This is a genomic window from Pseudomonas synxantha (assembly GCF_900105675.1).
Lineage (GTDB): Bacteria > Pseudomonadota > Gammaproteobacteria > Pseudomonadales > Pseudomonadaceae > Aquipseudomonas > Aquipseudomonas synxantha.
Genome location: NZ_LT629786.1, coordinates 2,723,777 through 2,781,095 on the forward strand (window position 1 = coordinate 2,723,777; position 57,319 = coordinate 2,781,095).

At 61.7% G+C, this 57,319-nt stretch carries 51 protein-coding genes (2 of these 51 cut by a window edge); 20 read left to right on the forward strand and 31 right to left on the reverse strand.

Translation table 11 applies throughout. From position 1 onward, the window contains the following. Together BLU48_RS12695 and BLU48_RS12700 are read left to right on the forward strand one after the other, a co-directional pair. Positions 1–347: the final stretch of a non-ribosomal peptide synthetase gene (locus BLU48_RS12695; protein ID WP_082636634.1), read on the forward strand. It extends 14,539 nt beyond the left edge of the window; 347 of the gene's 14,886 nt are visible here — the last part of the coding sequence; the start codon falls outside the window, past its left edge; the stop codon is at positions 345–347. A gap of 61 nt (positions 348–408) precedes the next feature. Next, positions 409–1,362 (forward strand): alpha/beta hydrolase, encoded by a 954-nt coding sequence (locus BLU48_RS12700; protein ID WP_057022616.1) that lies wholly within the window; start codon positions 409–411, stop codon positions 1,360–1,362. A gap of 60 nt (positions 1,363–1,422) precedes the next feature. Here the strand turns inward: BLU48_RS12700 and BLU48_RS12705 are convergent, their stop codons facing one another. Further along, a complete protein-coding gene (locus tag BLU48_RS12705) occupies positions 1,423–4,587 on the reverse strand; it encodes a non-ribosomal peptide synthetase (RefSeq protein WP_057022617.1) in 3,165 nt (1,054 codons plus the stop codon). Continuing rightward, positions 4,584–14,879 (reverse strand): non-ribosomal peptide synthetase, encoded by a 10,296-nt coding sequence (locus BLU48_RS12710; RefSeq protein WP_057022618.1) that lies wholly within the window; start codon positions 14,877–14,879, stop codon positions 4,584–4,586. Before BLU48_RS12710 ends, BLU48_RS12705 begins: the two co-directional genes overlap by 4 nt. Positions 14,880–15,089: 210 nt before the next feature. Here BLU48_RS12710 and BLU48_RS12715 point away from each other — a divergent pair, with 210 nt between their 5' ends. Both BLU48_RS12715 and BLU48_RS12720 read left to right on the forward strand, forming a co-directional pair. Further along, the gene (locus BLU48_RS12715) at positions 15,090–15,341 is read left to right on the forward strand and encodes a type II toxin-antitoxin system HicA family toxin (protein WP_046072224.1); all 252 of its coding nucleotides are present in this window, start codon (positions 15,090–15,092) and stop codon (positions 15,339–15,341) included. After that, positions 15,338–15,703, forward strand: a complete 366-nt coding sequence (locus tag BLU48_RS12720) for a type II toxin-antitoxin system HicB family antitoxin (RefSeq protein ID WP_057022619.1) — start codon at positions 15,338–15,340, stop codon at positions 15,701–15,703. The genes BLU48_RS12715 and BLU48_RS12720 overlap by 4 nt, the downstream gene beginning before the upstream one ends. Here BLU48_RS12720 and BLU48_RS12725 read toward each other — a convergent pair whose 3' ends face one another. Then, entirely contained in the window at positions 15,704–16,876 is a 1,173-nt protein-coding gene (locus BLU48_RS12725; RefSeq protein WP_057022620.1) for an MFS transporter, read from the reverse strand. It lies immediately after the preceding gene. Positions 16,877–17,007: 131 nt separating this feature from the next. Here BLU48_RS12725 and BLU48_RS12730 point away from each other — a divergent pair, with 131 nt between their 5' ends. Further along, positions 17,008–17,595 carry a TetR/AcrR family transcriptional regulator gene (locus BLU48_RS12730; RefSeq protein ID WP_057022621.1) on the forward strand — a complete coding sequence of 196 codons (588 nt, stop codon included), beginning with the start codon at positions 17,008–17,010 and terminating at the stop codon, positions 17,593–17,595. On the opposite strand, the gene BLU48_RS12735 is transcribed toward BLU48_RS12730, so the two are convergent. The 5 genes from BLU48_RS12735 to BLU48_RS12755 form a co-directional block, all read right to left on the reverse strand. Then, positions 17,579–18,934, reverse strand: a complete 1,356-nt coding sequence (locus tag BLU48_RS12735; protein WP_057022622.1) for an MATE family efflux transporter — start codon at positions 18,932–18,934, stop codon at positions 17,579–17,581. The two genes, BLU48_RS12730 and BLU48_RS12735, sit on opposite strands and share 17 nt — an antisense overlap. 22 nt (positions 18,935–18,956) lie before the next feature. Continuing rightward, the gene (locus BLU48_RS12740) at positions 18,957–19,529 is read right to left on the reverse strand and encodes a DUF2239 family protein (RefSeq protein WP_057022623.1); all 573 of its coding nucleotides are present in this window, start codon (positions 19,527–19,529) and stop codon (positions 18,957–18,959) included. Between the two features lie 150 nt (positions 19,530–19,679). Continuing rightward, positions 19,680–20,489 (reverse strand): ammonia-dependent NAD(+) synthetase, encoded by an 810-nt coding sequence (nadE, locus tag BLU48_RS12745; RefSeq protein ID WP_056846805.1) that lies wholly within the window; start codon positions 20,487–20,489, stop codon positions 19,680–19,682. Between the two features lies 1 nt (position 20,490). Next, on the reverse strand, positions 20,491–21,708 hold the full coding sequence (gene pncB / locus BLU48_RS12750) for a nicotinate phosphoribosyltransferase (protein WP_043049528.1): 1,218 nt from the start codon (positions 21,706–21,708) through the stop codon (positions 20,491–20,493). An 11-nt stretch (positions 21,709–21,719) separates the two neighbouring features. After that, a complete protein-coding gene (locus tag BLU48_RS12755) occupies positions 21,720–22,367 on the reverse strand; it encodes a nicotinamidase (RefSeq protein WP_057022624.1) in 648 nt (215 codons plus the stop codon). Positions 22,368–22,512: 145 nt separating this feature from the next. On the opposite strand from BLU48_RS12755, the gene BLU48_RS12760 reads away from it, so the two are divergent. Continuing rightward, complete coding sequence (locus tag BLU48_RS12760) at positions 22,513–23,205, forward strand: NUDIX hydrolase (RefSeq protein ID WP_057022625.1); 693 nt, start codon at positions 22,513–22,515, stop codon at positions 23,203–23,205. Between the two features lie 39 nt (positions 23,206–23,244). On the opposite strand, the gene BLU48_RS12765 is transcribed toward BLU48_RS12760, so the two are convergent. Beyond that, the gene (locus BLU48_RS12765; RefSeq protein WP_057022626.1) at positions 23,245–24,018 is read right to left on the reverse strand and encodes an L-iditol 2-dehydrogenase; all 774 of its coding nucleotides are present in this window, start codon (positions 24,016–24,018) and stop codon (positions 23,245–23,247) included. Between the two features lie 18 nt (positions 24,019–24,036). Continuing rightward, the gene (locus BLU48_RS12770) at positions 24,037–25,347 is read right to left on the reverse strand and encodes an ABC transporter substrate-binding protein (RefSeq protein ID WP_057022627.1); all 1,311 of its coding nucleotides are present in this window, start codon (positions 25,345–25,347) and stop codon (positions 24,037–24,039) included. A gap of 211 nt (positions 25,348–25,558) precedes the next feature. Here BLU48_RS12770 and BLU48_RS12775 point away from each other — a divergent pair, with 211 nt between their 5' ends. The 3 genes from BLU48_RS12775 (at position 25,559) to BLU48_RS12785 (ending at position 28,650) form a co-directional block, all read left to right on the forward strand. Further along, on the forward strand, positions 25,559–26,482 hold the full coding sequence (locus tag BLU48_RS12775) for an AraC family transcriptional regulator (protein WP_057022628.1): 924 nt from the start codon (positions 25,559–25,561) through the stop codon (positions 26,480–26,482). Between the two features lie 171 nt (positions 26,483–26,653). Further along, complete coding sequence (locus tag BLU48_RS12780; RefSeq protein WP_057022629.1) at positions 26,654–27,604, forward strand: nucleoside-specific channel-forming protein Tsx; 951 nt, start codon at positions 26,654–26,656, stop codon at positions 27,602–27,604. Between the two features lie 14 nt (positions 27,605–27,618). Further along, a complete protein-coding gene (locus BLU48_RS12785) occupies positions 27,619–28,650 on the forward strand; it encodes a purine-nucleoside phosphorylase (RefSeq protein ID WP_057022630.1) in 1,032 nt (343 codons plus the stop codon). A gap of 48 nt (positions 28,651–28,698) precedes the next feature. Here BLU48_RS12785 and BLU48_RS12790 read toward each other — a convergent pair whose 3' ends face one another. From BLU48_RS12790 to BLU48_RS12815, 6 genes are all read right to left on the reverse strand, one after another. After that, positions 28,699–29,658, reverse strand: a complete 960-nt coding sequence (locus tag BLU48_RS12790; protein WP_057022631.1) for a quinone oxidoreductase family protein — start codon at positions 29,656–29,658, stop codon at positions 28,699–28,701. Positions 29,659–29,686: 28 nt separating this feature from the next. Continuing rightward, positions 29,687–29,860, reverse strand: coding sequence for a DUF1427 family protein (locus tag BLU48_RS12795; protein WP_082636635.1), 174 nt, complete (start codon positions 29,858–29,860; stop codon positions 29,687–29,689). A 69-nt stretch (positions 29,861–29,929) separates the two neighbouring features. Further along, positions 29,930–30,706: an AraC family transcriptional regulator gene (locus tag BLU48_RS12800; RefSeq protein ID WP_057022632.1), complete on the reverse strand. Its 777-nt coding sequence runs from the start codon at positions 30,704–30,706 to the stop codon at positions 29,930–29,932. A 116-nt stretch (positions 30,707–30,822) separates the two neighbouring features. After that, entirely contained in the window at positions 30,823–30,993 is a 171-nt protein-coding gene (locus BLU48_RS12805; protein ID WP_043049518.1) for a metallothionein, read from the reverse strand. A gap of 89 nt (positions 30,994–31,082) precedes the next feature. Beyond that, positions 31,083–31,538 carry a DMT family transporter gene (locus BLU48_RS12810; RefSeq protein ID WP_057022633.1) on the reverse strand — a complete coding sequence of 152 codons (456 nt, stop codon included), beginning with the start codon at positions 31,536–31,538 and terminating at the stop codon, positions 31,083–31,085. A 4-nt stretch (positions 31,539–31,542) separates the two neighbouring features. Beyond that, the gene (locus tag BLU48_RS12815; protein WP_046072207.1) at positions 31,543–32,031 is read right to left on the reverse strand and encodes a DMT family transporter; all 489 of its coding nucleotides are present in this window, start codon (positions 32,029–32,031) and stop codon (positions 31,543–31,545) included. A 116-nt stretch (positions 32,032–32,147) separates the two neighbouring features. On the opposite strand from BLU48_RS12815, the gene BLU48_RS12820 reads away from it, so the two are divergent. The 3 genes from BLU48_RS12820 (at position 32,148) to BLU48_RS12830 (ending at position 33,955) form a co-directional block, all read left to right on the forward strand. Continuing rightward, the gene (locus tag BLU48_RS12820; RefSeq protein WP_057022634.1) at positions 32,148–33,080 is read left to right on the forward strand and encodes a LysR family transcriptional regulator; all 933 of its coding nucleotides are present in this window, start codon (positions 32,148–32,150) and stop codon (positions 33,078–33,080) included. A gap of 141 nt (positions 33,081–33,221) precedes the next feature. Then, on the forward strand, positions 33,222–33,581 hold the full coding sequence (locus tag BLU48_RS12825; protein WP_225924326.1) for a type II toxin-antitoxin system Phd/YefM family antitoxin: 360 nt from the start codon (positions 33,222–33,224) through the stop codon (positions 33,579–33,581). Beyond that, on the forward strand, positions 33,578–33,955 hold the full coding sequence (locus BLU48_RS12830) for a type II toxin-antitoxin system VapC family toxin (RefSeq protein WP_057022635.1): 378 nt from the start codon (positions 33,578–33,580) through the stop codon (positions 33,953–33,955). The genes BLU48_RS12825 and BLU48_RS12830 overlap by 4 nt, the downstream gene beginning before the upstream one ends. 27 nt (positions 33,956–33,982) lie before the next feature. Here the strand turns inward: BLU48_RS12830 and BLU48_RS12835 are convergent, their stop codons facing one another. The 3 genes from BLU48_RS12835 to BLU48_RS12845 all read right to left on the reverse strand — a co-directional run bounded on the left by BLU48_RS12835 (position 33,983) and on the right by BLU48_RS12845 (position 37,502). After that, positions 33,983–35,302, reverse strand: a complete 1,320-nt coding sequence (locus BLU48_RS12835) for an Nramp family divalent metal transporter (protein ID WP_046072204.1) — start codon at positions 35,300–35,302, stop codon at positions 33,983–33,985. Between the two features lie 42 nt (positions 35,303–35,344). Next, on the reverse strand, positions 35,345–36,898 hold the full coding sequence (locus BLU48_RS12840; RefSeq protein ID WP_057022636.1) for a DUF726 domain-containing protein: 1,554 nt from the start codon (positions 36,896–36,898) through the stop codon (positions 35,345–35,347). Between the two features lie 298 nt (positions 36,899–37,196). Then, positions 37,197–37,502, reverse strand: a complete 306-nt coding sequence (locus tag BLU48_RS12845) for an XRE family transcriptional regulator (RefSeq protein WP_057022701.1) — start codon at positions 37,500–37,502, stop codon at positions 37,197–37,199. A 493-nt stretch (positions 37,503–37,995) separates the two neighbouring features. Here BLU48_RS12845 and BLU48_RS12850 point away from each other — a divergent pair, with 493 nt between their 5' ends. Then, complete coding sequence (locus BLU48_RS12850; RefSeq protein ID WP_057022637.1) at positions 37,996–39,804, forward strand: monovalent cation:proton antiporter-2 (CPA2) family protein; 1,809 nt, start codon at positions 37,996–37,998, stop codon at positions 39,802–39,804. A 72-nt stretch (positions 39,805–39,876) separates the two neighbouring features. After that, entirely contained in the window at positions 39,877–40,431 is a 555-nt protein-coding gene (locus BLU48_RS12855; protein ID WP_057022638.1) for a DcrB/PsbP domain-containing protein, read from the forward strand. A gap of 147 nt (positions 40,432–40,578) precedes the next feature. Here the strand turns inward: BLU48_RS12855 and BLU48_RS12860 are convergent, their stop codons facing one another. From BLU48_RS12860 to BLU48_RS12885, 6 genes are all read right to left on the reverse strand, one after another. Beyond that, a complete protein-coding gene (locus tag BLU48_RS12860) occupies positions 40,579–41,295 on the reverse strand; it encodes an alpha/beta hydrolase (RefSeq protein WP_057022639.1) in 717 nt (238 codons plus the stop codon). A gap of 12 nt (positions 41,296–41,307) precedes the next feature. After that, positions 41,308–42,063: a precorrin-6A synthase (deacetylating) gene (gene cobF / locus BLU48_RS12865; RefSeq protein ID WP_057022640.1), complete on the reverse strand. Its 756-nt coding sequence runs from the start codon at positions 42,061–42,063 to the stop codon at positions 41,308–41,310. A gap of 45 nt (positions 42,064–42,108) precedes the next feature. Then, positions 42,109–42,663, reverse strand: coding sequence for a histidine phosphatase family protein (locus tag BLU48_RS12870; RefSeq protein WP_056846792.1), 555 nt, complete (start codon positions 42,661–42,663; stop codon positions 42,109–42,111). Between the two features lie 88 nt (positions 42,664–42,751). Then, positions 42,752–44,071, reverse strand: coding sequence for an MFS transporter (locus tag BLU48_RS12875; protein ID WP_057022641.1), 1,320 nt, complete (start codon positions 44,069–44,071; stop codon positions 42,752–42,754). 33 nt (positions 44,072–44,104) lie between these two features. Further along, entirely contained in the window at positions 44,105–45,634 is a 1,530-nt protein-coding gene (locus BLU48_RS12880) for a class I adenylate-forming enzyme family protein (RefSeq protein ID WP_057022642.1), read from the reverse strand. Between the two features lie 3 nt (positions 45,635–45,637). Further along, positions 45,638–46,816: an acetyl-CoA acetyltransferase gene (locus BLU48_RS12885; RefSeq protein WP_057022643.1), complete on the reverse strand. Its 1,179-nt coding sequence runs from the start codon at positions 46,814–46,816 to the stop codon at positions 45,638–45,640. Between the two features lie 129 nt (positions 46,817–46,945). Between BLU48_RS12885 and BLU48_RS12890 the strand changes: the two genes are divergently transcribed. Then, positions 46,946–47,518: a LuxR C-terminal-related transcriptional regulator gene (locus BLU48_RS12890; RefSeq protein WP_057022644.1), complete on the forward strand. Its 573-nt coding sequence runs from the start codon at positions 46,946–46,948 to the stop codon at positions 47,516–47,518. Between the two features lie 621 nt (positions 47,519–48,139). Here BLU48_RS12890 and BLU48_RS12900 read toward each other — a convergent pair. Further along, complete coding sequence (locus BLU48_RS12900) at positions 48,140–49,207, reverse strand: NAD(P)-dependent alcohol dehydrogenase (protein ID WP_057022645.1); 1,068 nt, start codon at positions 49,205–49,207, stop codon at positions 48,140–48,142. A 142-nt stretch (positions 49,208–49,349) separates the two neighbouring features. Between BLU48_RS12900 and BLU48_RS12905 the strand changes: the two genes are divergently transcribed. From BLU48_RS12905 to BLU48_RS12915, 3 genes are all read left to right on the forward strand, one after another. Next, on the forward strand, positions 49,350–50,237 hold the full coding sequence (locus BLU48_RS12905; RefSeq protein WP_057022646.1) for a VOC family protein: 888 nt from the start codon (positions 49,350–49,352) through the stop codon (positions 50,235–50,237). Further along, a complete protein-coding gene (locus BLU48_RS12910) occupies positions 50,234–51,625 on the forward strand; it encodes an alginate export family protein (RefSeq protein WP_057022647.1) in 1,392 nt (463 codons plus the stop codon). Before BLU48_RS12905 ends, BLU48_RS12910 begins: the two co-directional genes overlap by 4 nt. 97 nt (positions 51,626–51,722) lie before the next feature. Beyond that, positions 51,723–52,541 carry an alpha/beta fold hydrolase gene (locus BLU48_RS12915; protein ID WP_057022648.1) on the forward strand — a complete coding sequence of 273 codons (819 nt, stop codon included), beginning with the start codon at positions 51,723–51,725 and terminating at the stop codon, positions 52,539–52,541. 54 nt (positions 52,542–52,595) lie between these two features. Here the strand turns inward: BLU48_RS12915 and BLU48_RS12920 are convergent, their stop codons facing one another. Further along, positions 52,596–52,982 carry a DoxX family protein gene (locus BLU48_RS12920; protein ID WP_057022649.1) on the reverse strand — a complete coding sequence of 129 codons (387 nt, stop codon included), beginning with the start codon at positions 52,980–52,982 and terminating at the stop codon, positions 52,596–52,598. A gap of 80 nt (positions 52,983–53,062) precedes the next feature. After that, positions 53,063–53,938: a LysR family transcriptional regulator gene (locus BLU48_RS12925; RefSeq protein WP_057022650.1), complete on the reverse strand. Its 876-nt coding sequence runs from the start codon at positions 53,936–53,938 to the stop codon at positions 53,063–53,065. A gap of 111 nt (positions 53,939–54,049) precedes the next feature. Here BLU48_RS12925 and BLU48_RS12930 point away from each other — a divergent pair, with 111 nt between their 5' ends. Continuing rightward, positions 54,050–55,282 (forward strand): YbfB/YjiJ family MFS transporter, encoded by a 1,233-nt coding sequence (locus BLU48_RS12930; protein WP_057022651.1) that lies wholly within the window; start codon positions 54,050–54,052, stop codon positions 55,280–55,282. Beyond that, positions 55,279–56,277: an NAD(P)H-quinone oxidoreductase gene (locus BLU48_RS12935; protein ID WP_057022652.1), complete on the forward strand. Its 999-nt coding sequence runs from the start codon at positions 55,279–55,281 to the stop codon at positions 56,275–56,277. The genes BLU48_RS12930 and BLU48_RS12935 overlap by 4 nt, the downstream gene beginning before the upstream one ends. 4 nt (positions 56,278–56,281) lie before the next feature. Here BLU48_RS12935 and BLU48_RS12940 read toward each other — a convergent pair whose 3' ends face one another. The 3 genes from BLU48_RS12940 to BLU48_RS12950 all read right to left on the reverse strand — a co-directional run. Continuing rightward, a complete protein-coding gene (locus BLU48_RS12940; RefSeq protein WP_057022653.1) occupies positions 56,282–56,575 on the reverse strand; it encodes a type II toxin-antitoxin system RelE/ParE family toxin in 294 nt (97 codons plus the stop codon). Next, complete coding sequence (locus BLU48_RS12945) at positions 56,563–56,835, reverse strand: CopG family ribbon-helix-helix protein (RefSeq protein ID WP_057022654.1); 273 nt, start codon at positions 56,833–56,835, stop codon at positions 56,563–56,565. The genes BLU48_RS12940 and BLU48_RS12945 overlap by 13 nt, the downstream gene beginning before the upstream one ends. Before the next feature lie 103 nt (positions 56,836–56,938). After that, positions 56,939–57,319 carry the final stretch of an alkene reductase gene (locus tag BLU48_RS12950; RefSeq protein ID WP_057022655.1) on the reverse strand. Its footprint extends 747 nt past the window's final position, so 381 of the gene's 1,128 nt are visible here — the last part of the coding sequence; the start codon falls outside the window, past its right edge — the gene reads right to left on this strand; its stop codon occupies positions 56,939–56,941.

Here is a 57,319-nt window from a genome sequence, read left to right on the forward strand (position 1 = left end):
TCAGCGCGACCACCGACAGCGCGGTCCTTGAGCACCTGATCGCGCAGGTCCAGGGGGGCGCCGCCGCGCAATCGGTGTACGCCGCAATCAGTGCCGAGGAACTGGCCCACACCTTCCAGGTGGCGATGAAACTCAAGGCATTGTCCCAGCGCCTGCAAGGTCTGCCGCCCACCCGGGCCCAGGCCGATTGCTGGTGGGCCAGTGCGACGCCCGGCCAGCCCGCCTCGAACCTGCCCTGCGCCCGCAGCAACGAGCAGATCCAGGCCGGCCACTACGACATCCTCAATCACCCGGCCCTGCTTCACGGGCTGTTGCAGCACCTGGCGCTGCAACCCGTAGCCAGCTGAAACCGTTGCCGCCCCTGCTGGTCAGGGGCGGCGCTTCACTCCATTTCACAAGGAAGATGCAATGCCCCTGGACCCTGACCTTGAAGGCTTTCTGGAACTGGCACAAATGGGTCGCCTGACCGGCAAAAGCCAACCCATGCACACACTCAGTGTTGAACAGGCTCGGCGGGAGTTCGAACAGACCTCCGCCATTCTCGATCCCAGCCCTCCGGGTTCGGTGGCGGTCACTGAGCTGACGGTCACCGCGCGCGATGGCCATGTATTGCCCGCCCGCCTCTACCGCGCACCGGGCACGGCGCAACTGCCCGCGATTGTGTATATCCACGGTGGCGGTTACGTGGTGGGCAGCCTGGACTCCCACGATTCCATCTGCCGCAGGCTTGCAGCCAGTGGCCAATACGCGGTGTTCGCACCCGCCTACCGCCTGGCGCCAGAAGCGGGCTTCCCCACCGCCGTCAATGACACCCTTGACGCCGCCAACTGGCTGGCCGAACAGGCCGGCAACCTGCAACTGGACAGCCGCCGGATAACCGTCGCGGGGGACAGTGTCGGGGCGACGCTGGCGACGGTCTTGGCGATCACCGCAGTGAAGACGCCGCAACAATTGGCGTTCAAACCCTGGGCCCAATTGCTGTTTTACCCGGTCACCGACACCTCGCGGCAACGCAATTCCCACCGACAATATGCCGAGGATTACCTGCTGGAAACCGCCACGCTGGAATGGTTCTACCAGCACTATTGCCCGCACGCCCAACAGCGCCTCGACTGGAGGGTCTCGCCGCTGCTGGCCGAAGGGCTGACCGCGCTGGCCCCGGCCTATATCAGCCTGGCCCAGTACGACCCGCTGTATGACGAAGGCCAGGCCTATGCCCAGTTGCTGGAAGCGAGCGGCACTGCCGTCACCCTGCAGGTGCAGTCTGGGCTGACCCATGACTTCCTGCGCATGAACGGGATCACCAGCGCCGTTGCCGGTATTTATGCAGAGGTGTTGAGCTGGTTGGAGGAACAGCGCTGAGTAGCGCCTGAGCGTCCCAGGATTAGAACCGGGGCTGATTGCCAGCCCCGGACACTGCCACTATCCCTGCTGCATCTGGCGGGCCTTTTCCATCAGCGCCGCCTTCTCTTCAGGGCTCATTGCATCCAGGCGCAAACGTGCCTGGGCGATCTTCTCCAGTTGCCCCGCGACACTTTCACGCTCGCGCAATGCCCGCGCCAGTTCCGCCACGCTGGGGTGATCAAACACCACACCAGGGTGAATCTCGCATTGCAGCAGCTTGCGAATACCCGCGACCAGCTTGATCACCAGCAAGGAATGCCCGCCTGCGCTGAAAAAGTCCTGGTCGATGCTCAACCGCTCCAGTCCGACCAACTGGGCCATGCGGGTGGACAGCAGTTGCTCAAGGGCGTCACGCGGTGCCACGTAGACATGCTGGGACACCACCGGCTGGGTGTACTGCAATGCCTTGCGGTCAACCTTGCCGTTGGGCAGGCGCGGCATGCGCTCCAGGCTCAGTATCTGGCGCGGCACCATGGCCGCCGGCAGGCGTTCAACGAGCTGGGTTTTGAGCTGGGTCAATACCGCCTCATCCGCCGCCACGCGCAGCACCACGAACGCCTGAGGCTCGTCTTGAACCAGCACCACCACGGCCTCACTGACCTGGGGCAAACGCAGCAGTTGCGCCTCTATCTCCGCCAGTTCAATGCGAAAACCACGCACCTTGACCTGCTGATCCCGCCGGCCATACAGCTGCACGCCGCCGCCCACCCGATAACGGGCCAGGTCGCCGCTGCGGTAGAGACGCTCGCCTGCCACCAGCGGGCTGCGGATAAACGCGTCGGCGTCAGCCTCGGCATTCAAATAGCCCCGGCACAACTGGTGGCCACCGATATACAACTCGCCGAGTTCGCCCGGCGCCAGCAATTGCGCGTCAGCGCCGAGTACAAACACCTGGTTGCCCGGCAACACCTGTGTCAGCGGGACGCCCTGGGTCAGGTCGTCACCGGGCAGCAGCGGATGCACCATCACCCCCACCGTCGCTTCGGTGGGACCGTAATGGTTGAACAGGCGGCAATCGGGGCGCAATTGCTGAATCCGCTGGATCAGGCTGGCACCGATGGCTTCACCGCCCAGCACCAGGGTCGCGGGTAATACGGGGTTTTCGGCTTCCAGCAAGGCGGCCAGGTGCGAGGGCACGATTTTCAGGCAGTCGATGCGTTGGTCCCGCAAAAACTCGGCAAAGCCCTGCGGGTCTTGCAGGGTCGCATCGTCAGCGATATGCAGGGTCGCACCGTTGTATAACGCACCGAACAAGGTGGTATTGCCCAGGTCCGCCGCGACCGTGGAGCTGAAGGCAAAGTGACGGCAGGCAGACAGACCCAACTGCTGGCTGCTGCCTGCGGTGTAGTTGAGCAACGCGCCATGCTCAACCACCACGCCTTTGGGCTGCCCGGTGGAGCCGGAGGTAAACAGCACATAGGCGGCGTCCCGGGCTTGCACGGATACTTCCGGTGCCAATGGAGCGTCAGCAGTCGACGCGCCAGGGTTCAGGACCTTGAACGAAGCCATCGGCTCGCCCTGGCTCGGCGCTTGTGCCAACAGCACCAGGCTCGCGGCGGCATGCCCGGCGATTTCCGCCTGGCGCGCCGCTGGCCATTGCGGGTCCAGGGGCAGGTAGGCTGCGCCGGCACGCCAGGTGGCGAGCATGGCGACGACCAGGTCGACCGAACGCGGTAACGCCAGGCCGACGATCGACCCGGCCTCCACGCCCTGGCGCTGCAACTCGCCACTCAACTGCGCGGCGCGGGCGTCCAGTTCGGCATAGCTGAGGGTCTGGCCCGCATGCGCCAGGGCGATGGCCTGCGGCGTCTGCTGTGCCCAGGCGGCAATGCGCCGGGGCAACAACGGCGCCTCCAGCGCTTGCACTGGCGGATTGAGTGCCAGCAGCCGGTTTTTTTCGGCAGCATCCAACAGGTTCAAGCGCCCGATGACTGCCTGTGGATTGTCGGCAATGCCATGGAGCAACTGACGGTACTGGGCCAACAGGCTCTCGACTGCTTGGGCGCAGTAGCACGCGGGATTGAAGTCCAGCGACACACCTTGTGGCTCGCCGGCTGCGCCGATGTCCAGCTGCAGTGCCAATTCAAATGACGGCAGGCCGGCTGGCAGGTCGCTGCCGGCCCAAACCAGCCCGGCCACTTCACGCGGCGCCGACACCCGTCGACAGCCAAAACCGATGGCTGGCCTGGCCTGCTGCGGGAACGCCACGGGCGCCCAGTATTCCTGCCAGGTTCGGTGCTGGTCCAACTGTGCCGCCAAGCTCGCAGCCAGGTCGCCGAAGGTGCTGGCCGGGTCGATACGAATCGCCAAGGGCAAGGTTTTCTCGAACAGGCCCAGGCTATGCTCAAAGAATTCATAATCCTGGCGTGCGTCATGCCGCCAGCCCGCCAGGAATGTTTCGCGACCGCTGATGCGGGCCAACAGCACCCACCAGGCCGTTTGCATCACCACGTCCAGCGCCAGTCCCGACGCTTGCAGGCGAGTCAACAGGGCTTGGTCCAGTGGCACGCTTAAACGCTCCGCGGGGGCGGTGCCGCCGCCGGTCAGCCGATAAGGCAAGTCCGGGCCGCCGAGCACCGGCTCGGTGGCTTGCACATGCTGCTGCCAGTAGGCTTTGGCCGCGTCGGCGTCTTCGTCGAAGATCACCTCGCTGCGCCATTCCAGGTACTGCGAAAACTGCCCCGGCTCCTCCTCTTCAAATTCTTGCTGCCCATAGGCCGCCAGCAGCTCCTGCTGGATCAGGGCCAAGGTCGCGGCATCGGTCGCGTAACGTGCGACGCCCACCAGTAGTTGCCAGTGGTCCGCTTCCAGACGCTGCAACAGCGCGCCGATCACCGGCAACGGTTGCTGCAACCATTGTTGCCGACGCTCACTCACCTGTTGGGGCGACGCCACGTCGGGCCACTGGGTAAAGCTCACCGCCTCAGCCGCCGCTACTCGCTGGCGCAGCCCGTGGTAGCCGCTGACCGGGGTAAATTGCGCCGCCAAGGCCTCATGGCGCGACACCAGGCTGTCCAGCGCGCGTTGCAGGCGCAGCGGGTCCAGTTCGCCACGAATGTCCAGTTTCAGGCAGTGAGCCAGTTCGCCCCAGCTCGCCCCTTGCTCCCGGGCGTCCAGGTACTGTTGCTGCTCGGTCAGCAACGCCAATCCTGGGTCCATCATTCCCTGTTGTGCAGTACTCATGCTCCGGCCTCTTCCTTTGCGGTCTCGCTGTGCGCGGCTTGCAGCGCGCTTCGTTCAATCATTTCACCCATCGCCACGACAATCTTGCGCGGCCCTTCGAAGGGGTCGCGAGCGTGGGCAGCCAACATGTTGTCGAGCAGGATCACGTCGCCCTTTTGCCAGTCGAACCGCACCGCGCAGGCCTCGTACAACTCGCCCACCAGCGCCATGACTTCGTCTTCAATCGGCGAACCATCGCCGTAGTACACGTGACGCGGCATGCGCTGCTCACCGAACAATGCGAGCAAGTCCTCGCGGACATCCGGGTCCAGGCAGAAGATGTGATGCAGTTGAACCTGGTTGAAGAAGGTTTTTTCCCCCGTCACCGGGTGCCGGATGATCGCCGGGCACGGTGTGCGGATTTGCAGTTCATCGTTGTCCAGCCAGGTCCATTCAATGCCCGCAGCCCGGCAACGCGCCTCGACATCGGCACGTACATCGGTCTTGAAGAAGTGCTGCCAGGAAACGTCCAGCTTGTCGGCAAAGGTGCGTACGTACAGCAAGCCCTTGTCTTCGAAGCGCTCGCGAATCGCCACCGGCAGCTTGAGGTACATCTGCCGGCAATCCACCACCGGAGTGGCGCCGCCCACAGGCGAGGGTTGCTCGCAGAAGAACAGCTGCTTGCGCGGCCAGCGGTCCTGATGGGAGCTTTCGTTATGGAACAGGATCATTTTCTTTTCAGGGTACGGCGTTGAACGGTAGGTGTTCTTGCCGCCCTCCTTTTTCGGCAAGTCGCCGTATTGGCCGTACAACCCCGGTTGTACGGCTTCGGCAAACGCTTCGAAGTCATGAATGTCGCGCAGGGCAAAGCCGCGAAACAGAATCCCCGCATGACGAGCCAGTTTGGCTTCCACCAACGCCCGGTTTTCCTTGATCCAGGCCACCAGGTCCAGGCCCGGATCGGTAGGTTCCATCAGCAAGGGGAAGTCCTGCTCCGGGACCAGCAGCGTTTCACGCACCAGTGCGCCGGCAGGCTTGTCGGTGCGGCTTTGCGACTTTTTCAGGAACTTGCCCAGCTTGTCGGCCTTGATGGCTGGCGGTACGGGCGTGATGGGTTGCTCCAGGGTATTGGTAGGCATGGTGATGTCCCCTAATCGAATGTTCGGATCACACACAATCTGCTCAAGAATTCCTGTCCAGGCGTTGACGAATGACTCAATGCGTTGTTGTTCAAACAGGTCACTGGCGTACTGCCAGGTCCCGTGCAGATGGCCGGCATCTTCATCGATGAACAGGGCCATATCGAACTTGGAATAACCGCCACGGGTCGGCAGCACCTGCACGTCTATACCGTCGATCTGGCCGCCCTGCACGGGCAGGTTGTTCATGACGAACAGCACCTGTACCAGTGGGTTGAAACCCCGCTGGCGCGGACGCGACGAGGCTTCGACGATCATGTCGAACGGCAGGTCTTGATGTTCGAAGGCATCCAGCGCAGTGCCCTGGGTGTTGGCCAGGAAAGTGTTGAACGGTTGTTGCGCCGCAAAGCTGGAACGCAACGGCAGAATGTTCACGAAGAAACCGATCAGGCCTTCCAGCTCGGGCTGCTGGCGCCCGGCAACGTCGGCACCGACCAGCACGTCGTCGCAACCGCTGAGCCGGTGCAGCATGACCTGGAACGCTGCCAGCATGGTGCTGTAGAGGGTGACGCCGGCTTTGGCCGAGAGTGCCTTCAAACCGTCATGCAGGGCGGTGGGCAGCGTAAAGGCCAGGTCCCGGCCTTCGTAGGTGGGTGCCTGGGGTCGAACTTTATCGGTGGGCAGTTGCAAAACACCGCTGTGACCGGCCAGCGCCTGCTCCCAGTAGCGCGCCTGGGCGGCCAGTACGCCGGTTTCTTGCAGCTGCTGTTGCCACAGGGCGTAATCGGAATACTGGATCGGCAAGGGCGGCAGCGGCTCAAGCACACCGGCCTTGGCGCGCGCATAAATGCCCACCAGTTCATTGACCAGCACGGCCATCGACCAGCCATCGGAGATGATGTGGTGCGTCGAATACAGCAATACGTGTTCAGTGGGGCCCAGCTTGAGCACTTGCCCGCGCAACAACGGCGCCTGCAACAGGCTGATGGGCTGGCGGGTATTGGCTTCAACGGCAACCGCGATCCGGCGCTCTTGTTCGGCCGGATCCAGGGACGACAGGTCCACCATCGGCAAGTCGACATCCGCGTGCGCGGCGATGATTGCCAGCGGGTCACCCTCCTCGTCGCTGACGTAGGCCGTGCGCAGGGTTTCGTGACGGGCAACCACTTGCGCCAGGCTGTCAATCAGCAGCGGCAATGACAGTTCGCCGCGCAAGCGCACGGCCAGCGGCATGCCATAGGCGCCACTCGCATCCGAAAGCTGCTCGACCACCCATAGACGGCGTTGCGCCAGGGACAGGATCACACTGGATTTATCACCCTGGGCCACCAGCGGGATCTGCACCTGCGACTCATCCCGCCCGCTCCGGGCAGCCACTATGGCCACAAAGTCGGCCAGGCGCGGTGCGCCGAACAGATCGCGCAGGCTCAGGCTGCAGGACAGCAACGCCTTCAAGCGTGCAACCACTTGGGTGGCCAGCAGCGAGTGCCCACCCAACTCGAAAAAGTGATCGTCCAGCCCGACCTGTTCCAGCTCCAGCACGCTTTGCCAGACACCCGCGACCTGGATTTCCAACGCCGTGCGCGGTGCCACGTAGTGGTTTTGCTGTTGGCTGGCATCCGGTTTTGGCAGGGCCTTGCGGTCCAGCTTGCCATTGGGGCTCAAGGGCAGCACATCGAGGAACATCAGCAAGCCCGGCACCATATAGTCCGGCAGCACCGCCGCCAAGGCCGCCTTGATCGACTGGCGCAACTCCGCTTGCGATAGTGCCGTGGCGTGAGGCACCACGTAAGCCACCAGCTGCAAGCCAACGGCCGCCGGCTGCGCGAGAACGATGGCGTCTCGCACCTGCTCCTGCTCCAGCAACCGGGCCTCGATTTCCCCCAGTTCGATACGGAAACCGCGGATTTTCACCTGATGGTCGATCCGCCCGACATATTCGATCACACCCGAGGCGTTGTAACGCGCCAGGTCGCCAGTACGGTACAAACGCCCGCCATTCTGGCTGAACGGATCGGGCATGAAGCGTTCGGCGGTCAGGTCCGGGCGGTTGAAATAACCACGGGCCAACAACTCGCCGCCGATCACCAGTTCACCCACCACGCCGATCGGTGCCGGGGCACCGCTGTCATCCAGCAGGTAGATGCTGCGACCGGCCAGGACCTTGCCGATGGGCATGGTCAAGGGTGTGGGGCGGGCGCCGGTCACGTAGTCGGTGCAGTTGAGGGCGGTGACCGTCACCGTGGCTTCGGTGGGGCCATAGGTATTGAGCAGCTTGACGTGCCCAAGGCCGGCCTCGGCCCACGCGGCAAGGCCTTCGGGCGGCATGGCTTCACCGCCGGCGTGGACTTGCTTGAGGCGCCCATAATCGCGCGGACCGGCCGTGGCGAAATCCTTGGCCAGCAGGTTCCAATAGGCGGTGGTGAGGTCGACCACACTGATCTGGTGCTTGATCAGTTCGCGGTAGAAGGTCTCGGTGTCCCAGATCTCGGTGCCGCGCAGCACCACCGAGGCGCCGCAGATCAGCGCCGGGTACAACTGCTCGACGAAGCCGTCGAAGTTGAAGGTGGAAAACTGCAGGATGCGGTCATCGCCCTTGAGGTTGAAAAAATCCAGCGCCACATAGGCATGGCGAGTCAGCGACAGCTGGTTGATGCCCACGCCTTTGGGCCGGCCGGTGGAGCCCGAAGTGAACATCACATACGCCAGGTTCTGGGCATGGGCGCGGTTGCTCAGGTTGCTGGCGTCCAGGTCGACCCAGGCCTGGTCCTGGTCCAGGCACAAGTGGTCGACATAGGCGGGAATCGCCAGGCGTTCACGTAAGTTACTCTGGGTCAGCATCAGCCGGGTGCCGCTGTCTTCGATCATGCACAGCAGGCGGTCCTGGGGGTATTCCGGGTCCAGGGGCACGTAGGCGCCGCCGGCCTTGAGCACCGCCAGCAGGCCGATGATCATGTCCAGGCCGCGCTCCACGGCGATCCCCACCAGCACGTCGGGGCCGACGCCCAGGCGCACCAGATGCCGGGCCAGGCGGTTGGCCCGGGCGTTGAGTTCGGCGTAGCTCAACTGACGGTCTTCGAAGAGCAAGGCCGGTGCTGAAGGTTGCTGCGCCACCTGGGCTTCGAACAGTTGATGAACCCGCTGCTCACTGGGGTAGTCGAGAGTGGCGCTGCTCCAGTCATGCACCAGCGACTGGTGCTCCTGGGCGTCCAGCAGGCTGAGTTCCGCCAACGGTAGCTCGGCTGCATCGAGCATATGCTGGAGCAGGTTGCTCAAGTGCGTACCAAGACGCTGCACCGCCGCCGTTGAAAAGTGCCCATGGGCATAGCTGTAATGCAAGGTCAGGGTGTCGCCCAGATTGACCGTCAGGGTCAGCGGATAACTGGTCTGCTCATGGGTGTGCAAGGCCTCGAAGTGCAGGCCGTCGGGGGCGCCGCGTTGCAGCACTTCAGAGACCGGATAGTTTTCGAAGACCAGGATAGTGTCGAACAGTGCCTCGCCACCGCGACCGGCCCAACGCTGGATCTCGTAAAGCGGTGCGTGTTCGTGTTCGCGCAGGCTCAGGTTCAACGCCTGTACGCTTTGCAGCCAACTGCCGAGGCTTTGCTCGGCCTGCGGGGTCGCCACCACCGGCAGGGTGTTGATGAACAGGCCAATCTGTTGCTCGACCCCGGGCAAATGCGCCGGGCGCCCCGCTACCGTGGCACCAAACGCCACCGTGGCCTGAGCGCTGTAGCGTTGCAGCAGCAACAGCCAGGCGGCTTGTACCAAAGTGTTGAGCGTGACTTTCTGCTGACGGGCAAATTCATGCAGCCGCCGGGTCTGCGTGGCGTCCACCACGCAATAGTGTTCGCCATAGGCCGGCCCCGACAGGGCCGGTACCTGCGCCTGGGCCAGGCGGGTCGGCTGTTCCAGGGGCAATAGCTGGGCCTTCCAGAATGCTTCGCTGGCGGCACTGTCCTGCTCTTGCAGCCAGGCAATGTAATCGCGATAGCGGCCCACTGCGGCCGGCGGGTTCTGGCCGCTGTAGCGCTGCAACACTTCGCCGAGCAACTGTGAGTTGCTCCACCCGTCCATCAGGATGTGGTGATGGGTGTAAATCAGATGCCAGTCGCTGTCCGTCAGTTGCACCAGAACCAGGCGCAACAGCGGTGGCCGGGCCAGGTCGAAAGGTTGCTGCGATTGCGCCTGGGCCAGGGCATCAAGGGTCGCCGGCACCGCCTCATGGTAGCGCCAGTCGAGCACGCTGAACGGCAACTGCACCTGGCGATGTACCATTTGCTGGGCCTGCGGCCAGTCGCCAGGCCAGATGAAGCCGGTACGCAGGATGTCCTGGGCGTCGACCGTGGCCTGCCAGGCGGCACGAAAACGTGCGACGTCCAGCCCCTGCACATTGACGCGCATCTGGTTGATGTAATCGCCGGCGTCCTGCTCGTAAAGGCTGTGAAACAGCATGCCCTGCTGCATCGGCGACAAGGGGTACAGGTCTTCGGCCTCGGCGCCTATCTGCGCCAGCGCATCCAGCTGGGACTGGCTGATGCCGGCCAAGGGGAAATCCGACGGCGTCGCCTGCCCGGCTTCAAGCCCGCAGCAATGGGCAATCACCGCCTTGAGTTCGCCAGCATAGTCGTCAGCCAGTTGCTGGATCGTCGCGCACGAAAACATCTCACGGCTGAACCCCCATTGCAGGGACAGTTCGCCGCCGTAAACCTGCCCCTCGACCGTCAGCCAGTTGGCCAGCGGCGCAAGCGGGTCCTGGGCCCGACCGTTGCCTTCGGTGGAAGGCACGAACAGCGCGCCTTCGTCGAACTGGCGGTCGAACTGCCCAAGGTAGTTGAACGTGATGCGCGGCTGGGGCAGCGCCGCCAGGGTCGCGACCACGGATGGCGGGGCCAGGTAGCGCAACACGCCGTAGCCAACGCCTTTGTCCGGCACCGCATGCAGTTGTTCCTTGAGCGTCTTGATCGAGTCTGACAGCGCGTGTGCCGGAGTGAGGTTGACGGGAAACAGACTGGTGAACCAGCCGACGGTGCGGGTCAGGTCCACGCCGTCAAACAGGTCTTCACGCCCATGGCCTTCCAACTGAATCAACGTGCTGGCCTGCCCGCTCCAGCGGCACACCACACGCGCCAGTGCGGTAAGCAGCAGGTCGTTGACCTGGGTGCGATAGGCGGCCGGCGCGAGGGTCAAGAGTTGGCGAGTGGTCTCGGCATCCAGGGTGCAACTGACCTTTTCCTCCAAGTATTGATGCAAGGCACCCTGGGGGTTATCGCAGGGCAAATCCGCGGTCGACGCCTGCCCAAGCTGCGCTTGCCAGCCTTCCAGCTGAGGCAGGAAGCGTGGAACGGCGTCTTGCAGCCGGGCCGTCCAGGCTTGATAGGCGGTGGTCTTGCCCGCCAGTGCTGGCGCTGCCCCCTCGCGCAAGCCGGCGTACAACTGTTGCAAATCGTCCAGCAGGATGCGCCAGGACACCCCGTCCACCACCAGGTGATGGATCACCAACAGCAAGCGCTGGCTGTGATCGGGCATCTGCACCAACAGTGCGCGCAACAACGGGCCGTCTTGCAGGTTGAGGCTGCGCTGGGCCTCATCACACAGCTCAGCCAGGGCTTCGTGACTGTCTACCTGGCGCTGCCACAGCACGGATTCACCCACAGGCTCGCTGTAGTGCTGTTGCCACCCCTCAGCGTTCGCCTGGTAACGTAGGCGCAAGCCGTCATGGTGGTTGACCAGTTGCTGCAACGCGGCGTCCAGGAACGCCGCCACGATTGGCTCGCGTGGTATCAGCAACAACGACTGGTTCCAGTGCTGGCGCTGGGGGATGTCCTGGGCGAAGAACCAGTGCTGCACCGGGCTGAGGATCGCCCGGCCCTGGGCAGCACCCTGGTCGATCGTGGTATGCAGGCGCAGGCTTGCGACTTGCGCCAGGCTACGCAGGGTCTGGTGCTGGAACACATCCTTGGGGCTGAGGTTGATGTCGGCCTGGCGTGCCCGGCTGACCACCTGCATGGACACGATGGAGTCGCCGCCCAGTTCGAAGAAGTTATCGTCCAGCCCCACCCGCTCGACCCCGAGCACCGTTTGCCAGATGGCCGCGAGGGCTTTCTCCGTGTCGCTTTGCGGTCCGACGTGCAGCCGGGCCGATGGTGAGCTGTCGATGGCTGGCAGGGCCTTGCGGTCGAGCTTGCCATTGGGGGTCAGTGGCAAGCGCTCCAGGAACAGCAAATGGTTGGGTACCATGTAAGCCGGCAGCACCTGCTTGAGGGCAGCCTTGAGGGTTTCGCGCAAGGCATCCTGAGCCTTGGCATCCCCCTGCAAACTCGCCTCGGCAGGCACCAGGTACGCCACCAGCTGCTGGCCGACCGGGCTGTCCTGGGCCAGTACTGCCAATTCGCGTATCCCAGGCTGACGCAACAGCTGAGCCTCGATTTCGCCCAGTTCAATACGAAAACCGCGCACCTTGACCTGATGATCGATACGGCCTTGGTACTCAAGCACGCCGCCGTCCTGGTAGCGCACCAGATCGCCGGTGCGGTACAGACGTTCGCCCTGCGTGGAGAACGGGTTGGGCACATAGCGCTCGGCGGTCAGGGCGGCGCGCCCGAGGTAACCACGGGTAATCCCCGCCCCTGCCAGGTAGAGTTCGGCGCAGACACCTTGGGGCACGGCCTGTAGCCGGGCATCGAGCAGGTAGCTCGCGGTATGGCTGACTGGCCGGCCAATGTTCGGGCGACCACCGGCGGTACGCCGGGTATAAGTGGAATAGGTGGTGTCTTCAGAGGGCCCGTAAAGGTCGTAGACATGCTCGACACCAGGCTGTTGATAGAGAGCCTCCACCAACGTCTGTTTCAGCGGTTCGCCGGCCAGGTTGATGATGCACACGCTGGGAGGAATCTGCCCCGTGCGCTCAAGCGCAGCAATCGCCGATGGCACGGTATTGATCAAGCGCACCCGATCCCGGGCCGGCAGATCCGGCAATTGCAGGGCATTACGGGCAATGATCAGCGAGCCACCGGCGGCCAGGGTCACAAACAGTTCCCACACCGAGAGATCGAAACACACCGACGTCGAGGCCAGCACGCCCTGCACATCTTCACGGCTGTAGACCCGTTGCGACCAGTCGATCAGCGCAATTACGTTACGATGGGCAATCGCCACACCCTTTGGTTTGCCGGTGGAGCCAGAGGTGTAGATCACGTAGGCCAGGTTATCCGCAGTCACCACCGTGACCGGCTCGATCGCAGGCCAGGGCGCCAGCAGCGTTGCCAGGTCATCGAGCAACATCACTTGTGTACCGGGGACCGTCGGCAGGGTTTGCGCCACGGCCTGCTCGGTCAGCAGCAACAAGGCACGGCTGTCTTCGAGCATGTAGGCCACACGCTCGGCCGGGTAGTCCGGGTCGAGCGGTACATACGCACCACCGGCCTTGAGCACCGCCAGCAACGCCACCAGCAATGCCTCGGAACGGGCCATCGCTACGCCGACGCGTACTTCCGGCCCCACGCCATGCTTGACCAGAAGATGCGCCAGTTGATTGGCCTGCCGATCCAGTTGCGCATAGGTCAACTCACACACGCCGAAGGTCACCGCCAGCGCCTGCGGGGTTTGCCGCGCCTGCTCGGCAATGCGCTGGTGGATGCACTGCGCCTGGGGGAAGCTGTCGTGGCGGGGGTTCCAGTCATGCACGATGCGCTGGTATTCGTCCTCGTCCAGCAACGGCAAATCGCCAATGGCCTGTCGGGAGTCGGCCACCATGCCCTGTAACAGCCGCAACCAGTGGCGCGCCATACGCTCGATGGTGGCAGGCTCGAACAGGTCATCGGCGTAGGTCAGCGCGGCATGCAGGGTGCCGGACTGCTCATAGGTATCCAGTGTCAGGTCAAATTGCGTGGTGCGGCCTTGACGCTGCACCAGGCTCAGTTCCAGGCCCGATGCGGTGCTGACCGTGGAAATATCCGCCACCTGAGGCTGGTGGTTGTACATCACCTGGAACAGCGGGGTGTGGCTCAAGCTGCGCTCGATATTCAGCGCTTCAACCAGCCGTTCGAAGGGCAGATCCTGATGCGCCTGGGCACCGAGGGCCGCTTCCTTGATGGTGGCGAGCAGTTGGTCGACAGGGGTTTGCCCGTTCAATTCAGTGCGCAGTACCTGGGTGTTGACGAAGAAACCAATCAAACCCTCGACTTCACTGCGGTTACGGTTGGCAATCGGCACGCCGACGCGGATATCGCCCTGGCCGGTGTAACGATGCAGCAGCACATTAAAGGCACCCAGCAGCAGCATGAACAGGGTGACGTTGTGTTTTTGCGCGCAACTGCGCAGTTGCGCAGCCAGCGCCGGATCAATCGCGAAGTTATGCCGCGTGCCCTGGTAGCTGGGCATCGCCGGGCGCGGATGATCGGTGGGCAGCTCCAGTACCGGATGCTCATTGCCCAGGCGCGCCTGCCAGTATTCCAACTGGCGCGCCTGCTCGCCCGCTTCCAGCCAGCGTCGCTGCCACAGCGCGTAGTCGCTGTACTGGATCGGCAGCTCGGGCAGTTGCGGCGTTTCGTTGCGCTCATGGGCGTCATAGCAACGAATGAACTCGTCGATCAGCACATTCATCGACCAACCGTCGGAGACGATGTGGTGCAGCGTCAGCAGCAGCACGTGTTCCTGATCGTCGAGTTTGAGTAATTGCACGCGCAGCAGCGGGCCGTGTTCCAAGTCAAATGGCAACAAGGATTGGCGGTTAGCGGCATCGTTGACGGCCTGCTCGCGCTCGGCGGCGGGCAAGGCGCTGACGTCCAGTTGCTCGACCGCAAGCGACGGCTCTATCGCCACCTGCACCAGACGCTCATCGGCCTGGCGCTGGAACACGGTGCGCAGGGTTTCGTGACGCGCCACCAGGCTGGCGAACGCTTGTTCCATCGCTGTCAGGTTCAGCGCGCCGATCAAGCGCACCGCGCCGGGCAGATTGTAGGCGCCGCTGGCCGGGTCCAATTGCCACAGAAACCACATGCGCTGCTGTGCGTAGGACAGCGCCTGGCGGTCCTGCACCTCTACCCCTGCCGGAATCGGAAACCGGGAAAACTCCACGCCTTCTTTCTGCAAGGCTTGCAGGAACAGCTGGCGTTTTTCCAGAGGCAGCCCGATAAACCGGCGAGCAAGTTTCAAGGAGTCTTCAGCATTCATTTCTTCGAATCCGGGGCAATAGGCGGGAAGCACAAAGGCACGTCGTCCCTATAAAACGAACCGGAAGGGGAAAAATTAGCGCGGGGATGGGTGGCGTCGAGCGAGCTGTCAACAAGGGTTACATCAATTCCAGGCAAGGCACGCGAAGCCAAGCTAGCATTGACGAACACCACTTTTTGCAACTACATTTAGTTACACGCAGGGAGCGCCGTGTCCAAAAATGAAAAGCTGCTCGCCAAACTGCTCAATGAGCACATGGCATTTACCTGGCCCGAGCTCGTCACACTGTTACGACGGCTCGGATACACACAGATTGAAGGGGCCGGAAGCCGGGTCAAATTCGACATCGGCGACCCCAGTGCAATGATCACGTTGCACAGGCCTCACCCCGGCAACGAACTGAAGCACTACATTCGTCGCCAGATCATCGAACAATTGAAATCAGGAGAACTGATTCAGTGAACAACCAACTGAAACACAATGGCTATATCGGCTCTATCGAAGCCAGCCTTGAAGACAACTGCCTGTTTGGCAAGGTCCTGTTCATCAAGGCATTAGTGAGCTACGAAGGTAAAACCGTCGCAGAACTGGAAGCCGCCTTCCGTGAAGCGGTGGACGATTACCTCGCGACCTGCCATGCCCTCGGGCAAACGCCGGAGAAACCTTGCAAAGGTTCATTCAACGTGCGCGTCGGGCATGACCTGCACTTGGCAGCAGCCCTGGCAGCAACCCGTAAGAAAGTGACGTTGAATGATCTGACGCGCCAAGCGTTGAGCGAGTTTCTACAACATCACTATCCAGAGCCATGCCCGGCGATAGGCTGACTAGCCCAACCGTCGGTAACCCAACACCGCCGAGCCCAACACCACTGCCCCCGCCGCCAACGCCACCCAGAATCCGCTGGCGGCTCCAAAATGATCGATCATCCAACCGGAGCTGGCGGCACCGATGGCCACGCCGATGCTCAGGCCGGTGATCAGCCAGGTCATGCCTTCGGTGAGGCGGCTGGGCGGGACGATCTGCTCGACCATGGCCATGGACACGATCAAGGTGGGCGCGAAGAACAGGCCGGAGATAAAAATCGCGGCGGCCAGGCCCGGAATATTGCTCACCAGCAACAAGGGCAAGGTGGTCAGCGCCGTGGCCACGCCGCAGTACAGGAACTGCCGGGGCAACGGTGCCTTGAGTTTGAGGGCGCCAAAGGCCAGCCCGGCCAGGCACGAACCGATGGCGTACACCGACAGCACGATACTCGCCGCCGCCGGCTGGCCTTGATGCTGGGCGAACGCCACGCTGACCACATCCACCACGCCGACGATCACGCCCATGGCCAGAAGCAGGATCATCAGGATCAGCACCGAGGGCGAAGCGATCAGCCAGCGACCGTGCGCATCGTGGTGTGCGTGGACCGGTGGCTCGGTTTGCCGCTGCAATACAAAGGTGGTCACACCTATGGCCAGCAATACTGCCGCCACCAAGGGGCCGGCTTCAGGAAACAGCACTACGCTCAGGCCAACGGAAATGGGCGGGCCAATGATGAAGCACACCTCATCGAGCACCGACTCCAGGGCAAATGCGGTCTGCAGCCTGGGCTTGCCGCGGTACAGCTCGGTCCAGCGTGCCCGCACCATGGCGGACATGTTCGGCATGCAACCGGCCAGCGCGGCAAACAGGAACAGCGTCCAATTCGGCGCCTGCAAGCGCGTACACAGCAGCACCATCAACAACGCCCCGCCGCCGATCAAAGCGGCAATCGGCAATACCTTGCCCTGGCCGTAGCGGTCCACCCAACGTGAAACTTGCGGCGCGCAGAACGCCGTAGCCAGGGCAAAGACCGCCGCCACCGAACCGGCCAGGCCATAGCCGCCATGTACCTGGGACAACATGGTGATCAGGCCGATGCCGGTCATCGATATCGGCATGCGCGCCAGCATGCCGGCGAGCACAAAGGCTCGGGCACCGGGGACCTGGAATAATTCGGCGTAAGGGTTTGCCATCCTGCTTGACCTCTTGCTTGAAGCCCCGGGCTTGCTATCTGAAGCGATCAGGGCAAAATACATACGGTGCGTATGTGGCAGATCATGCTTTGCATACGCAGCGTATGTCAATCACCCAGCGAGAGACTTCCATGAGCCGAGCCCGTGCCGAAATGATCGAAGCCACCCGCGCCCGCCTTATAGCCAGCGCGCGCCGAGCCTTCGCCACCCAAGGCTATGCCAATACTTCGATGGATGGCTTCACCGCCCAAGCCGGGCTGACACGCGGTGCGTTGTACCATCACTTTGGTGACAAAAAAGGCTTGCTGGCGGCCGTAGTCGCCCAGCTCGACAGCGAGATGGACGAGCGCTTGCAGCGCATCTCGGAGCAGGCCGCAGAACCCTGGAGCGGTTTTTGCGAACGCTGCCGAGCCTATCTGCGCATGGCCCAGGACCCTGAAATCCAGCGCATCGTGTTGCAGGATGCGCCGGCGGTGCTGGGCAATACCGGCCCCCAACAACATTGCGTTGAATCATTGCGCCAATTGCTGGAGGCATTGATGCAGGCCGGGTTGATTCCTAAGGCCCCCAGCCAGGCACTGGCGCAGATGATCAACGGCAGCCTGGTCAATACCGCGTTGTGGATTGCCCGGGATGACCACCCGGGCATGCGGCTGGAAGAAGCCTTGCAGAGCCTGGAGCTACTCTTGCGCGGGCTGAGCCTCAAACCAAGCGCTTGATCTGCTTATGCCGCCACACCAGCCGGTAGTACAGAGTCTGCAGCACCAGCATCGCCAGGTAGGTCACCGGGAAGGCCATCCACACCCCTTCCAGCCCGAAGTGGGCGTTGAACAGGTAAGCCATCGGCAGTTCCACGCAGAGCACGCAAAATATCGAGATCGCCACCGGCATCAGCACCACGCCACTGGCGCGCATGATGCCGCCGATCACCGCCTGGAACCCGAACACCAGGATGCTCCAGAGCATGATGTGCAGCAGGTGTTCGGCCCTGACCCGCGCGCTGTCGTCGGTGATGAACAGCCCCAGCAGCCAGTGCGACAAAGCGTAGCCGAGCACGATCAGGGCACCGGTCAGGCACAGGTTGATCACCAACCCGGTGCGCAGGATCGGCCCGATGCGCTCCAGGCGCCCGGCGCCAATCGCCTGGGCACCGAGGATCGACGCAGTGATCGCGATCGACAGCGCCGGGAACTGCACATAGTTGACGATCTGCGTCACCGCGCCATAGGCCGCCGTGGCCTGGGAGCCGTGGCCGTTGACCAGGGCCAGGATGACCAATTCCGACAACGACAACACCACCATCTGCAAGCCCGTCGGCAGGCCGATGCGCAGGACCTTGCCGAGGATCACGCGGTCCAGGCGCAAGGCCGCGAGCAATTCACGATCCGGCGCCATCACATGGTTTTTATGCCGCAGGCGCAGGACCAGGAACAGCATCGCCAAGGCATTACCCACCAACCCTGCGTACACCGCACTCTGGATGCCCATGGGCGGCAGGCCGATCCAGCCACGAATCAGCGCCGGGGTCAGCACCAAGCCCACCAAGGTCGAGACCATCAACGCCAGCAGCGGCGAAATCGTGTCGCTCACCCCGCGCAGCAATTGGGTATAGAGGATGAAGACCAGCAACAATGGCATGATCAACATCATCATCTGGGCGTAACCCACCGCATCGTCGAGCACATCCAGCGGCGTACCCAATGCCTGCAAGGCCGGACGCGCAAACAGGCTGCCCAGTACCGCAGCGATCAGGCCCACCAGCGCGCCCAACGTGAGGGTGGCGCCGGTAATCACTTTGACCAGTCCCGTCTCCTGGGCGCCCCACGCCTGGCCGATCAATACCGAAGCGCCCGCCCCCAGGCCGATCACCAGGGCGATAAAGAAAAACACGATGGGGAACATGCCCGATACCGCCGCCAGCGCCTGGGTGCCGAGCATTTGCCCGACATAGATGCCGTTGAGGGTGCCGGAAAAGCTCTGCAGAAAATTGGACAGCACCATGGGTGCCAGAAAGATCAGGTAGATCTGCCACAACGGCCGTTGCTGGGTAACTTCCATGCTGGTTCGAGTCCCGGAGTGATTAGGCTGGGAAGGCATTGCGCGACAGCCAGCCCAGGTACGTCTGCACGTCCACCGGCCAGCGCGCGATGCTGTGCGAGAAGCCGGCCCTGTCCTGGGCAAACAGCGCGCGCGAGGCGTCTTCAAAGCCCGGCAGGTTGCCGCCAATGGCGCTCATGAAGCGATAGCTGGCCTCCTTGGCCTGGCGCAGTTGATCAACACTGGCGTGGGCCGTGCGCGCTTCATCCACCAACCGACGCAGCGCAGCCGACGCACCGCCGCGCTGCTGGCCGAGCCACTCCCAATGACGTGGCAGCAAGGTGACTTCGCGGGCGATCACACCTAATTTCGGTCGGCCCACCGAGGGCATGGCAGGTGGCTCGTCTTCGCTTTCGACCGGGGCCGGAGGCTGCGGCGCGTAGCCTGCTGGCCACGGATAATCGACCTGCGTGCCCGTGGTGTCATCGAAGACCAGGAAGCTACCAGCGGGCAACGCCTGAGTGGACAGGGCCTCGGCCACATCGGCATAGGTGCCGGCGGCGATGCGTTGATGCCCTGCGAAAGCGGTGCATAGGGAAAGGTTTTGCGTAGGCATGAATTATTACCCGGGTGTTATTTGTTTTACCCGGGTTATATTAGACTGAATTGGCCGACTTGCAAGAATCTTTTGCAAGCGCTACCTCTTGACTGACCGGCTTCAGGGCAAGCCCCCTCCTGCAGATCCAGGCTGCGTAGACATCTTTGCCTAAAGGGGCACGATGGGCAGCGCGCGCTTGTGCGCGGTCTTGCTGTAGGCGCTCTCTACAATCGTTCTTACGTGCTCACTCACAGGCTCGCCCATCAGATACGCGTCGATGTCGTCATAGGTACAGCCGTAGGCGACTTCGTCCAGCTTGCCCGGCGCCAGTTCTTCGAGGTCGGCGGTCGGGGCTTTTTTGACCAGGTTGTCGGGGGCGCCCAGTGCGGTGCCGAGCAGGCGTACCTGGGTTTTGGTCAGGCCGGAGAGCGGTGCCAGGTCGCAGGCGCCGTCGCCAAATTTGGTGAAGAAGCCCATCAGCGCTTCAGCGCCTTGGTCGGTACCGACCACCAGGCCGTTTTGCAGATTGGCGACGGCATATTGCGCAATCATCCGCGTGCGCGCCTTGACGTTGCCTTTGATGAAGTCCACGCGTTCGGCATCGACCTCGCCGGCAGGCAGGCTGCTCATCAAGCCATCGACACTGGCGGCGATGTTTAGGGTATCGATCTGGTCCGGGCGTATAAAGTCCAGGGACGCGGTAGCATCGTGCTCGTCAGCCTGGCTCTTGTACGGCAGGCGCATGGCGATAAACCGCGCGGCGTAATCCTGCGAGCGCAGCTGCTCGACCGCCAGCTGGCACAGGCGGCCGGCGACCAGCGAGTCGACGCCGCCACTGATGCCCAGCACCAGGGCTTTGCAGCCCGAACTGCGCAAGGTGCGCTTGATGAAGTCGATGCGACGTTGGATTTCCTTGGCTTCGCCCCCCTTCACCAACTGCCGATTGATATTCAGTTCCTGTGCGATACGGTCCTGCATGTCACACCTCCACATTGCCGACATTGAATACCTGCGCCGCGTACTGCAAAAACGAGGCGTCTTCGCAAACGTTCTTGACCGGGTCATCGGAGAACTTCACCACCGGTTCGCCGTGGACCCGCACCAGTTTCATCACGATGCTCAGCGGCTCCACACCTTGCACATCACACGCCAGGCTGGTGCCCATGCCAAAGCCGAACCTGGCCTTGCCACGGATGTGGCGCAGGATCGGCAGGCATTTTTCGAAGTTCAAGCCATCGGAGAACATAAGGTCTTTGGTCATGGGGTCGATGCCAAGTTCCTTGTATCTGGCCAGCACCTTGTCGGCCCAGGCGATGGGGTCACCGGAATCCTGGCGCAGGCCGTCGTAGAGCTTGGCGAAGTACAGGTCGAAGTCCTTGAGGAAAAAATCCGTGCTGATGCAGTCGGTCAGGGCAATGCCCAGGCGGCCACGGTACTCGCGCACCCAGTTTTCCAGCGCGGCATTCTGGCTTTCACGCAGGCGCCCCAGCTGCTGGTGCACCATCAGCCATTGGTGGGCCATGGTACCGATCAGCGGCAGGTCGAACTCGTAGGCCAGGTGCGCGTTGCTGGTGCCGACAAACTGGCCGGGAAAGTCGCGACGCATGATGTCTACGACTTCGCGCTGGGCCTTGAACGACAAGCGCCGGCGGGTAGAGAAGTCAGACACGCGCAGGTCGGCCAATTCATCGCGGCTGAGGTTTTTTTCCAGCCAGTCGAATTTCTGGTAGAGCTTGCGGGTGACGTCCTCCAGAGTGACGTCGGGGTATTTGTCACGGTTGCGCAATTCGCTGACCAGGGCCAGGACCGGTTGTTCGAACATGATGCAGTGCAGCATTGGGCCGATTACGCGGATGTTGAGCTGGCCGTCGACCTCACTGACGTGGATATAGCGCAGGTTGAAGCGGAACAGGCCGAGGAAGCGCTCGTAGTCCGGGGTGAGGTATTCGCGAAAACGCGGGTTGAACAAAAAGCGCAGCTCACCTTCGCGCATGTGCAGGCCGGCGAGTTTTTCCAGCTCGTCGCGCAGCTGCGGGATCAGGTGCCCGAGTTTTTCCCTGGAGCGCACGATGAAGTTGTATTCCACATCGACATTGGGGTGCTGGTGCAACACCGCCTGCATCATGGTGAAGGTGTAGTAGTCGGTATCGAGCAGGCCCTGGATCACTGGGGATTGCTTGTCGTATGCACTTTCCATGGTGGGTCTCCTTAACGCGCGGCCATCGCGGCCAGTTCTTCGCGGGTACTGCTGATGACAGCACCGGCCTTGAGCAACTCATTCACGGCCTGTACACCGCCCTCCTCACTGATGCTGCGGCAGGCCGGCAGGTGCAAGACGACTTGCAGGCCAGCCTTGAGCAGTTGCAGTGCGGTGGTCTTGACGCAGTAGTCCAGGGCCAGCCCGCCGACGATCACGCGGGCGACGCCCTGGGCCTTGAGGTACTCGATCACCCCGGTGGACAGCTTGTCGTGCAGGTCGTGGAAACAGGCGCCGTAGGGGTGCAGGTCGGGTTCGACGCCTTTCCAGATGAAGTAGTCGTAGTCATAGGGGCTGGGCAACTCGTCGAGCAAGGTGAAGCCCTCGGTGCCCGGCACGCAGTGGCTGACCCAGGTGACATCGGCGTGGGCCAGGCCGGTGGGTTGCAGCATCTCGCTGTGCTGCGCTACCACCCAGGGCGCGTGGGGCGTGTGGGCGTCCTTGCTGCCGATGCGATGGCCGGCGAGGCTGGCCATGTAGTTGAGCTCGGCACCGATGCGGTCGCCACCGGCCACCGGCAACTCATTGGGGCACAGCGGCGTGAAGCTTTTCTGGGCGTCGACGTCGAATGAAGCGACAGCGGTTTTAGCAAGGGTCATGGCGATTCTCCGGTGGCCTGGAAACAAAAGTACACGTCATGTACTTTCATGGCAAGAAACATTTGTTTATTTAGGCGCAGGTCAGTTCATGACATATCTGTTCGATCCGTTAGACTATGCCGGCCACTGTTGATAAGGACCTGTCATGCCACTTAGCGCCTACCTGCACACCGTCGATCTCTGCGTACTGTGCTACTGCCGTGCCGCTGCAGAATTGAAGCTGCTGCTGAATGAACGCGAAGCCGAGCCGTTCGCCGGGCATTGGGCACTGCCGGGTGTGGTGGTGAACGGCGACGTGCAAGACCTGAGCCTCAAGGATGCGGTGGAACGCTTGCGCGCCAGTGACAAGGTCGGCCTGGACCTGGCCTGGAGCGAACAGGTGGGCACGGTGGGCGACGCGTTTCGCGACCCGCGCTGCTGGTCGTCGTCGACTTACTACCTGGCAATCGTGGCGGATGAAATGGAGCTGGGCGAGAACCAGGGCTGGTTTTCATTGAATGCGGTGGCCGATGGCAGTATCAAGCTGCCATTCGATCACAACAGCATAGTGGCAGCCGTGCATGAGCGGCTGTTGTCGAAGTCGCTGTACAGCAGCTTGCCGCTGATGTTCCTGGGCCATGAATTCAGCGCGCCGGAAGCGACTACGATCTTCTCCCTGGTGCTGGCGCGGCCGGTATTGAAGACCAGTATTCGCCAGCGTCTGTTGAAACTCGTGGAGGCGGGGTATCTGCGCGAGACGGGGCGCAAGAAGAACGGCGAAGGCGGCCGCCCCCAGGCGACGGTGGAAAACTTGAAGCCTGGGGCGGTTTACTTCTTTGATCGAAGCTTTGCTGACTGACGTTCTTGCAAGAACAGCGATGGGTAAATCCGCGGGGCTTTAGTTCATCCAGTTACCGCCATCGACGTTGTAGGTCTGGGCCACCACATAGTCGGCTTCCTTCGATGCCAGGAAGATCGCCATGCCGGTCAGGTCTTCAGCAGTCCCCATCCGCCCAAACGGCACCTCATCCCCTACCCGCTTTTTCTTCTCGCCAGGCGCCAGCCCTTCATGCCTGGCGAACAGCGCATCCACCCCATCCCAGTGCTCGCCGTCCACCACGCCCGGGGCGATGGCATTGACGTTGATGCCCTGCTTGATCAGGTTCAGCCCCGCCGATTGCGTCAGGCTGATCACCGCTGCCTTGGTCGCGCAATAGATCGCCACCAACGGCTCGCCACGCCGCCCCGCCTGGCTGGCCATGTTGATGATCTTGCCGCCATGCCCCTGGCGGATCATCTGCCGGGCGGCGGCCTGCAAGGTGAACAGGGTGCCGGCAACGTTGATCGAGAACAGCCGCTCAAAGCTGTCGCGGGTGATGTCGACGATGGGCGCCAGGTCGAACAGTGCTGCATTGTTGATCAGGATATCCAGCTTGCCGGCATGGGCCACCACCGTGGCGATGGCAGTGTCGATGGATGCCTGGTCGGTGACGTCCATCGCCACCGCATAGGCTTGAGGCCCAAGTTCGGCTGCTGTAGCCCGGGCCCGTTGCAGGTTGATATCGGCAATGGCAACCGTGGCGCCTTCGGCGATGTAGGCCTGGGCAAACGCACGGCCAATGCCCCGCGCCGATCCGGTGATCAGCGCACTTTTACCTTCGAGTCGTTTCATCGGGATGTCCTGTCAAAGTTATTTCGGGTAGCCGGCGCGTTTCATCTCGCGTTCGGTGCTGGCCTGCGCCTGCTGCAATGCCTGCTCAACCGACATACCTCCGGTGAGCGCCGCCGAGAACAGCTTGCCAACGGAGGTACCGATGGCCTGGAACTCGGGGATGGTCACGTACTGGATGCCCACGTACGGCACGGGTTTGACCGACGGGTGTGCGGGGTCGGCGTGCTTCATCATCTCCAGGGTCACCTGGGCAAACGGTGCGGCCTGCAGGTACGCCGCGCTGTAGGTGGACTGGCGGGTGCCTGGCGGTACGTTGGTGACACCTTCTTTCTCGGCGACCAGCTGGATGTAGGCCTTGGATGTCGCCCAACTGATAAACGCCTTGGCGGCATCCTTGTGCTTGGAGGTGGCCGGGATCGCCAGGGACCAGGCATAGAGCCAGGACGAGCCCTTGTCGGTGACTTCGGTGGGGGCTGCGGCGAAGCCTACGCGGTCGGCGACTTTGCTCTGGCTGGTGTCGGTGGTGAAGGAGCCGGCGACGCTGGCGTCCACCCAGATCGCACACTTGCCGCTGTTGAACAGCGCCAGGGTCTCGTTAAAGCCGTTGCTGGAAGCGCCCGGCGGACCGTATTGCTTAAGGGTGTTGACGTAGAAGTTGGCGGCCGCGGTCCATTCGGGGCTGGTCAGCTCGGGCTTCCACTGCTCGTCGAACCAGCGCGCGCCAAACGCATTGGCCATGGTGCTCAGCAATGCGATGTTTTCGCCCCAACCGGCCTTGCCACGCAGGCACAGGCCGTACTGGTCTTTGTCCTTGGCGGTGAGTTTGGCAGCGAATTCACCCAGTTCGGTCCAGGTCGGATGTGAGGGCATGCTCAGGCCGGCTTGCTTGAACAGGTCGGTGCGGTAGTAGGTGACGGTGCTTTCGCCGTAGAACGGCAAGGCATACAGGGTATTGTTGACGGACAGGCCCTGGCGTACCGAGGGGAAGATATCCTCGATGTCATAGTCGGCCGGTAGTTGGGTCAGCGGCTCCAGCCAGTGCTTGGCGCCCCACAACGGGGTTTCGTAGGTGCCGATGGTGAGCACGTCGAACTGCCCGCCCTGGGTGGCGATATCGGTGGTGAGGCGCTGGCGCAGCACATTTTCTTCCAGCACCACCCACTTGAGCTGGATATCCGGGTGCTGCGTTTCGAACACCTTGGATAGACGTTGCATACGGATCATGTCGCTGTTGTTGACCGTGGCGATGGTGACGGTTTCAGCGGCATGGCTGGGTATGGCCAGGGCCAGGCCGGTCAGCAGGAACAGTGCTTGCGGTAGCTTGAGCATGGCGGTTTCCACCTGTTGTTTTTGTTGTCGAGCCCCGATTACAGCAGCTTGGCCTGGCCCTCACAAACGCCTGGCGAATCAGCGACTGATACTTTTTTAACCTCGGGCCCAGGATCAAAAAAGTATCAGTGCCAAGTGAAACCGGGAGTAGCGCGCTGATTGCCAGTGCGCGTATTTTTAAGGCCATTGCATACCTACAAGAGGCATCAGCATGCCCGTCAGTCGCGTCCAACTGTTTGAGCACCGCCCTGCCGAACTCGAAGTGATCCTGCCCGAACCGCAGCATTGCTTTCGCTGGTTCGAACATGACTATCCCTATGAGCTGGCGCGCTGGAACCATCACCCCGAATTTGAAATCCACCTTATCCGCCAAGGCAGCGGCAAGCTGGTGGCGGGTGACTATATCGGTGCCTTCAGCGCCGGGCACGTCGCGCTGATCGGCCCTGACCTGCCCCACGACTGGATCGGCGACCTGGCCCCCGGCGAATACCTGAGTGGCCGCGATGTGGTGCTGCAATTCGACGGCACCGCCCTCCTTGCCCTGCGCAAGGCCCTGCCGGAACTTGGTGATTTACAGCCGCTGTTTGAACAGGCCCGACGTGGCGTCGAATTCACCGGTGAGGCGGCGGTTAACGCCGCCAGGCTGATGGAAGCCATCGGCAGCGCCCATGGCCTGCAACGCCTGATCCTGTTCCTGCAACTGCTCGATATCCTCAAACATGCCCCGCCCTCACAGGCCAAGGCCCTGGCCAGCCCATGCTATGCGCCGACCCTGGATGCGCGCAGTGCCGAACGCATCAACCAAGCCTTCGATTATCTGATGCGCGAACTGACGGGGGATGTGCGCCTGTCGGACATTGCCCGGCAACTGGAGATGAGCGAACCGGGCTTCTCACGCTTTTTCAAGCGCAATACCGGCCACGGCTTTATCGACCTGATGCGCAAGTTCCGCGTGCAGCGCGCCTGCCGGTTGTTGTTGCAAAGCCAGATGTCAGTGGCGGATATCTGCTTTGAGGTGGGCTACGCCAACCTGTCCAATTTCAACCGCCACTTTCGCATCGAAATGCACCAGACGCCGAGCGAATACCGGCGGCAGACCGCACTGCATCTATTCAATCCAATCGCCAAGGTCTGAGCCTGCTGGTTTTCTGACCAAACCGTCGGCTAATTCGCTTTTTTTCCAAACAGTTCAAGCCATTGAGGAAAGTTGGTACAGCCTGTGCAAACGTTTGCGGAACGAACTTGCGCACCAAGTTCACCCTACCCGCCAAATCGGGCTCCAACCGCGTACGAATAAGGATTTTCAATGCACCCCACCTCAAGGCCCCGCGTTTGCTTCGGTGTTTCCTTGCTACTGGCCGCCGTTACGGGAGTACTCAGTGCACCCATTTTGGCGCAGGAAAAGCCCGTCGATGACTCAGCACAGGGCGAAGCCCTCAGCCCTGAGGCCAACCCGCCGGCGAAAAAAGGCGCTTATCTCTCGGAATGGTTCAATCAGGACCTGACCCTGATCGGCAGCAAAGACATCAGCTTCGGCCCCAAGCCCCAGGACGACGTCTACCTGGAATACGAATACTTCGGGCGCAAAGGGCCCTTTGAGTTGTACGGCTATATCGACGTACCGAAGATCCTCACCATCGGTAACAGCAATGACAAAGGCGTGTGGGACCATGGCTCGCCGGTGTTCATGGAGCATGAACCGCGGATCTCCATCGACTACCTCGCGGGCCGTAGCCTGGCGATTGGCCCGTTCAAGGAATGGTATGTGGCCTTTGACTGGATCTACGACCATGGCAGCAATAAGGAAAACCGCGCCAACACCCTGTACAGCGGTCTGGGCACCGATATCGAGACCCACTCGCGGGTCAACCTGTCGGCCAACTTCTATGGACGCTACCAGTGGGAAAACTACGGCGCCAGCAATGAATACTCCTGGGACGGCTACCGTGCGCAAATGAAGTACATCGTGCCCATCAGCAAGTTCGACAATGGTGCTTCACTCACTTATATCGGTTTTACCAACTACGATTTCGGTTCCGACCTGCACAAGGACAACCCGGCGCGCACCGCCAATTCCCTGGTGGCCACCAACGTGCTGCTGTACTCATTCACTCACCTGCGTTTTACCTTGGTGGGACGTTACTTTCATAACGGCGGTAACTGGGAGGACGGCAGCGAGTTGAATTTTGGCGAAGGCAACTTCCGCGCTCGCTCCGACGGCTGGGGTTACTACGCCGGCGTGGGCTACCAATTCTGATCAAGGAGCTATAGATGAAAGCACTTACCCGTGTCTCGCTGGCCGTCGGCCTGGCCCTGCTGCCCCACGTGGTGCTGGCGGACAACCCGGCGCCGATCAAGCCCAAGGTGATGTTGATCGCGATGTTCGCCCCCGAGGCGCAAACCTGGATCGACCGCCTGGAGCTCAAGCAAGAAGTGCGCGTGCCGGGCTTGTCTGCCGACTATCCGGTGATTCGCTGCAATACCCAGGACGTGTGCCTGCTGGTGACCGGCATGGGCCAGACCAATGCTGCCGCGTCGACCCTGGCCCTGGCCCTGTCACCCAAGTTCGACCTGCGCCAGAGTTACTTCCTGATCGCCGGGATCGCCGGCATCAGCCCCAAGCACGGCACCATCGGCACTGCAGCCTGGGCTCATTACCTGGTGGAATTTGGCACCCAGTGGGAGCTTGATTCCCGGGATGCGCCCAAGGATTGGCCGACCGGTTATATCGGTATCAACACCAAGGGGCCCAACGAAAAACCACCACTGGACTACAAGACCGAAGTGTTCGAGCTCAACCCCAAGCTGCAAGCCAAAGCCTTTGCCTTGTCGCACCAGGTGGAGCTGACGGAAAGCAAGGAATCGGCCGCCTGGCGCAAACACTATCCTGCCGCCCCGGCCAACCAGCCACCACAAGTCACGCGCTGCGACACCCTGGCGGGCAACACCTGGTTTTCCGGCACACGCTTGAGCGAACGCGCCGAAGTCTGGACCAAATTGCTCACCGACAATAAAGGCGAGTACTGCACCACCCAACAGGAAGACAACTCCACCTATGAAGCGCTGCTGCGTGCCAGCCGCGAAGGCTTGGTGGATATCCAGCGCCTGGCCGTAGTACGCGCGGGCTCCGACTTTGACCGGCCTTACCCGGGTTACAGCGAGGTAGACAACCTGCTCAAGTATGCGGACCAGGGCGGCTTTGTCCCGGCACTGGAAAACCTGTATCGCACGGGCAATCCATTGGTCCAGGCGATTGTGAAGGATTGGTCGACGTGGGAAAAAGGCGTGCCCGAGGTCGAGTAAAGATCTAAATGTGAGAGGGAGCTTGCTCCCTCCCACATTTGATACGGTTTACGGCAGGAAGATTATTTTATCCGGGCTGCCGCTGTTCACTTGCTCATAGCACTCAACTGCGTCTGCCAACGCTACTTCGCGCAAGCCGGTCGGCGCCGGCAACAAGCCTTCATCAAAGAACCGCCCGAACGCCTCCAGCATCACCGCACATTGCTCACAGCTATAGAGCAACGAATTGACTCCCACCACCGACCCACCCTTGCGGTACAGCGCCAGGGCCGGCAGTTGCACGTGACCGTCGACCGGTGCGGCAATAATCGCGATACGCCCGAACGGCGCCAACCCCGCCACCGCAGGGGGAAGCCAGAAACCGGTGGTGTCGAAGATCACCTCAGCGCCGCCCTCGAACACCGCATGCACCTGGGCACCGAGTGCTTCCGGCTTGCCCAGGCCAATCGCGTCAACCCCTTGCGCCCGGAATGCCTCGACCTGATCAGCCTTGCGCACCGCCGCCACTACCTGGGCGCCGCGAATCCTGGCCAGCGCCAACGCCGCACTACCGACGGCACCATTGGCGCCAATCACCAGCAAGCGCGTGCCCTTACCGACACCGCTGCGCTCCAGGGCATCCCAGGCGGTGGTATATGGCACACCCAGGCTGGCGGCTTGGGCAAAGCTCAGGTGACTGGGTTTATGCGCCACACCTGTGGCTGATACCCGAAGGTATTGGGCATGGGAGCCGTCAGCAAAAAAGCCCAGGTCACGACCGGTGCCCCAGACCTCCTGGCCGAGCAGCGCTTGCGGGCCTTCCACCACCACGCCGGCAAAGTCACGCCCGGGAATGCGTGGCAACGTGGTGTAGGGAAAACGGCCGAGTACATTCTTTACGTCGCTGGGGTTCAGGCCCGCGGCTTTTACCTGAACCAGTACTCCATCGGCAGCCGGCACGGGCATGGCCACATCGACCAAATGCAGGTTGGCGAGGTCGCCAGTGGCGCTAAATTGCAGTGCTTTCATCGGGGGCATCCGTCGAAGGGAAGAGGAATCAGGACGACCAACCGCTGAGCAGCTGCCGCCCCATGGGCCAGAGCTTTTCGCCGAGCAATATGCCCATCAGGCCCACCAGGGCAATGGCTGGCGGCGCGGGCGAGCGGAAATCCAGCGCGCCGTAGATCACGCCGACAAACAGGCCGATGGCCAGGGAAATCAGATAGTTCATGGAGGCTAGACCCAGTTGATTGATGGGCTCAGCTTAAAGCGCGCCTGCGGTCGGCATCGGCCAAGTGCTTCAGGATTTCGGCCAACCCGCGTACTGCGAAGGCGATACCCCCAGTTCCCTGCGGAACATGTCGCTGAAACTGCTCGGCGAATAACCCAGGCCGCGGGCAATGCCGCTCACCGACTGGCCCTGGACCAGCTCCGCGGCTGCCGTCGCCAACTGTACCTGGCGCCGCCACTCGGCAAAGCCCATGCCCAGGTGATTCTGGAACAGCCGTGCAAGGGTGCGCACGCTGGCGCCTGCTGCCTCGGCGTGCTGCTCGAATGGGATCTCCAGGGAGGGCGCAGCCATGACCGCCTGGCATACGCTGATCAGCCGACGATCCGCCGCTACCGGCATGGCGATGCGAATTGGCGAGCGGCGTGCGCGTTGCAGCTCCAGCAGAGCCAGGCCGACGACCGCTTCGTAGTAGCCGGCATCGCCGTGATCGCCTTGTTCGACCAACGTCACGATCAATTCACGCAACAACCGGCCTACTTCGATGACCTGCACCTGGCTGTCCAGCGTCGCCGCCAATGACGGACGCAGGTAGATATTGCGCATTTGCAAATCAGAGGCCACACGGATCCCGTGCTCCATCCCCGGCGGCAACCACACGGCGCGCTGGGGCGGCACCACCAGGGCTTCGCGGGGCGTCTCGACCCACATTACACCGCTCATGGCATAGAGCAACTGGCCCCAATCGTGGCTATGGGGCTCCACGTATAACCCACGCGGATAGGTGCGCGCCAACGGCTGCACAGGGACGGCGTGATTACTGAGGTCGGGCGGCGCGGCCAGGGCCATGGCGGGTACACATTAATCGAAGACAGGTGAGCATGGTAAAGACTCACCGCCGACAAGCGAACTGTTTTAACTCACCCTGCAGGCACCGGGTTGACCGGGCCTGCAGGTCGAACACCTCAGGTGTGAGCCGACTTGGCACACTCGCAGCCCGTCGCGGCGGCGCAAGGCTCACCATGGGCATGGTGCTCGGCACAGCCCTGGCAGCAATAACCTTTACCGTCCTTCATGATCGCATCGCTGCCCAGTACGCATTTGCAGTGTGGGCAAGCACAGGTTTGATCTGGCATGGTCAGACTCCTTTTTCATGGTCGTCGCGATGCGGCGAACACCGCACCTTAAGCAGTGACTACGCACACGACGCCAAGGTTCAGCGCCATCAGTCGGCCGCGCGGGTATTGCTGCGATACATGAACACCAGTGCCAGGGCCAGGCAGAGCATCGCCACGATGCGGCTTCCTGATAATTCGATGGCTGGGTTGCCCAGCCAGCCGAAGTTGTCGATCAACATGCCCATGCCCAACTGCCCGACAATCACCGCCACCGTGGCGACAGCCGTGCCAACCACCGGCACCGCGCCGACCATCACCAGCATGTACACCACATCGAACAAGGCGCCGGTCAATTGCCATTTCGGCACGTCCAGCAGGCTGACGGCCTGGGCCGGCTCGAAGAAAAATATCAACAACGCCGTGATGAGCGCGCCAACGGCAAAGGTCAGCAGGCTGCTGCGCAACACCCCAACCGTCTGGCCCAGGCGCCCATTGATCGCGGCCTGCACACTCAACACCGCCCCTGCCGCAATCACCACCACCAATAACAGAATCAGATTCATCGTCTTACCCTCGTGCAATCAGGACCAATGCCGCCACAATCAACGCCAGCGCAATCCAGCGTTCGCCATTGACGCGCTTGCGTGCCGTGCCGAACCAGCCGAAGTGGTCGATCAACACACTCTTGCCCACCTGGCCGGACAGGATCGCAATCATGGTCATGGCGATACCGATGTGAGGCGTGGCGAGTGTGAGCACTACCACATACATCGGCCCCAAAAATCCGCCGATCAATTGCCAGCGCGGCAGCTGGGTAAAGGCCGGGCCCTGCTGCGGGCCGCTGAACAGCAGCAGCAGAAGCAGGATCGCCGTGCCGACGCCGAAGATGCTCAAGGTCGCCCACAAATGCCCGACCTGCGCGCCCAACGGCCCAAGCAATCCGGCCTCCACCGACAGCCCCATGCCCGCCAGGATCACCAACGGCAACAACAGCAGCCGTAGGAGGTTTTTATTCGGCCTGGCCTGCGCCATGCCCTCGATAGTGCGTGCCTGCATACATCACCTGCGTATCAAGAAAAGAACATGGCGCGCATTATCCGGTGGCCGCCCTGTGCGATAAATGGGAGTATACGGACAACACCTTTGCGCAATACGCACAGCCTGGAGGCATGATGCAGGGCTTGAATGAACTGAGCTTCAAGGCGCTGCGCCTGTTCGTGGCCGTGCTGGACCAGGGCAGCTTTTCCGAAGTGGCCCGCCGCGAGGGCCTGGCGCCCTCCTCCATTTCACGGCAGATCCAACTGATGGAACAGGCCCTCGGCCAGCAATTACTGTATCGCCATACCCGCGCCGTGAGCCCCACCGAAGCCGGACGCCTGCTCGGGCGGCACGCGCGTCTGGTATTGGAACAGTTGGAAATGGCGAACCAGGCCCTGCAGGAACAGGACAACGAGCCCAGCGGGCTGGTGCGGATCAACGCGCCGATGGTATTCGGCCAGCGCCACCTGTCTCCCTGGCTGGGCGCGTTGTGCCGGCGCTACCCAAAGCTGCAACTGGATATCCAGCAAACCGACACCTTCGTCGACCCGCTGCAAGATGGCACCGACCTGTTGTTCCGCATTGGCGTGCTCAATGACTCCGGCATGCAGGCACGCATCTTTGCGCCCCAGCGCTTTCGCATCGCCGCCAGCCCCGCCTACCTGGCGCAACACGGCACGCCGCGCCACCCCGACGAACTGGCCCACCACCAATGCCTGGCCTACAAAGGCATCACCGGCCAGCAGCGCTGGTTCTTCCGCCACGGCCAGGGCGACTGGACACCCTACAGCGTCAAGGGCCCGATTACCGGCAACCACGCTGACACCCTGACCCACGCCGCCGAACAGGGCCTGGGGCTGGTGGTGTTTCCTTCCTGGTTGATTGGCGAAAGCCTGCGCGCCGGCACCTTGCAGGCCGTACTGACCGACTATGAAGTCGCAACGACCCTGGAGCCTCAGCAGATTGCTGCGTTGTGGCCAGGCAGCCGCAGGCTGTCGTTGAAGGTGCGTACGGTGATTGATTATTTCGTGGAGTGTTTTGGGGCGGTGCCGTATTGGGATCGGTGACCCCTGGTACGCTCCAGACACGCCACTGGTGAGGGAAATTTCCTCGTAGGAAAAGTAGGCACGTTCTGATTTTACGGGCCAGTATTTTTGGGCACGGTGCGTTGGGGCACACTTTGGCGAATTCTTTTTTGGAGAGACGCCATGGATGTCGTGTATTACAAGCCATCACGTGCCGAACGAGCGGCCTTGACCAGTGGTCGAGCCGTCTTTGATAGCGCCCGCAGTTTTGGCTATATTTGGCCAAAACACGGGGAAGACCACATGATTACCGTTGCGTTGGGTGAGGCAAAAAACAATCTGTCCAAGCTGGTCGATGAAGCCGCCGCCGGCAAAGTCATCACCATTGCCAAGCATGGCCGTGCAATGGCACAGCTTGTGCCCATCGGTAAATCCAAGGGCCGGCGAATTGGCGCAATGAAGGGGAAGCTGGTCATCCCTGACGACTTCGACGCACCGCTGCCCAGCGATTTGTTGGATGCGTTTGAGGGCAGTCCTTCATGAGACTGCTGCTGGATACCCATATCCTGCTGTGGGCACTCAACGATGACCCCAGACTATCTGGCAAAACCCGCAAGCTGATTGAAAATGCCGCAGACGTCTACGTCAGTGCGGCAACATTCTGGGAAATGGCAATCAAAGTTGGCGTTGGAAAGCTTTCCGTAGACCTGGATGAAATCCGTGAGTATTGCCTGGAAAGCGGTTTCGTCGAACTCCCCATCACCTCGGAGCACGCCATTGCAGTCAAGGATCTCGAACATCATCACAAGGACCCTTTCGATCGGCTGATTATTGCAACCGCGATGAGTGAACCAATGAAGCTACTAACAGCCGATCCGCAGGTTGCCCAGTACACATCCTTAGCAATGTTGGTTTAGGTCATACCCCAGTAGCGCTATGTCCAATCAAAACAACCATTGCCCAATCAACCATGCATTCGCCCCACTGATCACCGCGAACAGAAACCATGCCAACAGCCGTGTGGGCAGCCGGTTGACGAACGGCCCCATCAATTGCTTGTCGCCGGTCATGCGGATCAGCGGGTACAGCGCAAAGGGCAATTGCAGGCTCAAAACCACCTGGCTGAGGATCAACAGCTTTCCGATAGCATCGTCACCCATCAGCCACACGCCGAGGAACGCCGGGATCAGCGCCAGCCCGCGAGTAATCAGGCGTCGTTGCCAGCAGGGTATGCGCAGGTTCAGGTAGCCCTCCATGATCACCTGCCCGGCAATCGTCCCGGTAAAGGTCGAGCTCTGCCCCGAGGCCAGCAAGGCGATACCGAACAGGATGCTGGCAAAGGCGCCGCCTACGAGCGGGTCGAGCAGGTGGTAGGCGTCCTGGATTTCCACCACATCGGTATGGCCGGTCTTGTAGAACGCGGCAGCGGCCAACACCAGGATCGCCGCGTTGACCAGCAAGGCCAGGGCCAGGGAGCCGATGGTGTCGATACGCGCCAGCTTGACCGCATCCTGCTTGCTGGCCAGGTCTTTGCCGACCAGGCGGGTTTGCACGATGGAGGTGTGCAGGTAGAGGTTATGGGGCATGACCGTAGCACCGAGGATACCGATGGCCAGGTACAGCGGAGCAGCGTCGCTGATGGCCGACAATGACGGGGTGAAACCGCTGAGTACATCAGGCCAATAGGGCTTGATCAGCACCAGCTCGATAAAGAAACACACGCCGATGGTCGCCACCAGCGCCAGCATGATCGCTTCCAGGCGGCGAAAACCGCGGTTTTGCAGGGCCAGGATCAACAGCGTATCAAAAGCGGTGATGACGATACCGGTGGTCAGCGACACGCCAAGCAACAGGTGAAACGCCAAGGCGCAACCGAGCACTTCGGCAAGGTCGGTGGCGATAATGGAAATTTCCGCCAACAGCCACTGGGTACGTGATGAGCGCTTGCTGTAGCGCTCACGGCACAGTTGCGCCAGGTCTTTGCCGGTGGCGATACCCAGGCGCGAGCACAGGCATTGCACCGCCATGCCCGCCAGGCTGGCCAGCAGCACCACAAACAACAGGCTGTAGCCGTAGCGAGACCCGGCTTCGATGGCGGTCGCCCAGTTGCCAGGGTCCATGTAGCCGATGGAGATCAACAGGCCGGGGCCGGCGAACATCAGCATCCGTTTGAAAAACGATGCCTTGGGGTCGACGATGACGGAGCCGGCCACTTCCGGCGGGCAGAACGGGGCGGTAGCGATTTTCGGCAGGCTGAATTTCACGCGGTATTCCAGGCAAATACACAAGACTTGGGCAGCAGCTTATCAGTCGGACGCGACCGTGCGCATCACCGTATCCCGCGGCAAGTCGAACGCCTCCACCACTTGCACCACCAGGTCCAGCTCCTGGTTCAGCGCTTCGCGTTCCATGCGCTGGCGAATCACGCCGATCACCAACACCGCCAAGGTGGTGATCGAATACGCCGGGCCGGAAAACGCCCGGACACCGCTGACCAGCAGCATCGCCGCGGCCAGCGCCTGGCCCACCAGCGGAATCGCGGTGGCCGCACCTCGGCGCAGGATAAACCCGGTCAGCCCGGCCAGCGCGGTGCCGCTCAAGGCGGTGGTGGCCGAGCGGCCCACATCGAAGCGGGTGAACAGGCCCTGCTCTTTTTGCGCCGCAGCCTTGAGCTCGGCATCGAACGCCTGGCGATCGGCGCGGCTGAGCTTGTCCTTGTACTGCTCGATGAGCTTTTCTGCGACCTGCCCTTCGATATCCGCCAGCGCCACGCTTTCAAGCGCTGCGTCGAACTTGATGCCCAAGCGTTGCGCCACATCTTCAGCAATCTGGCGATAGCCCACGCCATGGCCACGGGCCAGGTTCATAAAGCTGTCGCCACCCATGCGCTGCAACTCGATGGCCAGCTTCAGCGGTTCGCGCACGCTGGCATCAATGGAGGCACTGCGTTTTTGCGCCATCAGCTCGGCAAGAAACTTCAACTCTTCCGACCGCGCCTGCACCAGTGCCGGGTACAGGTCCCCATCCTCCTCGGCAAAACGCACTTCACTGCTGCGCAGGTCGGCGCGGATCAAACCGCGCCGCTCCTGCAGCAGGTCGGTGTATTGCACCACCGTCTTCAATTGCGGCCAGTAGGCTGCATGATCGAAGCTGGCCAGGTGCACATTGGTGACCTTGGTCTTCAATGCCGGCGTTACGTCAATGGCATAACGGCCGATACACCGTTCGGTATCCGGCTTCATCGCCAACGCCCAGTCCTTGCTCGAATGACAGTTGATCAGCCGGCCCTTGAGCGGCGCCGACACGTCATCCCAAGGGCTCGACGTACAGATCGCCCCGCCCATCAGCAACAGGTTATTCAACGGCAGTTCACGGGCAATCTCGGGGCTGGCCAGCAGACTCTTGACCAGGATACGTGCACCCAGGGAATGGCCGATCAGATTGATGCGCCGCACCGGCAGAGACTCGGCGTGCAGGTAGCCGGCCAGCTCGGGCAACAAGGTCTTGGCCACCTCATCGACCCGCGCTTCGACACTTTTGTAATGGTCAAGAAAATACGCAATCGCCTTGCCCACCCCTACCGTGGCCGCACCCAGGCCGCCACCGCCGAGCATCGAGGTGATCACATCCTTGAACGGTGCAAACAGGTTTTCCAGGAAATGCCCAGCCGGCCAGAACAGCATCAGGTTGGTCGAGCCTTCGATACCTGCCAGTTGTGCCTTGAAATTGCCCAGTTGCTGGCGGTTGAAGAAGGCCGAGTAACCGTGAACATAGAGATTGAGCACATCCCCCTGGGGCTCGCCACACAGCACGAACGTGGGCTTGCGGGTGCGGTGCATTTCATCCCACTGGTGTTGCATGGGCCGGTGACTCCTGGTGGCAAGGGATGGCGATAGTAACAAACCGGGCCGAAAAGGAAGGTGAATCCTGACCAGCGTTCGGCCACATCAGAACAAGAGTGCCGCCTTGGACCTGCCCAGGCAGCGCGTTGGGAGTATCCCAGATTACGGTGGAAAGCCGCGGTAAATGCGCTGCAAGAGTGATCGTGCATGACGATAGATAGTCATGTCCGGAATCTTGGACGTTGACTGTCCCACTATAAAGAAAGCAGGTAGCAAAAAGCCCGGTTTGGCCGGGCATACGGGGGTTTCAGCAGTATCAGCAAGCGAAGTTGTCAATCTTGACCTGGCCATCTGGAAAGGTCGCAATAATTTCCAACTCACCGCCCATCGCACGGATATAGTCACGCAACGTACTGATGTACATGTCAGTGCGCCGTTCCATCTTCGATACCGCCGCCTGATTGATGTTTAACGCCTTCGCCAGGCTTGCCTGACTCAAATGCTGGGCCTTGCGCAACTCATGCAGTGGCATTTCTTTCAAATGTTGCTGAAGTATCTGCTCGGCATCGGCTAGCGACTCGGGCGTCATGCGAGCTTTCAGTTCCGCGAATTTCTTAGCCATGGTCACGGCCCTCTTTACGTAATCCAAGCCACCCCACCAGTCCCCGAACTCATCCGTGTATTCAATGCCAGACCATGCAAATATGCCATCCAAGGAATATAAACTCAAGGGCATAACCTTAGGACGAGGCTGGTTAGCCAGCCAACCGTTCCGGAAGAAATTGTGTGTGCATTCTTCAGCCTGGCGGGTGAGCCGTGGCAACCGGCGGTAACGCGAATCCTCGAGCATTGCTTTGGCGGTGCTGGCACGGATCTCGCCGGACAAGCTGTCGAAAGCTGCACGCGCCCCTGCCACATCGGCATTGAGCAACGCGTTCTGCACCGCCGCACCACCGACTGCCGCCCGCTACCCAGGTGCCACTGCCACCGTCAACCATTGACCGTCGCGACAAAAATACAAGTTTCAAAATGTGAAAAAGCGCTTTAATAACGCCCTGTTTCCGCCCCCCATAGGAGCGGTCAGCTGTTGATCCAAGTAAACAATGGAGTTCGCAATGCCCCATGAAGGCAACCTGTTACAAGCGGCCGTGGTGTTCCTGTTCGCCGCCGTATTGACCGTGCCGCTGGCCAAGCGCCTGCAATTGGGCGCGGTGCTGGGCTATCTGTTCGCCGGGGTGATCATCGGCCCTTCGGTGCTGGGCCTGATCGGCAACCCGCAAAGCGTGGCGCAGTTTTCGGAACTGGGCGTAGTGTTGCTGCTGTTCATCATCGGCCTGGAGCTGTCGCCCAAGCGCCTGTGGGTAATGCGCAAGGCGGTGTTCGGCGTCGGCCTGGCGCAGGTGCTGCTCACCGGGATGGTCATGGGCGCAGTGGCGTTGTGGCTGTTTGGCCAGTCATTGAACAGCGCCATTGTGCTGGGCCTGGGCCTGGCGCTGTCGTCCACCGCCTTTGGCCTGCAAAGCCTGGCTGAGCGCAAGGAACTCAACCAACCCCACGGGCGCCTGGCCTTTGCCATCCTGCTGTTCCAGGACATTGCCGCCATCCCGCTGATCGCCCTGGTGCCGTTGCTGGCCGGCAGCGATCATCCGACCACCGAGGCCCAGGGCCTGCAACATGTGTTGCAAGTGCTGGGCAGCATCGCCGTGGTGATCATCGGCGGACGCTACCTGCTGCGCCCGGTGTTTCGCATCGTCGCCAAGACCGGCCTGCGCGAAGTGTCCACCGCCACCGCGCTGCTGGTGGTGATCGGTACCGCGTGGCTGATGGAGTTGGTCGGCGTATCCATGGCCCTGGGCGCCTTCCTCGCCGGCCTGCTGCTGGCCGACTCGGAATACCGCCACGAACTGGAATCCCAGATCGAGCCATTCAAGGGCCTGCTGCTGGGGCTGTTTTTTATCAGCGTGGGCATGGGCGCCAACCTCAGCCTGCTGTTCAGCACGCCGCTGGTGGTGATCGGCCTGACCTTGCTGTTGATCAGTTTGAAACTGCCCCTGTTGTATGCCGTGGGGCGAATGGTGGGCGACCTCAATCGCGAAAGCGCCTTGCGCCTCGGCGTGGTACTGGCGGCGGGCGGTGAGTTTGCTTTCGTAGTGTTCAAGATCGGCCGCGACCAGGGTTTGTTCGAACCGCACCTCTACGACGTGCTGGTGCTGACCATCACCCTGTCCATGGCGGTAACCCCGCTGTTGCTGCTGGTGTGCCCGAAGCTGTTCAAGCCCAAGGTCAAGCCGGTGGAAGTGCCGGAGGAATACCGCGCCATCGAGAGCGACGCCCCCCGTGTGGTCATCGCCGGCATGGGTCGGATGGGCCAGATCGTGGCGCGGATCCTGCGCGCCCAGAACATTTCGTTTATAGCCCTCGACACCTCAGTGGAAACCATCGAGCTGACCCGCAGTTTCGGCGGCATGCCAGTATTCTACGGCGACCCCCAGCGCCCGGAAATCCTGCATGCGGCCAAGGTAGACCAGGCGGAGTTTTTCGTCATTGCCATGGACGACCCGGAGATCAACATCAAGACCGCCGAACTGGTGCGCAACCTCTACCCGCACATGAAGATCATCGCCCGTGCCCGTAACCGCCAGCACGTACACCGGCTGGTAGACCTGGACGCCTCACCGGTGCGCGAAACTTTCTATTCCAGCCTGGAAATGAGCCGCCGCACCCTGGTGGGCCTGGGTTTGACCCAGGCTCAGGCTGACGCACGCATCAACCGCTTCAAGAATCACGACCAGCAAGTGCTCGCCGCCCAACACGCGGTGTACGACGATGCGGCCAAAGTCATGCAAACCGCCCAGGAAGCCAGGGCAGAGCTGGCGCGACTGTTCGAGATGGACAGGCTTGAGGAAGAGTCTGGCAAGGTCTGAGGCTGGAGATGAACGAAGTTGCGAATTTTCTGACAGAATAGATCGCAATTTCGTTCATCCCTGGAGTGCTTCATGGCCACTTTCACCAAGACCGCACTGCTGCTGAGCCTGGCGCTGAGCGCCGGCAGCGTATTCGCGGCCCCCAAGCCAGACACGCAGACGATCTCCACCCTGGGTGGCAAGTTCACTTTCGACCTGCCCAAGGCCTACAGTGCCGATGCCCTGCCCTCCGGCAAGGCCGATGACGGCACCGCCGATACCCAAGGCACCCTGTACGCCAACCCGACCACGAAAAGCGTGGTGATCGTTGCCGAAACCGTGCGTAAAGACGGTGCGACCATCAAGGATAACGACCCACAGTTCCTCGATGGCGCCGTGGCCGATTTCGTCAAGGACCAAAGTGCTGCCCTGCCTGACTTCAAGAAACTGGGCGAGAAAAAACTCACCTACAAGGGCCTCGGCCTGCGCCAAGTGGACAGCACTGCTACCCAGGGCGGCGGCAAGACCTTGAACTCCACTATCCTCGGCGGTTCCGGCAACCAATTGTTGGTGATCCAGGCGATTTCCCGGGCCGATGATGTGAAGGGGCATGCGCAGTTGGTGAAGCAGATTACTGGCGGTAAGTAATCCAATTTTCCCAGACAACACAAATCAAATGTGGGAGGGGCGGTGCGACGATTCGACTTGCTCCCGATGAGGGAGTGTCAGTTGATACATCTATAACTGACCCACCGCCATCGGGGGCAAGCCCCCTCCCACATTTTTAACCGCATTTCACTTCAAGTTTTTCTCTAGCCAGGCTTTCAGATCCTGCACTTCCGCCTCGCTGATCGTGTGATTCATCTGCGGATAACCATGAAACTCCGGCTTCAAGCCCAGCCCCATCAGCACCTCATTAGCCCGCGTGCCAGATGCGTACGGCAGCGCCTGGTCCAACGTGCCATGGCCGATAAAAATCGCCAGCTTGCCCAATGATTCCCTGGGCTTGAGCTCAGCCTTGAGGACCGGCAATACACTGCCGCTCAACGCCGCAATCCCACGTATCAGTTCAGGCTGACGCAAACCCACCTCGTAAGACATGATCGCGCCCTGGCTGAACCCCACCAGGAACACACGGTCGCTTTGGGTGTGGTACTTGGCGGTGGCTTTGCCGACAAAGTCCTCGATCAGCGTGGCGCTGCTGTGCAGGTCCGCAGTCTCGCCGTTGTAATCGGGCTCATCGGTCTTGGTAAACCAGCGGTAACCCTGGGGTTCCACTGGCATCGGCGCGCGCACCGACAGGTAGGTCCAGGTGGACGGCAACGCGTCCTTGATGCCAAACAAATCTTCCTCGTTACTGCCAAAGCCGTGCAGGAAAATCACCAGCGGCTGGTTGCGCGCATCGCCCTGGGTCTGTTCCAGGTACGCCAGCGGCAAGTCGGTGTGCAAGGTGGAATCGGCGTGAGCGGCACTTGCGACCAGGGTCAGCGCCAGGGCAAACAGTTTGAGCATGGGGAAGCGTCCTCAGGGTTTGCGCAACAGATAAGTGTCCATGATCCAGCCATTGGCCAGGCGCGCAGCCTTGCGTACCCGTTCGATCTCTTGCGCCACTTCAGCGACTTTGCCGCTGATCAGGATCTCGTCCGGCGTGCCCAGGTAGGCGCCCCAATAGATATCCAGGTCCTGGTCGACGACGCTGCGGTAGGAGTCTTCGGCGTCGAGCATCACCACCAGGGTATCGGCATCACTCGCCTGCCCCGCTGCCAGGCGACGCCCGGTGGTGATCTCGATGGACTTGCCGATGCGGTTCAGCGGCACCTTATGCTGGGCTGCCAGGGCCTGCACGCTGGTGATGCCCGGGATCACTTCGAATTCGAACACGCAACGGCCACTGGCAAGGATCGCCTTCAGAATGCGGATGGTGCTGTCGTAGAGTGCAGGATCGCCCCAGACCAGGAATGCGCCCACTTCACCGTCGGCCATTTCCTCGTTGATCATGCGTTCGAAAGTCTGCTGCTTATCGCGGTTCAGGTCCTGCACGGCAGTGGTGTAGTCGATCTCACCACGCACGCGCTCAGGGCAGTCGGCCTCGACAAAACGGTAGCCGGGCTCGGTGATGTAGGTCTCGCAGATTTCACGGCGCAGGTCGATCAGCTTGTCCTTGCTCTGGCCCTTGTCCATCAGGAAGAACACGTCGGTACGGTTCAGCGCCTTCACGGCCTGCATCGTGATGTAGTCGGGGTTGCCGGCGCCAATGCCGATGATCAGGATGCGTTTCATGGAGTGCTCTCAGTGCGGGGCGTGGATGTTGCCATGATCCCGCAGTCAGGCGTGAGTTTCCAGGCGCAGGCGCCATACACCGTTGAAGCGCAGCTCTGTGGCGGACAGCGGCTCGACGTCGATCCGGTAGAACATCGAGGCCGGCAGCTGCATGACATTCAGCATCGCGGCGCGAATCACGAACGGGTGGGTCACGGCGACTACATGGCCGGGGTGGCTTTCGAGGGATTTGAGCCATTGGCCGACCCGCATGCAAAGCTGCTCCACCGACTCGCCGCCGTGGGGTGCGCTGGTGCTGTCTGTGCTCCAGGCTGTCAAGGCTTCGCTATCGAGTTGGCTGATGTCCTGGCTTTTCCATGAGCCGAAATCAGCATCGCGCAACGCCATTTCAATCTCAGCGTTATCGCCGAACAAGCCGGCTGTCTGACGAGCCCTGGCCTCGGGGCCACACAGCAGGCGTGGCTGTTTTTTATAGCGCCCGGCCAGGGATAACGCCGCGCCCTGCCAGTCCATGACCACGGATTCGTCGTCGGGAAAACGCCCCTGTTTTTGCAGGGGGGTGACGGCGTGGCAGATCAAGGTCAGACGGGTAGCCAGCATCGCAACTCGCTCGGTTTTCGGTAGGTTACAGCACGCCCACTATTAACGATTAAGCAGACGTATGCAGCTCAAAATATGGGAGGAGCCATCAGGCCAATGCCGCATCCGCCGGCACTGCAACCGGCTGACCGCTGGCGACGAAGTCCTCCTTGCGCAACACCACCAGCGCCACCAACGACACCACCCCGGTCGCCACGTAGAAATACCATGGCGAGGTAATGTCCCCCGTTACCTTGATCAACCAGGTGGAAATCAACGGCGCACTGCCGCCAAACACCGCCACCGGCACGTTATACGCCACCGCAATTCCGGTGGAGCGAATCCGCGTCGGCAGCAACTCGCTCATCAACGCATAGGTCGACGATGCATACAGCCCGAACAAAATCGCCACCGCCATCAGCGGCGCAAAGAACGACGCAGGGGTGGCGGTGGGGGCCGACTTGAACAGCCAGAACATTGCCAGGGTTGCCAACGTACCGACCACCATCAGGAACGGTTTGCGCCCGTATTTATCGGTGAATGCCCCGCCAAACGGCATCACGAAGGCCGCCGAAAAACTGGCGACGAATACGTAGAGCAACGTCGTACCGCTGTCGAACTTGAGGATCTTGGCCATGTAGGTCGAGGCGAAGGTCAGCACCAGGTAAAAAATCGAGCTGTGCAGGGTGATGATAAAGAACACCAGGGCAATCGCACGCTTGTACTGCCACACGTCCCGCAGTGGCGCCCGCGAGGTTTGCCCGGCGCGTTGCAGGGCTAAAAACTCGGGGCTGTCTTCGAGCTTGAGGCGGATGTACATGGAAATAAAGCCCAGGGGGGCGGCGATCAGGAACGGGATGCGCCAGGCCCAGTCCTGCATGTCCTCTGCGCCCAGCACCCAGGTCATGCCGTTGGCCACGGCGCCGCCCAGCAACAGGCCAAGCACGGCGGTGACCATCAACCAGCAGGTAGCGAAGCCGCGACGACCGGGGCCGGCGTATTCGGAGATAAAGCTGGTGACGGTGCCGATCTCACCCCCGGCCGAGAAGCCCTGTACGCAGCGCACCAGGATCAGCAGGATCGGCGCGGCAATACCCAGGCTGGCGTAAGTCGGCAACAGGCCGAGCATCACCGTGGAGCCGGTCATCATCACCAGCGCCATGATCAGGGTTTTGCGCCGGCCGATCTTGTCCGCCAGCGGGCCGAAGAACAGTCCGCCCAGGGGACGGATAAAAAAGCTCAAGGCAAACGCAGCGAAGCTGGCCAACAGGCTGGTAGTGGGGTCATCGGAGACGAAGAACGCCTGGCCGATATAGACGGCGAGAAAACCGTAGACGCCATAGTCGTACCACTCGATCAAGTGGCCGGAGGTGGCACCGAGAAACGCACGGCGGCGCTTGCGGACAGTGTCTTGTGCGGGATTGCCCATCGAGGGGACTCCTTGTCTGATTGTCGATCCATGTCAAAGCGCGGCGATACTCGCTGCTTTCAACCACTGCCGCAAGTCGGTCTTGAGAATCTTGCCGTAGCTGTTCTTCGGCAGCTCGCTGCGCCACACATACTTTTTCGGCTTTTTGAACGAGGCCATGCGCGCCAGGAACCAGGCGGCGAGTTCGCTTTCGTCGAGGGGCTGGCCGTTGCGGGTGACTATGAATGCCACTACCGACTCGCCCCATTGCGCGTCCGGTTCGCCCACTACGCACACTTCAAATACGTCGGGATGCTGGGCCAGCACCTCCTCGACTTCGCGGGGGTATACATTGCTGCCGCCGCTGATGATCACGTCCTTGGAGCGATCCGTCAGGGTCAGGTAGCCGGCCGCGTCGAGGTAGCCGATATCGCCGGTCAGCAGCCAGCCGTCCACCAGGGTCTGGCGCGTGGCTTGCGGGTTACGCCAGTAGCCTTGCATCACCGTGGCGCCACGTACGGCGATTTCGCCGCGCTCACCCGTGGGCAGTGGCTGGTGCTCGGTATCGAGGATGCGGATTTCCACACAGGCTTGCGCATGGCCCACCGAGGCGGCGAGGCTGTCCCAGTCAGGGCGCTGGCGTTCGGCGATCACTGCACGGGGCAACACGCTGATGGTCATCGGGCTCTCGCCCTGGCCGTAGATCTGCACCAGGCGCGGGCCGAAGGTGTCGACGGCTTCACGCAGGTCCGCCAGGTACATCGGCCCACCGCCATACACAATGGTCTTGATGCCGGCGCCGTGATAATCCTGGCGTCGGGCCTGCTCGACCATGCGTTTGACCATGGTCGGTGCGGCAAACAGCGACACCCGGCCTACCTGCTCTGCCAGCCCGAACAGCTCGGCGGCGTCGAAGCCGTGGGAGGCCGGCACCACATGCCGTGCGCCGCAGCGCACATGGATAAAGTTGTACAGCCCGGCACCGTGGGACATCGGCGCGGCATACACCGCCGCATCGTCAGCGCTGACCGCATCGACATCGGTGGCATAACACAGCGACATGGCGACCAGGTTGCCATGGGACAGCATCACCCCTTTAGAGCGCCCGGTGGTGCCGGACGTATAGAACAGCCAGGCAAGGTCCTGATCCTGGCGCGGCATCGGGTGCTCCAGGGTCGGCCAGCCACGGTCTGGCGGCCGCAGGTGGCCGTCCAGTTCTTTGCAGCGCGAGGGCAAATCCCGCGATGAAAACACCCCGCCGCCATCGGTAAAGATCAACCGCGCCTCGGCGTTGTCCGCGATCCACGCCGCTTCGCTGGGGTGCAGCTTGGCGTTGATCGGCACCGCCACGGCGCCCATCCACCAGATGGCGTAGAGCAATTCCAGGTAGTCGCAACTGTTTTTCATCAGCAGCGCCACCGCATCTCCCGGCACCAGGCCGTGCTGGTCCACCAGGCAGGCGGCGCGTTGGCGCACATGGGCGGCGAAGGTGGCGTAGTCGGCCACTTGCACGGGGCCGTCGAACAGCGCCGGGCGTTGGGGGGTACGACGCTGGGTGTCGTGCAGCCAGTTGGCAATGTTCATGGCTCAGCTCCTGCGCGCCTGCAGGACCGAGGCATAGTTGGCCACCGCCATGCCGCCCATGTTGAACACCAGACCAAATTCCGGGTTGGGCGCCGCCAGGCCAATCGGTTCGCCGGTCAATTGCCGGAACGCCAAGGCATGCATGGAGACACCGGTGGCGCCGACGGGGTGCCCCTTGGCCTTGAGCCCACCGGAAAGATTCACCGGCAAGCGCCCGCCGGCGCGCACTACCCCGCTGTCGAGTACGCGGTGTCCCTCGCCCTTGGGCGCCAGGCCCATGGCTTCGTAGATCAGCAACTCGGCGATGGTGAAGCAGTCATGAACCTCAGCGAAGCTCAGGTCGGCCAGGGTCACATTCGCCCCGCGCAGGGCTGAATGGATCGCCCGCTGCGGGCCCTCAAACGCCAGGATATCGCGCTGGGCGATGGGCAAGGTGTCGTTGACCTGGGTCATCGCCCGGATCTGCACATCGCGACGAAATGCCCGCGCACGCTTGGGCGACGCCAGGATGATCGCGGCGGCGCCGTCGCTGATCAGCGAGCAGTCGGTCAGGCGCAGGGAATCGGCCACGAACGGGTTGCTCTGGGACACGTTGTTGCAGTGCTCGAAATTCATTTCCCGATGCATCTGTGCCAGCGGGTTGGCCATGGCGTTGGAGTGGTTCTTGGTGGCGATGGCCGCCATCGAGCCCAGCGGGCAGTGATAGCGCTCGGCGTATTGCTGCGCAGCGCGGCCAAACAGTTGCGGGAAACTCAGGCCGGCTTCGGCCGGATCATTCTGGTAGCCGGCACCGGCGAGGGCCTGGGTGACGGCGGCGGTGCTGGTGTGGGTCATCTTCTCGGCGCCCACCACCAGCACCAGTTCGGCGCTGCCGGAGAGAATCGCATTGACCCCCGCCTGGATCGCCGCCGAGCCGGACGCGCAGGCGTTTTCGCAGCGGGTGGCGGGTTTGAAGCGCAGCCCGGGGTCGGCCTGCAGCAGCAACGAGGCGGCAAACCCATCGGGCACCAGCCCCGAATTGAAATGGCCGAGGAACAGCGCGTCGATTTGCGACGCGTCAATCGCGGCGTCGTTCAGGGCTTCACGGGTGACCTGGACGATCAAGTCTTCCAGCGTGGTGCCTTCCAGGCGACCGAAACGGGAATGACCAGCGGCAACAATGGAGACGCAATCAGCAGGCATAATCAATTTCTTCTGTTCTTGATCCGGACTTTACCTACAATGACCCACCCCCGGTCGCGCGCCAATTCGTGTAACTACTTACATAGGTAAGTAGCGCGCCAGGGTATTGAACAACGAGGCAGGACGCCCATGAACGCGCTAGCACAACAATTCCAAGACCTCGAACGCCTGGCGTTCAAGCTGTCTCCTGCCCCGCAGATCGTCACCAGCAATCGTGTGATACTCGACTGCAACGACGCCTTCCTGAAACTGTTCGGCTATACACGCGACGCGCTGGTCAATCAGTTGACCCTGCTGATCTACCCGTCCCAGGCCGACTACCACGCCATCGGCAAGCGCAGCCATGACTGGCTGCTCGACAGCGACAACGGCTTTTACTCCGATGAGCGCTTCATGCAGCATCATAACGGCGAAGTATTCTGGGCCAAGTCCCACGGCTACACCCTCACCCCCAAAGACCCGTTCAAGCTGATGATCTGGCACTTCGAACGCCTGGACCGCCTGCACCAGGGCACAGGCGACCTCACACCCCGGGAGCGCGAGATCGCCATGCACATCGTCAATGGCTTCAAGTCCAAGGAAATCGCCCTGCGCCTGGCGATTTCCCACCGCACGGTGGAGGTGCATCGGGCGCGGTTGATGAAGAAGCTGCAGGCCAAGACCGTGGTGGAGTTGGTGTCGAAGATCATTATGGTGGTGTGATACCCAACTGCGAGCTGTTTAGCCTACTCGGTCAAAATGTGGGAGGGGGCTTGCTCCCGATGACGCTGGGACAGCCTCAGATATGTTCATCTGACACTCCCTCATCGGCTCATGAATATCTACACAACTCACGCAGCCACCATCAGTAACCACGATGCGAAGCGAGCCGCGCTTGATCTTGATCTGCTTTTGATCTCAGGCGCCCCGTTAAACCACGCTGGCCGGAATTCGACAGGGATTTGGGGGGTAAACCGGCAGGGATGCCGGTTTAGCCGCCCCGCGCCATGGATGGCGCGTGGCGGCGGCCCCCCAAATCCATGGCGGATTACGGGCACACCGAGCCTGGGCGAGGTGCCGAGTGGTGGGGCAAGAGCCTTTTGGTTACTTTTGGGCTCTTTTCAAAAGTGACCCGCTGTAAAAGCGGAACCAATAGTGGCCGTAACCCAAATAACGGATATGTACTCGATCAACTCCAACATCCTGGTGGGCTGTCAGGCCGCCATCGGGAGCAAGCCCCCTCCCACAGGTCCAGCGGCGTAACCAAAGTTGTGTAGATACCCATGGCCATCGGGGTCAAGTCGAATCGTCACACCGCCCCTCCCACATTAGATCTGCTGCGTCTCAGGCTGCATGGCTTTCGCGCTTCAAGCTGTCCATATCGATCACAAAACGATACTTCACATCACCCTTGAGCATGCGCTCATAGGCTTCGTTGATGCCCTGGATATCGATCATTTCCACATCCGAGACAATCCCGTGCTTGGCGCAGAAATCCAGCATCTCCTGGGTTTCCTGGATGCCGCCGATCAGCGAGCCGGCCAGGCTGCGGCGCTTGAAGATCAGGTTGAATACCGTGGGCGACGGGTGCGGGCTGTCGGGGGCGCCGACCAGGGTCATGGTGCCGTCGCGCTTGAGCAGGTTGAGGAAGGCATCCAGGTCATGGGGTGCGGCGACGGTGTTGAGGATGAAGTCCAGGCTGTTGGCGACCTTGGCCATTTCATCCGAGTTTTTGGAAACTACCACCTGGTCGGCACCCAGGCGCAGACCGTCTTCGCGCTTGTTCGGTGAGGTGGTGAACAGCGTCACGTGGGCGCCCATGGCGTGGGCAATCTTGACGGCCATATGCCCAAGCCCGCCAAGGCCGACCACACCGACTTTCTGGCCGGGGCCGACCTTCCAGTGGTGCAGCGGCGAGTAAGTGGTGATGCCCGCGCACAACAACGGCGCCACGGCCGCCAGGTTCGAGGCGTCGTGGGAGATGTGCAGTACGAACTGCTCCTTGACCACGATATTGTCCGAGTAGCCGCCGAAGGTGTTTTCGCCGCCGAACACCGGGCCGTTATAGGTGCCGGTAAAGCCGTTCTCGCAGTACTGCTCCTCGCCCTGCGCGCAGGATGCGCACTGCTGACAGCTGTCGACCATGCAGCCGACGCCGGCCAGGTCGCCGACCTTGAATTTTTTCACATTGGCGCCCACCGCCGTCACCCGGCCAACAATTTCATGCCCGGGCACCGAAGGGTAAAGGGTGTTGTGCCACTCGTTGCGCACGGTGTGCAGGTCGGAGTGGCATACCCCGCAATAGAGAATGTCGATCTGTACATCGTCAGCCCCCGGCGCACGGCGCTCGAAGGTGTAGGGCTTGAGGGTGTCCTTGGCGTTCTGGGCGGCGTAGCTGTAAGTCTTGGCCATTTCGTTCACCTGTTTGATCTGACGTAGAGAATCAGTTGACCCGCATAGACGCTGAACCGTTCAACCAAGCACGCCCATACAATCGGCACCACTGCCTGAGCCCCTAAGCTTTTGACTTTCTTGACAGCGCAGGAGACTAGGCATGAGTAGGCAAGTGAGAGCGGCATCCCTGGCAGTGACGTTGCTGGCTGGGGCCATGATGGGCAGCGCCTGGGCGGCTACGCCGATGGTCGCCGTAGCGCCGCAATATGACACCAGCCATGTGTATGTGGCACCGGCGGAGGTGGAGCGTTTTGCCCAGAGCTTCCTGGCCACGTTCGGCGGCAAGAGTACGCCCCAGGTAGTGGTCAATGTACTGCCAGTGCCAAGCAGCACCACCTCGCAACTGTTGCAGACCCCGGCCGGTACGGTGTCGCTGTTCGGTTTCACCACGCCCATCCCCCATCCGTTTGGCCAGGAACGCAATGGCTACCTGGTCAAGGACATGGACGTAGCGCTCAAGGCCGCACGTGAAAACGGTGCCGCGGTGATCGTCAGCGACTTTCCCGACCCCATCGGTCGTGATGCCGTGGTGCAGTGGCCAGGCGGCGTGAACATGCAACTCTACTGGCACACCAAGACTCCGGATTACGCCGCCTTCCAGACGGTGCCGGAAAACCGCGTATACCTCAGCGCAGACCGCTTTATCAAGGCCTTCGTCGGTTTCTCCCATGGCAAAGTCATTGCCGATGACAAGCAGGCGCCCGGGGTCGACGTCGGCCAGGCCGGCGGTATGTACCGACGCGTCGACATCGAGTCGCCATTTGGGCGCATGGCGGTGCTGGTCACCAACGGCCAACTGCCCTACCCCTTCGGCCATGAAACCACCGGTTACCAGGTGGCCGACTTGACCGCCACGCTGGCCAAGGCCACCGGCTCAGGGGCCAAAGTGCTGGTGCCGAGCTTCGACAGCAAACGCCGTCGCAGCGCGTTGGTGGAATTCCCCGGCGGCTACGTCGCGGAAATCCACCAGCTCACTGCGGCAAAATGATTCGCCGTACAGGCTGGGGCCTGGCCGTGCTGTGGCCGCTGCTTGCCGGCAGCGCCCACGCCGACGCGCAACCGACCCGTCCGGCGATCAAGGCCAATCGTTGGCAGGAGGACTGGTCCGTGCTCAAGGATCCGGCACTGCGCACGCAACCATTGGACAAACTCAAGTACATCCCGCTGTCCGCCGCCAACCCGTTCACCTATCTGTCTTTGGGTGCGACGTTGCGCGAACGCTTCGAGATGAACGACGCCAGCGGGTTCGGCGTGCGCGATGTGCAGCGTGACCGCTACCTGATCCAGCGTTTCCAGGTGCATGCCGACTTGCACCTGGACGAGCATTGGCGGCTGTTCACCCAGCTGGAGGATGTGCGGGCTTATGACAAGACCACGATCGGCGGTGCCGACCAGAACCGTGTCGACCTGCGCCTGGCCTTTGCCGAGTACGTAAACACTTTCAGCGCCGGCACGTTCAAGGCACGGGCTGGCCGCCAGGATTTTGCCTTCGACTTGCAGCGCTTTATCTCGTCACGGGACGGCCCGAATGTGCGGCAGTCCTTCGATGCGTTGTGGGCCGATTGGGAAACGCCGCAATGGCGTTTTATCGGGATTGCCAGCCAACCGGTGCAGTACCAGGATGGCCGGCATTTCGATGACAAATCCAACCGTGATGCGCGCTTTCACCTGCTGCGGGTCGAGCGGCTGGTGGGCGGCAGCAATGAGCTGTCAGCCTATTACGGCGTCTACGAACGCAGGGCCGCGCACTACCTGGACGCCGACGGCGACGAGACCCGCCAGCTGCTCGACACACGCCTGGGCGGCGCGGCCCAAGGCTTCGACTGGGATATCGAAGCCATGCTGCAAAGGGGCTCGGTGGGCAGCAAGACCATCCGCGCCTGGGCGGGCGGCAGCCGCACTGGCTACACCTTCGACACACTGGCATGGAAACCGCGGATCGGCCTGCAACTGGATATCGCCTCCGGTGACCGCAAGGGCGGTGACGGTCGCGTCGGCACCTTCAACCCGCTGTTCCCCAATGGCTACTATTTTTCCCTGGCCGGTTATACGGGCTACAGCAACCTGATCCACGTCAAGCCGTCGATCACCGTCAAGCCCATCGCCAAGCTCAGCGTGCAAACCGCCATCGGCCTGCTCTGGCGGCAGACCACCGCGGACGCGGTCTACACCCAGCCCAACCTGGCCGTCGCCGGCACCGCTGGCCAGGGTGAACGCTGGACTGGCGCCTACGGTCAACTACGCACCGACTACGCTTTTACGTCCAACCTCAGTGGCGCAGTCGAAGCTGTGCACTATGCCGTCGGCCAGACCCTGCGCGATGCCGGCGGGCACGACAGCAACTACCTGGGCATGGAGCTCAAGTTCAGTTGGTAAGCCCAGGCAAGCACACCCGTACAAGCCTGTGGTTGGGTTTACGGCAATAGTAACGCGGATTTTTCACTGCTCTTATCACTCAAGCAAGGAGATTCAGATGAGCACATTCGTTGCCAAAGACGGTACCCAGATCTACTTCAAGGACTGGGGCAGCGGCAAGCCCGTGCTGTTCAGCCACGGCTGGCCGCTGGATGCCGACATGTGGGAATACCAGATGGAATACCTGAGCAGCCGCGGCTTTCGCACCATTGCGTTCGACCGCCGTGGTTTCGGCCGCTCGGACCAGCCCTGGACCGGTAATGACTACGACACCTTCGCCGACGATATCGCCCAGTTGATCGAACACCTGGACCTGCAGGACGTGACCCTGGTGGGCTTTTCCATGGGTGGCGGTGACGTGGCGCGTTATATCGCCCGCCATGGCAGCGCCCGTGTCGCCGGCCTGGTGCTGTTGGGGGCGGTGACGCCGATCTTTGGTCAGAAACCTGATTATCCCCAGGGCGTCCCCGCTGACGTATTCGATGGCATCCAGGCGGGCCTGTTGAAAGATCGCGCGCAATTCATCAGCGATTTCAACACCCCGTTCTTCGGCCTCAACAAAGGCCAGGAAGTCTCGGAGGGCGTGCTCACCCAAACCCTGCAGATCGCCCTGCAAGCCTCGCTGAAATCCACCGTGGACTGCGTCACCGCATTCTCACAAACCGACTTCCGTCCCGACATGGCCAAGATCAACGTGCCGACCCTGGTGATCCACGGCGATGGCGACCAGATCGTACCGTTCGAGACCACCGGCAAGGTCGCGGCCGAGATGATCCAGGGCGCGCAATTGAAGGTCTACAAGGATGCACCCCACGGGTTTGCCGCAACCCACACCCAACAGCTCAATGAAGACCTGCTGGCGTTCCTGAACCGCTGAACCGCTTGAAACCTCCTCTCCTTGTTTGGCCGGGCTCGCCCGGCCTTTTTTTGCTCAGGCAAAACGCTGAGCCACTACCAGCCGGCCCGGCCCGGCAATGAGGATGCTGGTAAAGATGATCAACAGCAGCCAGCCGAACTGTCCCTCGAACAGCGTCCACTCCGGGTGCACCACCAGCAAGGCGATGACCAGCACCGCCAGGATCGGCAGGCAGGCCAGGCGCACCAGCACACCCGCGATGATCAGTAGCGGGCACAGCACCTCGGCGAAAATCGCCAGCAACAAGGTGACCTGGGCCCCAAGATGAAACGGGTCTTCGATCAGCTTCAACTGTTCGCCGTAGTTGAGCAATTTGGGCAACCCATGTACCCACAGCAGGAACAGCGCCCCGCTGGCCCGCAGGAACAACAGCCCGATATCCTGATTTCTTGTTTCGTTCATAGACCACCTGTGTCCGTCGACAATGACTGACCGCAGTGTCCCCACAGTCGCACCCATGCGCTTGCAGGCTTGTGCTGACCTCAGACCATCGCAGCCGCGAATCCCGCGACGATTTCATCGATCACCACTCGCACCCGCGCGGTATGGCGCAGGTCGGCGTGGGTGACCAGCCACACGTCATAGGGCAACGGCCGCGTGCGTTGCGGCCACAGGCGTACCAGGCCGTCCCGTAGGCCGGTGCAAACCGGAATCTCGCCGAGGCCGATCCCGGCGGCGATGGAGCGGCGCACCAACAGGCTCGAACTCAAGGAAGCGACGATGCGCCCGCGGCCCAGGGGCTCGGACACCAGAGCCATGTCTTTCTGGCTTTGCAGGTAGGGTTGATACACCACCAGGTCGTGGCCTTCGAACAGGCTGCCGGGTGCCGGCATGCCGTGACGGTCGATATAGGACTGTGCAGCAAACAACCCCACCGGCCAGCGGGCAATACGGCGGGCGATCAGATCGGGATTGTCCGGGCGGATGTTGCGCACGGCGATGTCGGTTTCACGCTTGGCCAGGCTGAGGAACTGGGTCGACGCATCCAGTTGCACGCGCACATCCGGGTGTTGCTGGTGTAGCCGGGCGATGGCCGGAATCAGGAAATCGACGGCCAGGGAGTCGGTGGTGCTGACGCGCACAGTGCCGGTGAGGCGATCATCCAGGCCTTGGATCTGGCGCTGGAGATCCAGGGCCGAGTGCTCCATTTTTTCTACCGAAAGCAAGGCGGCCTCGCCTACCGCAGTCAAGGCGTAGCCTTCGGGAGTACGCAGGAACAGCGTCGCGCCCAGGGATTTTTCCAGGGCATTGATCCGCCGCCCGACGGTGGCCTGGTCAACCCCCAGCACCCGCGCCGCGCCCCTTGAGGTGCTTTCGCGGCAAACCGCCAGGAACACCCGCGCATCATCCCAGTTCATCACTTCCCCTTAGATGCATATATGCATCGGTGCGACTTAAATTCGCTGCATTATTGCATCGACGATCACCGATATGCTGGGCACCGCAGAAAAACTTTCAGGAACGCCCTTATGCTCCCAATATCTGTGTCATCTCGCCATGCGGCCTGGCTGTCGATTTTCGCCGGGCTGTGCGCCAGCCTGGTCAGCATCGGCCTGGCACGATTCGCCTATACGCCGTTGATTCCAGCCTTGATCGAAGCCCACTGGTTTAGCGCCAATGACGTGGTGTATCTGGGTGCCGCCAACTTGGTGGGTTACCTGGTCGGCGCATTGATCGGGCGGCCCATCGCCCACCGGACCAGCAACAAGACCGCTCTGCGCATGATGATGGTGACAGTGACGCTGGCGTTTTTTGCCTGCGGCTTTCCATTGTCAGTCACTTGGTTCTTCGGCTGGCGCCTGCTGTCGGGCATCGCCGGGGGGGCAATCATGGTTCTGGTGGCGGCGACCGTGCTGCCTCATGTTCCGGCCTCGCGCCGTGGCCTGGCCAGCGGCGCGATTTTCCTCGGCATCGGCCTGGGCATTGCCGGCTCTGGCACGCTTGTGCCGCCGTTGCTCAGCCTGGGTTTGCAGCAGACCTGGTTCGGTCTGGGCCTGCTGGCCCTGGTGCTCACCGCCGTGAGCTGGTTCGGCTGGCCGTCGGGCACCGTGCATGCAGAGGCGCCGCAACCGGGCCGGGCGCCGGTGACGCCGCCGGCAGTGTACGTGCTGTTTGCGCAATACGCGTTCATGGCCGCCGGGCTGGTCCCGGCCATGGTATTCCTGGTGGATTACGTGGCACGCGGCCTGGGGGCCGGGTCGCATGTCGGCGCGATGATTTGGGTGATGTACGGCGTGGGCGCGATTATCGGGCCGGTCACCTACGGTTTCCTCGCCGACAAGCTCGGCGCCCGCATGAGTATCCGCCTGGTGCTGGTGATACAGGCAATTACCCTCGGCCTGCTGACCGTCTCCAGTTCCTTTACCGGCCTCGCATTGCTGGCGCTGGTCCTCGGCTCCTTCCCGCCGGGGATCGTGCCGCTGGCGCTGGCACGGGTCCATGAACTGGTACCTCAGCATCATTTGCAACAGATCGCCTGGAGCCGGGCAACAGTGTCCTTCGCCACCTTCCAGGCACTCGCGGGTTTTGCTTATTCGGCACTGTTCAACAGCAATGGCGGCCAACATGTGATGTTATTCATGATCGCGGCCGGGGCCATTGTGGTTGCACTGCTGCTGGAAGTGGGCATGATCCTGCTGAACCGCCGACCGTTCGCCACGGTCCCAACTCATACGCTCATCGCTACAGGAACTCTTCCATGACGCTCCCCCAAGAAATGACCCTGATCGAAATCACCACCCCGGGTGGCCCCGAAGTCTTGCAGCCACGTCGAGCAGATGTGCCGGTGGCCGGACCTGGCGAGATACTGATTCGCGTGCACGCCGCCGGGGTCAACCGCCCCGATGCCTTGCAACGCGCCGGCAAATACCCGATGAAACCGGGCATGAATCCGATTCCAGGGCTGGAAGTGGCCGGTGAGGTGGTGGCACTGGGTACTGGTGTGACCGAATACCGCCTGGGCGACAAAGTCTGCGCCCTGACCAATGGCGGCGGCTATGCACAGTTTTGCGCGGTGCCGGCCAGCCAGGCGCTGCCGATCCCGGCGGGCATGGACTGGATCCAGGCCGCTGCCGTGCCGGAAACCTTTTTCACGGTCTGGGCCAATCTGTTTGGCCTGGGCGGTGCGCACAAAGGCCAGCGCGCCTTGATCCACGGCGGCACCAGCGGCATCGGCACCACCGCGCTGATGCTTTGCCAGGAGTTCGGTATCCAGGCGTTTGCCACCGCCGGCAGCGCTGACAAATGCGCAGCGATTGCCAAGCTGGGCGCCGAGCCGATCAACTACCGCGAACAGGCGTTTGCCGAGGTCATCGCCCAACAGACCGATGGCAAAGGCGTGAATGTTATCCTCGACATCATGGGTGCCTCATACCTGAACGACAACCTCAAGTCCCTGGGCATGGACGGCCACCTGGTGATGCTCGGCTTCCTCGGCGGCGGCAAGGCCCATGATGTCGACCTGCTGACCATCATGGCCAAACGCGCAGTGATCACCGGCTCGCTGCTGCGTGCCCGCACCCGCGACGAAAAGGCCGCGATTGCCGAGCAACTGCGCGAATATGTATGGCCGGTATTGAGCGCTGGACGCTGCCTGCCGATCATCGACAAGGTCTACGAATACACCGACGCCGCCCAGGCCCATGCACGGATGGAAGGTGGGGATCATATTGGCAAGATTGTGTTGCGGGTTGAGTGAGACCTTAGTAGCCCGCTTCTCGCTGATGCCGGAAGGCCAATACCAATACCGCCGATTCTGAAGGGATGACGCGGTATAACGCCACATAACCGGCATCCCCGAAAGCGATTACCAGCTCTCGCAACTCGGGCAACTCGTCATAGGGTCGGCCTATATTGGGATCGGATTCCAGACGGAGCAGCTGGCTATTGATTGTCTGGGCGGCCCTGCGTGCGACCTGCGGATCTTTTTCCGTCAAGAGCTGCCGGCAGCGTTCTAAGCCTGCCAGCGCCGTTGCAGTAATGATCAATCGTGGCACTTGGGTGGCTCCGACGCTTGCTCAGTCCCCCAAGTGTCAAGCCAGGCTCGAGCCTCGGAGCCGGTCACATGCAAGCCCGTTTCCAGGTAGTTCTTCCAAGACGACAACGCTTCCTGCTTGAAGCTCTCGCGTGCCTCTTCTCGCTCCACATACTGTGAGAGAGCCTCACGCATAATCCAATGAGCGGTACGCTGCCGCGCACCGGCTAGCAACTGAATGCGATGCTTCAAGTCATCATCGATTTTGATAGACGTTGCCATAGTGCAAACCCTCCGTATTCCAAGGTATTACCTTTCAATACGTTAGCAAGCGCGACTTTCAGTGTCTATTTTGGCGGCCGGCACCTGACGAAATGCATAGGCCTTATGACTGAATGAAAAATGGATAATCCACATACCCCGCCTGCGTCCCGCCATACAAACCCTCTGCCTTCAACGCATTCAACGGCCAGCCATTGAAGATCCGCTGGGGCAAGTCTGGGTTGGCAATGAACGGCCGCCCGAACGCGATCAGGTCCGCCAGCCCGGCCTCGACCAATCGAGCACCGCGCTCGGCGGTGTAGCGGCCGGCGTAGATGATCCTGCCGCTGAAGGTACTACGCACCGCCTGGCGAAAGGTTTCGGGCAGGTCGGGGGCGTTTTCCCAATCGGCTTCGGCGATGGACACATAGGCGATGCCTGACGCTTCCAGCACCTTGATCGCTTCGATATAGGTGTGGTGCGGGTCTTCCTCTACCAGGCCGAT

Excerpts from the sequence above, each read along its gene's own strand:
- BLU48_RS12740 (WP_057022623.1), bottom strand. The coding sequence starts at position 19,529 with ATGCCTACGCAAAACCTTTCCCTATGCACCGCTTTCGCAGGGCATCAA.
- BLU48_RS12890 (WP_057022644.1), top strand. The coding sequence starts at position 46,946 with ATGAACGCGCTAGCACAACAATTCCAAGACCTCGAACGCCTGGCGTTC.
- BLU48_RS12735 (WP_057022622.1), bottom strand. The coding sequence starts at position 18,934 with ATGGAAGTTACCCAGCAACGGCCGTTGTGGCAGATCTACCTGATCTTT.
- BLU48_RS12925 (WP_057022650.1), bottom strand. The coding sequence starts at position 53,938 with ATGAACTGGGATGATGCGCGGGTGTTCCTGGCGGTTTGCCGCGAAAGC.
- BLU48_RS12705 (WP_057022617.1), bottom strand. The coding sequence starts at position 4,587 with ATGAGTACTGCACAACAGGGAATGATGGACCCAGGATTGGCGTTGCTG.
- BLU48_RS12885 (WP_057022643.1), bottom strand. The coding sequence starts at position 46,816 with ATGCCTGCTGATTGCGTCTCCATTGTTGCCGCTGGTCATTCCCGTTTC.
- BLU48_RS12710 (WP_057022618.1), bottom strand. The coding sequence starts at position 14,879 with ATGAATGCTGAAGACTCCTTGAAACTTGCTCGCCGGTTTATCGGGCTG.
- BLU48_RS12935 (WP_057022652.1), top strand. The coding sequence starts at position 55,279 with ATGACGCTCCCCCAAGAAATGACCCTGATCGAAATCACCACCCCGGGT.
- BLU48_RS12930 (WP_057022651.1), top strand. The coding sequence starts at position 54,050 with ATGCTCCCAATATCTGTGTCATCTCGCCATGCGGCCTGGCTGTCGATT.
- BLU48_RS12860 (WP_057022639.1), bottom strand. The coding sequence starts at position 41,295 with ATGCTCAAACTGTTTGCCCTGGCGCTGACCCTGGTCGCAAGTGCCGCT.
- BLU48_RS12880 (WP_057022642.1), bottom strand. The coding sequence starts at position 45,634 with ATGAACATTGCCAACTGGCTGCACGACACCCAGCGTCGTACCCCCCAA.
- BLU48_RS12855 (WP_057022638.1), top strand. The coding sequence starts at position 39,877 with ATGGCCACTTTCACCAAGACCGCACTGCTGCTGAGCCTGGCGCTGAGC.
- BLU48_RS12795 (WP_082636635.1), bottom strand. The coding sequence starts at position 29,860 with ATGAACTATCTGATTTCCCTGGCCATCGGCCTGTTTGTCGGCGTGATC.
- BLU48_RS12780 (WP_057022629.1), top strand. The coding sequence starts at position 26,654 with ATGCACCCCACCTCAAGGCCCCGCGTTTGCTTCGGTGTTTCCTTGCTA.
- BLU48_RS12905 (WP_057022646.1), top strand. The coding sequence starts at position 49,350 with ATGAGTAGGCAAGTGAGAGCGGCATCCCTGGCAGTGACGTTGCTGGCT.
- BLU48_RS12920 (WP_057022649.1), bottom strand. The coding sequence starts at position 52,982 with ATGAACGAAACAAGAAATCAGGATATCGGGCTGTTGTTCCTGCGGGCC.
- BLU48_RS12815 (WP_046072207.1), bottom strand. The coding sequence starts at position 32,031 with ATGCAGGCACGCACTATCGAGGGCATGGCGCAGGCCAGGCCGAATAAA.
- BLU48_RS12770 (WP_057022627.1), bottom strand. The coding sequence starts at position 25,347 with ATGCTCAAGCTACCGCAAGCACTGTTCCTGCTGACCGGCCTGGCCCTG.
- BLU48_RS12825 (WP_225924326.1), top strand. The coding sequence starts at position 33,222 with ATGGATGTCGTGTATTACAAGCCATCACGTGCCGAACGAGCGGCCTTG.
- BLU48_RS12765 (WP_057022626.1), bottom strand. The coding sequence starts at position 24,018 with ATGAAACGACTCGAAGGTAAAAGTGCGCTGATCACCGGATCGGCGCGG.
- BLU48_RS12840 (WP_057022636.1), bottom strand. The coding sequence starts at position 36,898 with ATGCAACACCAGTGGGATGAAATGCACCGCACCCGCAAGCCCACGTTC.
- BLU48_RS12875 (WP_057022641.1), bottom strand. The coding sequence starts at position 44,071 with ATGGGCAATCCCGCACAAGACACTGTCCGCAAGCGCCGCCGTGCGTTT.
- cobF (WP_057022640.1), bottom strand. The coding sequence starts at position 42,063 with ATGAAACGCATCCTGATCATCGGCATTGGCGCCGGCAACCCCGACTAC.
- BLU48_RS12755 (WP_057022624.1), bottom strand. The coding sequence starts at position 22,367 with ATGACCCTTGCTAAAACCGCTGTCGCTTCATTCGACGTCGACGCCCAG.
- BLU48_RS12810 (WP_057022633.1), bottom strand. The coding sequence starts at position 31,538 with ATGAATCTGATTCTGTTATTGGTGGTGGTGATTGCGGCAGGGGCGGTG.
- BLU48_RS12785 (WP_057022630.1), top strand. The coding sequence starts at position 27,619 with ATGAAAGCACTTACCCGTGTCTCGCTGGCCGTCGGCCTGGCCCTGCTG.
- BLU48_RS12725 (WP_057022620.1), bottom strand. The coding sequence starts at position 16,876 with ATGGCAAACCCTTACGCCGAATTATTCCAGGTCCCCGGTGCCCGAGCC.
- BLU48_RS12830 (WP_057022635.1), top strand. The coding sequence starts at position 33,578 with ATGAGACTGCTGCTGGATACCCATATCCTGCTGTGGGCACTCAACGAT.
- BLU48_RS12775 (WP_057022628.1), top strand. The coding sequence starts at position 25,559 with ATGCCCGTCAGTCGCGTCCAACTGTTTGAGCACCGCCCTGCCGAACTC.
- BLU48_RS12850 (WP_057022637.1), top strand. The coding sequence starts at position 37,996 with ATGCCCCATGAAGGCAACCTGTTACAAGCGGCCGTGGTGTTCCTGTTC.
- BLU48_RS12805 (WP_043049518.1), bottom strand. The coding sequence starts at position 30,993 with ATGCCAGATCAAACCTGTGCTTGCCCACACTGCAAATGCGTACTGGGC.
- BLU48_RS12760 (WP_057022625.1), top strand. The coding sequence starts at position 22,513 with ATGCCACTTAGCGCCTACCTGCACACCGTCGATCTCTGCGTACTGTGC.
- BLU48_RS12910 (WP_057022647.1), top strand. The coding sequence starts at position 50,234 with ATGATTCGCCGTACAGGCTGGGGCCTGGCCGTGCTGTGGCCGCTGCTT.
- BLU48_RS12870 (WP_056846792.1), bottom strand. The coding sequence starts at position 42,663 with ATGCTGGCTACCCGTCTGACCTTGATCTGCCACGCCGTCACCCCCCTG.
- BLU48_RS12820 (WP_057022634.1), top strand. The coding sequence starts at position 32,148 with ATGCAGGGCTTGAATGAACTGAGCTTCAAGGCGCTGCGCCTGTTCGTG.
- nadE (WP_056846805.1), bottom strand. The coding sequence starts at position 20,489 with ATGCAGGACCGTATCGCACAGGAACTGAATATCAATCGGCAGTTGGTG.
- BLU48_RS12730 (WP_057022621.1), top strand. The coding sequence starts at position 17,008 with ATGAGCCGAGCCCGTGCCGAAATGATCGAAGCCACCCGCGCCCGCCTT.
- BLU48_RS12900 (WP_057022645.1), bottom strand. The coding sequence starts at position 49,207 with ATGGCCAAGACTTACAGCTACGCCGCCCAGAACGCCAAGGACACCCTC.
- BLU48_RS12800 (WP_057022632.1), bottom strand. The coding sequence starts at position 30,706 with ATGGCCCTGGCCGCGCCGCCCGACCTCAGTAATCACGCCGTCCCTGTG.
- pncB (WP_043049528.1), bottom strand. The coding sequence starts at position 21,708 with ATGGAAAGTGCATACGACAAGCAATCCCCAGTGATCCAGGGCCTGCTC.
- BLU48_RS12945 (WP_057022654.1), bottom strand. The coding sequence starts at position 56,835 with ATGGCAACGTCTATCAAAATCGATGATGACTTGAAGCATCGCATTCAG.
- BLU48_RS12845 (WP_057022701.1), bottom strand. The coding sequence starts at position 37,502 with ATGGCTAAGAAATTCGCGGAACTGAAAGCTCGCATGACGCCCGAGTCG.
- BLU48_RS12790 (WP_057022631.1), bottom strand. The coding sequence starts at position 29,658 with ATGAAAGCACTGCAATTTAGCGCCACTGGCGACCTCGCCAACCTGCAT.
- BLU48_RS12915 (WP_057022648.1), top strand. The coding sequence starts at position 51,723 with ATGAGCACATTCGTTGCCAAAGACGGTACCCAGATCTACTTCAAGGAC.
- BLU48_RS12700 (WP_057022616.1), top strand. The coding sequence starts at position 409 with ATGCCCCTGGACCCTGACCTTGAAGGCTTTCTGGAACTGGCACAAATG.